We start from the raw sequence: 57671 nt of genomic DNA, 5'->3' as shown, positions 1-57671 counted from the left end.
GGATACTTTGCTTGGCGATTTGTTTCATCAGTATGCTAGTATTGACAAAATGTAAATTGTCGATGCTGTTTATTATTCAGCCAATACTTTTAGTAAGGCTTGTTTTCTTTTTTCAAAAGTGAAATTGTCAACAATTCGGTTTCTCGCACATGATCTTAGCTGGTTTTGATTAGCAATGGACAAGAAATTCTTAAGTTTAAATTTTAACAAGTTTACATCTTTTTTGGGTAGTATGAGACCTGTTTCCCCAATGATTGTTGGTATATCACCCACTGCCGATCCTATGGGTATACAACCACAAAGCATGGCCTCTGCCAAGGCATTTGGAAATCCTTCAGACATGGAAAGTTGAAGGTAAAATCGGTGTTTGTTAAGTTCCAACTTAAGAGAATCGGCATTTAGCTCTCCTATAAGGTGGATATTTTTTGATTTGATTGGGTAGTTTTGATCACCTACGATGGTGAATTTGCAGTCCGGAAAACTAGCAGCTAGGAATTCGATCATGTCAATTCCTTTGATCAGTGCCCTTGTAGGATGAGATATTCCTTTGGCGATGGTAATAAATGAATTTGGAGTTCTTTCTTGGCCTAAGTCCTTCCAGAATTCATGATCAAACCCATTATAAATCACTTCAATTGGCGTTTGAAGAGATGGAATAAGGTTCTTAAGCCCTTGCTTGGTGGGAATGTTTTCATCGTATTTATAATCATATCCAACCAAAGAATCAGCTACTGATAGTATCTTAGTGCAGTTTTGAAAACTATAGACCGTGGCTTTTCTTAGCCATTTTTTTCTAAAGTTTCCATATTGTATTGCAGGCATATTGGTAGCATCTGTACCACCTGATTGGATATATGTTTTGATTCCAAACTTTTGGCCAAACCAGACAGGTAATATGCTGTGGTAGCCCCCAAAAAAGCACAAGTACTTGTTGGTAAATGGTAAGAATAGCAGCAATTGAAAGAATTGTAAAAGGAAAAAAAATGGCAACAAAACAGGTGATTGAGTGAATTTCAAACATTTCACCTTATAAGAATCATGTAGCATTGCTACATCTCTTTGGGTGAAAGCAGTTTCAACTGGATAGATGTATAAAAGCATTAGGGTTTATCTTTCTGTCAAACACTTAACTTGATGGCTAATCTTTCGAGTAAAACATCCATTTTTTTCCTCAATGTTGTTTTTTCTATCGCTTTGTTTTTTCTGAATATGAAATATTGGTAATCTTTTTCTTCGTAAAAAACACTGTATGTTTTCATTTCTTCCAAGTAGAATCCGAATTGTTGGAGTACACCGATCAGCTTGGAAGTATCTAGTGGCTGATCTATAACTTGAAGTTTTTCAGGCTCATTTTTAATCATCCATTCTAGGAACCTAGGTGAGGGGATATGAACGAAAATGACTGAGTTTTCATGTGCATGTTTCGCAATATTGGCAAAGAGATTTTCATGCTGATCTACAGGGATATGTTCCAAAACATCAGGAAAAACAAAGAAGTCGAAAGACTTGCCATTCTTTTCAAAGTCAGACATGTCTGATACTTCAAAATTGAGGTTCTTTTGAGTCGACCACAGTTTTTTTGCTTTTTCTATACTGATTTTGCTGATATCTACCGAAAGCACATGTCCAGACTTAAGCCTGGAGGCAATCAATTGACTAACTGTACCTATTCCGCAACCAACTTCGAGCACTTCGTGATGTGGTTGAAGTCCAGCTTTTATTAGTTTATGAATGATGCTCAGATGTCTTGAATTGACACCGGTTTTTTCTTGCTTCTCGGCAAATTGATCATAGAAGCCTTCTACTTTTTCTTTACTGGTGCTCATGATTTTTTCTTTTTGAATTCCAATGCAATGCCTCCTATGAAAATCAAAAGCCAAATATATTGAGCAGCAACATTGATAGGCTTGGTCTTGTAGTAACTATCCGGTTCAAAACGCATTTCTACCTTACTGTTTCCAGTAGGGACTTCAATTCCTCTCAATAGATAATTGGTGCGAACGATATCAGTTTCCTGATCATTTACATACGCTTTCCAGCCAGCAGTGTAGTAAATTTCAGAAAATACCACCAATCCGCCTTTATCGGCATCTACTTCATAGCGCAGAATGTTTGGACTTTGGTGTGTCAGTTTTACTTCTCCAGAGCCAGCCGCTATACTTCCAAATTCTGCTGAATTGATTGTTGCTTCAGCAAGTGTATTGAGCCCTTTGATCAGGCTTATTTCCTCATTGTTGGAGGAGACATCTCTAATGGAGAGTGGCATCCATGCATAACCATTTGCCATTGGGTTTTCAAAAACAGCATTTTCAGATTGACCAGCCATGATGTATTTTGTATTGAGCATGTTGAGTGCTGGAATACTTTCAAAATCAAAGTTGCCTTCTTGAGCTTTCTGAATAAATTGGCTCATTTCTGGATTGATTACGTTTTCAATCAGTTCCTGATACCTGCGCATTTTTGCACCATGGTATCCACCAATACTATTGAAGAAATAGGATGTTCTGGCATCATTGAACGGATTTGCTAAGTTTAAAACCCTGAAATAACCTTGGTCTTTGAGGATTACCTTATCAGCTGGGTTTGGTGAAAAGAATTGAGCCGAAGGGTTGTATTCGAATGCTTCGGCATTCAAATACCGCTTATTAATCAGCCAAAGGTCCAAAGTCAACAATAAAGATATTCCTAGTCCGACTATAGGTATAGCAAGTTTCTCTTTCAATGCTGCCCAAATCAATGCGCCTGATAAGGTGATGAAAATAAAACTTTTGAAAGCACTTCCCCTAAGCATAGCTTTACGATCATCTTGAATGGCTCCGATAAGCCAATCCGGAAGATTTGTGTCCGCAGGTGCACGAAATCCAAAAATACCAGCAACCAAGGTAAAGAGTAAAGCTACTCCCGCAGTACAACCAAGTGCAATGAGGAGATTTTTGATAGTTTTGTTATTTGATGGATTGGTAAAAAGCTGTTCTAATCCTAACGTGCCGAGCAAAGGGATGGAAAATAAGGCTATACATAATGCCATAGATACAGCCCTGAATTTATTGTAACCAGGAAGGTAATCAAATATTGCATAATTCAACCATTCCAAGTTTTTTCCCCAAGCAAGAATTAAAGAGATCAAAGTTATACTCAAGAATGCATACTTATAATGTTTTGGTGCATAAATCAGCCCAAGAACAAAAAGGAAAATCATAATAGCTCCTCCATAGATAGGCCCACCTGTACCAGGCTGATCTCCCCAATAGGTAGGTGCGCCTTCTACAAAACCTCTTATTTGTGCATTGTCAACACCATTTGCTCTTAGTGCCTTTTCAGTATTTGAATCCTTATCCAGTGCTTCTCTGCTTCCACCACCATAGAAATATGGAATCAGAAGCGTCAAAGTTTCTCCCTTTCCTTGCGACCAATTGAAGGCATACTCTTTGTCCAAACCCTTGGCTCCGTCAGTGGAATTATTCAAATTAGAAGGTCCTCTTGTCGAATACTGACCGTATTCATAAACACTTAAAAATCTACTGATGTTGCCACCCACTGCGATAACAGTTCCTAAGACCAGAATGGCTGCAACTTTTGCAAAATCTGGTAAAGCTTTGGCTTTTATGTATTGATAAAGCACTGCGATCAAATAAACTACTACAATGATCACAGTATAATAGGTAATTTGAATATGATTGAATTTCAACTGAAGCAAAAGTCCAAGCGTGAAAATTCCAAGACCTAGGAGTTTTTTGTTGTGAAATGCCAAGTGTATCCCTGCAAGAATAAGTGGAATTAAGCAAATAGCCCAGATTTTCGCATTGTGTCCCGCATCTATGCTGATGATATGGAAAGAATTGAAAGCAAATGCAATGGCACCAATGATCGAAAACTCAGGACGAACTTTGAAACTCAAAAGCAGGATATACATACTGACCATGCCGAAAAAAATCGCATTGATTGGATGTGGGAGTCCAAGGGTTAAGACTTTTGTGATGAAATTCGTTATGTCTCCACTGATTTCGAAGCTTAGAAGATAAGCTGGCATTCCACCAAACATGCTATTTGACCACAATGCTTCTTCTCCTGTTTGTGCACGATGATCTAGGATTTCTTTGGCACCACCTTCCCATTGGAGGATGTCGTTCTGAAAGATAATTTTCCCTTCAAATACTGCTGGAGAAAAATAAAAAAGGGTGATGAGATAAAATACAGCTATGCTGATCAGGTGAGGCAGAATATTTTTTTTCAGGTTGTTTGACATTTCTTTCTGTTACATTTCTGATAATCTTTGCAAAATAAACAAATAAAAGCATTGTTTGGGCTAAAAATGTAGATATACTGAAAAGCAATCAGTTGGACTGCTCTTTTTATTCTGACATTCAAAAGCTTGGAACTGTCTACCCTTTTCACAAATAAATTCCTATTTTTGCACAAAATAGAATAGACAGCATGTTTGATAATCTTAGTTTAAAATTAGATAAAGCTTTTAAGACCCTCAAGGGTACTGGAAAAATTACGGAGATCAACGTAGCTACTACGGTCAAGGAAATTAGAAGAGCTTTGATCGATGCTGACGTTAACTATAAAGTAGCCAAGGAAGTCACAGATACGATCAAGGAAGAGGCGCTGGGTAAAGATGTATTGATATCAGTATCACCTGGTCAATTGTTGGTCAAAATCACTCAGGATGAGTTGACCAAATTGATGGGAGGTACGAAAGTAGATGTGAACATCAAAGGTGATCCAGCTGTAGTTTTGATTTCTGGTTTGCAAGGTTCTGGTAAGACCACTTTTTCGGGGAAATTTGCCAGCTATCTGAAAAAACAAGGCCGTCAAGTATTGCTTGTAGCTTGTGATATCTACCGTCCTGCTGCGATTGACCAATTGAAAGTATTGGGTGAGCAGATCGGTGTAGAGGTATATGCGGAGCCAGAAAATAAAAATGCACTTCAGATTGCAGACAATGCGATAGCTTATGCCAAGAAGACTGGTAAAAAGACCGTAATCGTCGATACAGCTGGTCGACTAGCAGTGGATGAGCAGATGATGAATGAAATTGAAGCTTTGAAAAAAGCTTTGAATCCTTCAGAGACTTTGTTTGTAGTAGATTCCATGACTGGTCAAGATGCTGTCAATACTGCAAAAACTTTTGATGAGAGATTGAATTTTGATGGAGTTGTATTGACGAAGTTAGATGGTGATACAAGAGGTGGTGCTGCGATCTCCATACGTCACGTTGTCAACAAGCCAATCAAGTTTATCTCCACAGGAGAAAAAATGGAGAATTTGGATGTGTTTCACCCAGACAGGATGGCACAGAGGATTCTCGGAATGGGTGATGTGATCTCATTGGTGGAGCGTGCACAGCAGACATTTGATGAAGATGAAGCCAAAAGAATCAACGCTAAAATCCGCAAAAATCAGTTCAATTTTGATGATTTTCTCTCTCAACTTGAGCAGATTAAAAAGATGGGAAATATCAAAGATCTTATGGGGATGATTCCTGGTATGGGCAAAGCCATGAAGGGATTAGATATTGATGATGATTCATTCAAACCAATAGAAGCGATCATCAGAAGTATGACTCCTTTTGAGCGTGAAAATCCCGATGTAATTGATGGAAGCCGTAGAAAAAGATTGGCAAATGGAAGTGGTAGATCTATCACTGAAGTCAACAACCTTTTGAAACAATTTGGAGATATGCGAAAGCTAATGAAACAAATGAATAAAATGGGAGGAGCACAAAAGGCATTGGGTAACATCATGCCTAAGATGGGTAGAAGGTAAGCTATTTAGCAATTTTATTTTACAAGAGAAAAAGGCTGTTACGAAAAAGTAGCAGCCTTTTCTTTATTGAATTTACTAGTCTGTAGATCTTCTTTTGACCATAAAAGTGCTTCCGTTATATCAGTAACTCCCGTATAGCTACTGGCCTTCATTTTGCTGATTAATTTATTACACCCTTCACTATGTGGAGATTGGAGGTTGCCTGGTATAGCAAATACTTTTTTGTTGTACCCATAAGCTATTTCAGCTGTAATCAAGGCTCCTCCTTTGATGGCAACCTCTACCACCACAATAGCATCAGACAGTATGGCAATTAATCGATTTCTTTGAGGGAAGTTATTTGGTGCATGGTAGATCCCGGTAGGTATTCACTTGCCAGCCCTCCAGTAAAACACATGTCTTTTGCAACACTTGCATGTGCAGATGGATATATTTTGTCTACAGATGAGCCCATAAATGCTATCGTTTGCAGATCATATTGAAGTATGGTTATGAGTGCTTGGATATCAATTCCATAAGCTAGACCACAGATGATGGTGGGTTTATATGGAGCCATGTCTTCAATAATCTTTCTTGTAGCTGATTTTCCGTAATCCATACTACTCCTCGTACCTACAATGCCAATAGTTCGGATAGGGTTAAGGTCGCATTTGCCTTTCTTATAAATGATAAGAGTAAAGTCGTCAACGTTTTTAAGCCTAAGTGGATAATCTCCACTTGAGAAGGAAGTTATTTCTATATCCTTCTTGATACATTGATTGATGATTTGATCAGCTTGGGTAAGTTATTCTCAAACTGCCTTCTGATCTCCATTATGGAAGAACTGATGCGGCTGATTTTTGAAGCTTTACACTTCGTGAGGTCTAGAAACCCTTTGGTACTCCCTGCATGCGCAAGAATGCTCATAAAAACAGCCGATCCGATTTTCGGTACTAGGCTTAATGCCAGGTCATACTTTAAATTTTCAATCGGGTTTGACATGCATGGTGTCCCTAATATTTACTAAAAATTTCTTGATTTGATGAAGTTTGTCAATCATCTGTACTTTATCAAAAACTTTAGTTTGATCCTTTTTGATCACTTCTTGAGCTCCTTGCAAGGTGAATCCTTTTACTTTGACAAGCTGGTAGATGTACCTGATTTTTTCTATATCTTCTTTGGTAAATCTCCTGTTGCCTTTTCTATCTTTTTTGGGATTGATCATCTCAAATTCACCCTCCCAATACCTTATCAAGGATGGTGCAACTTTAAACATTGCGGCAACTTCCCCTATGGAAAAATACTTTTTCTCTATATCTCGTTCTTTGTAAGGCACTTTTTGCGGATCTAAATTTTTTGATACAAATGCTGGAACATTGTGGCTTGAGTTAATTAACGTGTCTTTTATCAAATTATTGACCTAAAATTGAGTACCTAATAATTTAATGATAATCGATACAAATACTCAGACCATATTAAAATGTAATTTAGCCAGTTTCTACAAATAAGGTAAATTCAGACAAATGGCTAAATTCAAATATTCACTTGATCAAATTTAGCATTTTTCTATTCAAAGAAAAATATTAGTGATTTCCGCAAATTCAATTTTTTTGCATTAGAAGATTAGATTAATGTTTAATAATGCCTTATATTTTGAAAATGAAATAATTAAGCGCTCAAAATTAATGACATCCTATAGAAACATAATTCTTATTTCAATATTTTATTTTTTGGCGCTTTCTAATTATTGCCATGCTCAGATTAGTACTGTAGGGAAAGAATTTTGGGTAGGATTCATGGAGAATCATGGCGCAGGAGGTGCACAAGATTTAGGAATAATAGTAATCACCGCTGCAGAGGATACTGAGGGAATTATAGTTTATGGTGGAAATACTGTGAATTTCAATTTGCAGGCAGGTCAACAGTTTACTCATAGAATTACCAATTTAGATATTTTACATCGAACATCAGGGGTTGTTGAAAGTAAAGGAGTATTTATACAATCTTCTGGAAAAATCTCTGTTTACGCATTCAATGAGCGAATCAGAAGTGCTGATGGTACGGTAGTTTTGCCAGCCAATGCATTGGGGAAAGACTATATCATTACCTCATACTTTGAAGTAAGCACCACACCAATTACAAATCCAAACTACCCAAATCTTGTTGGATCAGTAATAGATAATTATGAGTCAACCATGCTGGTGGTGGCAATAGAGGACAATACAAGAATAGAAATAGTTACTACTGCAAACACAAATTCTGGCCAAATACAAGGGGTACCGTTTGAAATCACCTTAAATGCTGGTCAATCTTATCAATTGAAAGCTAATGCTGATTTGACTGGATCCAGGGTAAGGGTCGTAGGGGCCAATGCGAATGATTGTAAAAATATTGCAGTATTTGAAGGAAACAAATATACTTGCATTGGAAATTGCGGACTTGCTGGTGATCACCTTTACCAACAATCGTATCCTGTGAATACTTGGGGATCTGAATTTTTGCATGTACCTTTTACTGGAAGGACATCTGGTGAGTTATTGAAAATTATTGCTTCTGAAGCGAACACAGAAATTGCGATCAACGGAACCGTGGTAGGAACCATTGGGGCTGGTGAGTTTTTTTCTAGGAACTTTACACATACAGAAACAGCCTCTATTTCTGGTAATAAGCCTATTTCTGTTACGAGTTTTGCGAAGAGCATGGATTGTAACCTCCCTGGAAATCAATCAGGTATGGGAGATCCATTTATGCTCACTTACAGTCCAAATCAGCAGCTGCTTAAGCAGGTGACCTTCAATGCAATCAATCTACCTGCGATCACTGCGCATTATGTGAATATCATTGTGGCCAATGGATCAGTTGGGAAGACTTTTCTTGATGGTCAAGCCATAGGTGGACAATTCTCACCATTTCCTAACAATCCAAACTTTTCATATGCGCAAGTCGGTATAAATCAAGGTGTGCACAGGTTGGCAAATGAAGATGGGTTTATCGGCTATGTATATGGTTTCGGTGAAATGGAATCATATGGCTATGCTGTAGGTGCAAGTTTGGATAATTTGAACTTTGAAGTAAGTGCTGACTATGGCTTTGAAGTAGAGGGAGAGCAAGTGGCATGTTTGGATTATGAAGGGTTGTGGAAAATTGTTCCAGAAAATGAGATGTTTGAATACTTTGTTTGGGATTTTGGAGATGGATCAGCCCAAATAGAAGGGCAAGAAGTGAGCCATACCTTCACAGCAGAAGGAGTGTATGAAGTCTTAGTAATTGCATCTTTAAGTCCTGAAAGCTGTGATGGACAAGAGGAAATTAGGTTCGAAGTGAGGGTAGAGGGTTTTGATGGAGAGATTTCTGGTCCTTCAAGTGTGTGTCCAGATATAGAAGAGATTGAATATGAATTTTTTATTGATAAAGAGATTTCAAAAATTGAATGGGAAGTTGAAGGAGGTGAAATCGTAGATGAAACTGACAATAAAGCCACTGTGCTTTGGGGAGCGGCTAACGCAGCTGCAAAACTTTCCGCTCGTGCATACAATCTTGAAGGATGTCCAGGTAACTTAATAGAGTTTGCAGTAAGGATCAATAATCAAATTGATTCAGGAACGGTACTTGGACCAGATGATATTTGCTATGATGGAATTACAGCACATACATATTCCGTATCAAATCCTATAAATGGTAGAGGGTATGAATGGTTTGTTACCAATGGGGAGTTTGTTGATTCAAATCAAGGAACAGAAATCCAAATCAATTGGATAGAAGAAAATTCACAAGGTTTATTGTGGTATCGTGAGTATAGTTTGGTCAATGATGATTGTGAGGGGATTTCAGAAACCCTTGAGGTCAGCATCGGACAATTGTTTTTAGTCACTATAGATGATATTTCACATGTTACATGCTTCGGAGAAAGTACAGGTGAAATTACCTTAGAAGTAGAGGGAGGGCAAGCTCCATATCAATTTGAATGGATTCATAATAGTAGCATGAGCTCAAGCCATGCTACTGGTTTGTCAGCAGGTATTTATGAAGTGAGAGTAACTGATCAGAGTGGATGTGAAAGGTTTATTCAAGGCATTGAAATTACAGAACCTGAAGTTTTGGACATATTAGATATTTCAATCACAGAGACCAGCTGCTATGGAAGAAGTGATGGAGAAGCTGTGATAGAAATATCAGGAGGTACATTACCTTACACTATCAATCATCCACATCAGATGCGAAGTGATCATATGATTCTTTTAGAAGAATTGGAGGGAAGATTGTACGAATTAGAGGTTGTAGATGCACAAGGTTGTGTTATGCCAATAGAATTTATGGTAGGGTCTCCTGATCCATTGATGATAGATGTTAGAATTGAGAAATATGCATGTCCAGGAGCGTCTAATGGGGTATTGTTAGCTATTCCAATGGGAGGAGTTGAACCCTTCCGCTATTCATGGAGCTGGGATGATTCTAATGGTGAGCAGATTCAGGACATTCCTAGGGGTGAATATGATGTCACTGTATATGATGGTCAAGGGTGCATTGGATATGGCAATGGAGAAATGATCGAAGCCGATCCTATAGTAAGGGTTCCTACTGGATTTGACCCTAGGGATGGATTACTTGAAGGTATTTCCAATTGTGAGCTTTCATTTGATCTCTTGATATATAGTAGATGGGGAGAGCTTGTTTACAGTGGAAGCACTGGCTGGGATGGTCAAATTAGCCAAAAGGATGCACCAAATGGTACTTATACATTTGTTTTGACATACAATTATGTATTGAATGGTGATCCAAAAACAGGACAAACAGCTGGTAGCTTCCTTTTGGTTAGATAGTTTTTCAAAATCCTTGTGAACTTATCTGTATATATTTTTAATATTGTATTCAGATACCTTTTAAACCAACACATTCAAATGAAGCAAATCTTAATCACCGGTGGAGCAGGCTATATCGGTTCTCACACAGCCGTGGCATTAGTAGAATCAGGTTATACTCCGATCATCATTGACGATTTTTCAAATTCTGAAAAAAGTGCATTGGATGGTCTGAAGAATATCCTGAATCAAGAAGTAAAAACTTACATAGGTGATTGTAATGATAAGGCTTTAGTAGAAAGAATTTTTAGCGAAAATGAGATCTCTGGTGTTATTCATTTTGCCGCTAGTAAAGCAGTAGGAGAAAGCACTCAGATTCCTTTAAAGTATTATGCAAACAATATAGGTTCCTTGCTTGTGATGCTAGAAACCATGAAAAAATTTGATGTCAAAAACATCGTTTTTTCTTCTTCTTGTACCGTATATGGCCAACCTGATGAATTGCCTGTGCTAGAAAGTACCCCTAGGAAAGATGCTGAGAGTCCATATGGCAATACCAAAAAAATCTGCGAAGACATACTCCACGATCATGTAAAAAGTAAGTCAGGAGCTAAGATTGTATCCTTGAGATATTTCAATCCTATAGGTGCTCATCCGAGTTCTGAGATTGGTGAGTTACCATTGGGTGTACCAGCTAATTTGATTCCTTTTGTTACTCAGACAGCAGCTGGCTTGAGAGAAAAAATCACCGTGTTTGGGGATGATTATAATACCAAAGATGGTACTTGTGTGAGGGACTATATTCATGTTTTGGATTTAGCAGATGCTCACGTTAAGTCTTTGGAGTACCTGGATAGTCAAGAAGCTAATTTTATAGACACTTTCAATGTAGGTACTGGAAATGGTAATACTGTACTCGAGGTAATACAGGCTTTTGAAAAGGTATCAGAAAGAAAACTGAAATATGAATTAGGACCTAGAAGACCAGGTGATATAGAAAAGGTATGGGCAAATACAGATAAAGTCAATAAAGTGCTAGGTTGGAATGCAAAATACAGCTTAGAAGAATCCCTCAGAGATTCATGGAATTGGCAAAAGCGCCTTAGTAATTTATGACAAAGAGGTTAAATCTATCAATTGATTTTCTAATACGAGAATACAAGTTGACTAGATGATTTAATAATATTGTATTGATATTCAAATATTTAATTTATTTAAGGATAAATACCTTACATGAAGAAAGAAATTAATTTACAACTCAGTCCGAAAGAAGCTTACGATGATGTTGTATTTCAAGAAGTAGTAGCGAAAAGACTGGGGCTGAATCTTCAAGAGCATCAGTTTGAAGCAAGACAAGTGAAAAGGTCTATAGATGCACGTGGTAGACAAGTCAAGGTGAATGTCTCGGTAGAGGCATTTATTGATGAGCCACTTACCCCATTTCTTCAAGCTTCCAAGGCTTATCAAAATGTTAACCAAGCAGCGCCCATTATCATTGTTGGTGCAGGTCCAGCGGGTCTTTTTGCGGCCTTGAGAGCAATAGAGCTGGGAGTGAAACCGATCCTAATAGAGCGAGGAAAAGATGTACGTTCCAGAAGAAGAGACCTTGCCGCGATCAATAAAGATCACATTGTCAATCCAGAGTCAAATTATTGTTTTGGTGAAGGAGGAGCTGGAACATATTCAGATGGAAAGCTTTATACCAGGTCTAAGAAGAGGGGGGATATTAGGAGAATCATGGAGATTTTTGTGGCTCATGGAGCTACAGAACAGATTTTGGTAGATGCACACCCACATATTGGTACCAACAAGCTACCCAAAATAGTTACTGAACTCAGAGAATCTATCATTCAAGCAGGAGGTGAAGTATTGTTTGATACTAAAGTGGTAGACTTTATCCTTGAAGATAATGAGATGAAGGGGGTGGTAACGCAAGATGGTGAGAAAATTTATGGCTTGGGCGTAATCCTAGCTACAGGACATTCTGCCAGAGATATATTCCACTTATTGCATCATAAAAAAATCCTTATTGAAGCAAAGCCATTTGCTCTTGGTGTAAGGATAGAGCATAGTCAAAACTTGATTGACCAAATTCAATACAACTGTGAAATAGATAGGGGACCATATTTACCTGCATCCAGCTATGCTTTGGTTCATCAAACATACTTCGAAAAGCAGCAGCGTGGCGTATTTTCATTTTGCATGTGTCCAGGTGGATTTATAGTACCCGCAGCTACTTCTCCAGGTGAATTGGTAGTAAATGGAATGAGTCCAAGTAGGCGAGATAGTCAGTTTGCAAACTCAGGCATTGTAGTAGCAGTTGAGTTAGAAGATTTACCAGCTTATCAGAAATTTGGCCCACTTGCAGCCATGGAATTTCAAGCAGACATAGAGAAGCAAGCTTGGTTAATGGGCGGTCAGTCTCAAGTAGCTCCAGCGCAACGTATGGTAGACTTTGTAAACCGAAAGGTTAGTGCCTCATTGTTAGACACCTCCTACCAGCCAGGATTGAAATCTACGAATATGCATGATGTCTTGCCTCCTTTCATCTCAAATCGACTAGCGGACGCTTTTCAAGCTTTTGGAAAGAAAATGAAGGGATATTATACCAATGAATCTCAGTTGATAGGTGTCGAAAGTAGGACTTCATCTCCTGTCAGAATTCCAAGAAACAAAGAAACCTTTGAGCATCCAGTAGTCAAAAGGCTTTATCCATGTGCAGAAGGAGCAGGGTATGCAGGAGGAATAGTCTCCGCAGCCATGGATGGGGAGCGCTGTGCAGAGCATCTGATTGCTGCCTATGTCAATAAATAAATTTAAAATTAAAGAAAACAACGCATGAAAATAATAGCAATAGGTAGAAATTATACCGAGCATATAGAAGAATTGAAAAATGAAAGACCTGCAGAGCCAGTTGTTTTTTTAAAACCTGATACCGCAGTCTTGAAAAATAACATGCCTTTTTACCACCCTGATTTTTCTGAAAATATTCATCATGAGGTGGAACTGGTTTTGAAAATTAACAAAGAGGGCAAGTTTATCAAGCCAGAATTTGCTCACAGGTATTACGATGAGATTGGAATTGGTATAGACTTTACTGCCAGAGATTTGCAAGATAAGTGTAAGGCAAAAGGTTTACCCTGGGAAATTGCTAAAGGGTTTAATGGCTCGGCTCCTGTTGGTGAATTTCTACCAGTAAGTGAATTTAAAGCATTAGATGATATTAACTTTCACCTCAACATCAATGGGGAGTTGAGACAGAAAGGCAATACCAAAATGATGCTGTTTGACTTTGGTGTAATCATAGCTTACGTGTCTCAATTTTTTACCTTGAAAAAAGGAGACCTTATATTCACAGGAACTCCTGCAGGCGTAAGCAAGGTAGCTATTGGCGATAGATTAGAAGCATATATTGAGGATCAAAAGTTGTTAGATTTTGAAATCAAATAGGATACTTTTTATATTTCTCTGTTTTTTTGGGCTTCAATTGCAAGCACAAGACTATCTATTCCCAGTGAAGCCCGGCCAGCGAAATTACTTATCGGGCAATTTTGCTGAAATTAGACCAAATCATTTTCACAGTGGTATTGATGTGAAAATTGGTGGGGTAGATGGGGAGCCTATCTTGGCTATTGCTGATGGATATGTCTACAGGCTGAAAGTATCATCTTTTGGTTATGGAAATGTGTTGTACATCAAACATTATGATGGCTCGTCTTCTGTTTATGCTCATTTACAAAAATTCAGTCCAAAAATTTCTCAATGGATGCATGAAAAGATGTACAGCGTGAGAGAAAATGATCACGAAGCATTTCCTGATCCTGAAGACCTGATTGTCAAAAGGGGAGAAGTGATTGGCAATGGAGGAAATACCGGAAGTTCGGGGGGTCCTCATTTGCATTTTGAAATCAGAGATAGCTTAGATCGAGCCATTGATCCATTGACATTTGGTTTTACAAAAGAAGTAAAAGATAATACTCCTCCCATACTGTATAAAGTTGCCCTTAAGCCTTTGACATATGAATCTCGAGTAAATGGCTTATTTGAAAGGCAAGAATTCTCTCCAATCTTAGAAGGAGGGAAATATGTTTTAGCTCAGCCTGTTAAAATTTCGGGAAAAGTAGGAGTGGAGGTCTATGCAGTGGACAAGAAAGATGATGTTCACAATATATTTGGGGTGCCTATTTATGAGCTGTGGGAAGATGATAGGCTCATTTACAACATTAATGTGAACCATATTGACTTTAATATTGGTCGTTTTTTGTTGTCACATACTTATCAAAATAAGTTTACCCGCCTATATCCATATCCAAATAATCCAATGCAGCTTTATGAAAAAGACTCAATCAGTGAGGGTTTGGTTTCAGCGATGGATGGACAATCCAAAAAGTTGCAAGTGAAAATGAGCGATATTTTTGGGAACAGCAGGACATTGGAATTGAATGTTATGGGAGAAGGATCGATGCAAGATTTTACTCCTCAAGTTTCAAATAATTCACCAACAAAAATCAGGTACGATAGAGAAGTCCTAGTAGTAGATACAAAGCTTTCTCAAGTAGGGACGCTGGCTAAAGTCTATGTTGGAGGAAAATATTTGGAAATAGTCCCAGCATACATAGATAAAGGTAGAAGAACGTATGTATGGGACATGGATTATGCCATTCCCGATAGCATAGATTTATGTACCGAGGTGATCAAACCAAGTGTAATTCAAAAAATTCCTTACGGAAAAGCGTTAAATTTCAGAAATGAAAATGTTAGCTTAGGGTTTAGTGAAAATTCGCTCCTTGATGATCTGTATCTTCGGCTTCAAACCAAGAAAGAAAATAATGGAGTCTCTGTAATGATCAATTCATCAGGGGATTACCTTCAACAACCCATTGAAGTCGTTCTTCATAAAGCGACGAGTCAAACCAAAAAGGATCAGCTTCACATCTATTCCGTTGCGGGTAGTGGAAGGAAATCTTTTGTCGGAGGTACTTGGGAAGGCGAGGATATCAAGTTTAAAACCAGAAATTTTGGTACTTTTGTGCTTGATTATGATCAGGTGCCTCCACGCATCAATCCAGTCAAGATTACAGGGCAAGAGATTCGTTTTAGAATCAGTGATGATAAATCTGGGATCAAAGATTTTGAAGCTTTTGTAAATGGCGAGTGGGTGCTGATGAAATACGAGCACAAGCAGGCTGTTATTTGGTCTGAAAAATTAGATAAACAACCTTTCAAAGGAGAGGTTTTATTGAAAGTGCGAGACATGGCTGGAAATGAAGCCACTTGGACCGGAAATATTCAATAAACTTAACCTTAAAACAATTTGAAAATGTCACTAGAAGAAGGAAATGTAGCACCAGATTTTGAGTCAATAGACCAAGATGGTAATCCAATCAAACTCTCCGATTTTAAAGGGAAAAAGGTGATTTTGTATTTTTATCCAAAAGATAATACTCCAGGCTGTACAGCACAAGCTTGCGATCTACGAGATAATTATGAAGCTTTGCAAAAGGCTGGTTATGTTGTGTTAGGAATCAGCTCTGATTCAGCAAAATCTCACCAGAAATTTATAGAAAAGCAATCTCTGCCTTTTACTTTGATCGCAGATGAAGATAAGTCAGTGCATGAAGCATATGGCACTTGGGTAGAAAAATCGATGTATGGAAGAAAATACATGGGTACTGCCCGCACTACATTTGTAATCGATGAGGATGGCAAAATCGAAGAGATCATTGACAAAGTCAAAACCAAAGAACACACGAAACAAATTCTCAAATAACAATATTCCAAACCAATGGAAAAACAACCTTTAGAACAACTCACAAAAATCTCAAGCCAAGTAAGACGTGACATCCTTCGCATGGTACATGCGGTACAGTCAGGTCACCCAGGCGCTTCATTAGGATGTACGGAATTTTTCGTAGCCCTGTATTTCAATCAGATGAAGCACGACAACAAGTTTAACATGGATGGTGCCAATGAAGATTTATTCTTTCTTTCAAATGGACACATTTCTCCAGTATGGTATTCCGTGTTAGCAAGAAGCGGTTATTTTTCCGCAGAAGAAATGAAGACTTTCAGAAAGCTTGACAGTAGACTTCAAGGCCACCCAGCAACAGAAGAAGGCTTACCGGGTATCAGAATTGCCTCTGGATCATTGGGACAAGGTCTTTCTGTAGCTACGGGTGCAGCACAAGCAAAGAAGATCAATGGTGATGATCGCACAGTATATGTATTGATGGGAGATGGAGAGCAGCAAGAAGGTCAGGTATGGGAAGCAGCGATGTATGCAGCTCACCACAAAGTAGATAATTTGATTGCTACCATTGATTTCAATAGACAACAAATCGATGGACCTACCAAAGAAGTGATGGATCTACAAGATTTGAAAGCCAAGTGGGTGGCATTTGGTTGGGAAGTGATCGAGACAAAGCAAGGTAACGACATGGCGTCAGTCCTTGAAGGCTTGGAAAAAGCAAAAGCTTTGACAGGCAAAGGAAAGCCTGTGTTGAACCTACTTCATACAGAAATGGGCTTCGGAGTAGATTTCATGGTAGGTACACACAAATGGCATGGAATCGCCCCAAGTGATGAGCAATTAGCCAATGCTTTGGGTCAATTGGAAGAAACTTTAGGAGACTATTAATCAAAGACTAAGATGGACAAGACATTAGATTTAAAATTTACATATACAGAGAAAAAAGATACTAGGTCTGGATTTGGAGATGGTTTGCTTGAAGCTGGCCGCAAAAACCCAAATGTGGTTGGACTTTGTGCTGATTTGATTGGTTCTTTGAAAATGGGTGCATTCCAAAAGGAATTTCCAGAAAGATTTTTTCAAGTTGGTATTGCAGAAGCTAATATGATAGGCTTGGCAGCAGGTATGACCATCAACGGTAAAATCCCTTTTACTGGTACTTTTGCAAACTTCTCTACAGGTAGAGTTTATGATCAAATCAGACAATCTGTTGCTTATTCTGACAAGAATGTGAAGATTTGTGCGTCTCATGCTGGCTTGACGCTAGGAGAGGATGGTGCAACACACCAGATTCTTGAAGATGTAGGGATGATGAAAATGCTCCCTCACATGACTGTGATCAACCCTTGTGATTATAATCAGACCAAAGCAGCTACCATGGCTATCGCTGAATACGAAGGGCCTGTTTATTTGAGGTTTGGACGTCCTAGCTGGCCAATATTCACTCCAGCTGATCAAAAATTCGAGATTGGAAAAGCTTGGAAAATGATTGAAGGAAAAGATGTGACAATCTTTGCAACTGGCCACCTTGTATGGGAAGCAGTAGTAGCAGAGGCAATGCTAAGAGAAGAGGGGATTTCTGCAGAAGTGATCAATATTCATACGATCAAGCCTTTGGATGAAGAAGCAATCATCGAATCAGTGAAGAAAACTGGTTGTGCAGTATCTGCTGAAGAGCATCAACTCAATGGTGGTCTTGGAGACAGCATTGCACAAACTTTAATAAGAAACAATCCAGCTCCATTGGAGTATGTTGGTGTAAATGATAGCTTTGGTGAATCTGGAACTCCTACAGAGCTTATGGAAAAGTATGGTTTGAATGCTGAAAACATTGTAAAAGCAGCTAAAGCAGCAATCGCAAGAAAATAAGTAAAGTATTTTCTATTAGATAAAAAATCCTGCAAATACCTTTTGTGTTTTTGCAGGATTTTTTTTCAAAGCGATAGAAAAGAGAAACTTGTTAATGCTCAATTCTGTCCATTACTACGATCAATTTTTTTTGCTTCTTTGAATAAGCCATTCTAGACACATTTCCGTAACCAGATAAATTAACTTCACCGATTTTTGTCCAGTTTTTATCCTTATAATTTTTGACGAATATACCATTACCCTTTGCAGTAATGAGGTGGTTTTTGTCTAGCCAGATAAAGTCCTCATTTGAATCTAATGTTTGACCAAAGTTCAGATATTCTCTTTTTTCTAAATCAAATCCCTTGATATTATAAGAATTATTCTTTGTATTTTCAGCTTCAATTTGCTTTTCAATATAGCTTATTACGCTTGTTTTAGGCTGTTTACGAATAGTTCTCCCCACGTTTTGACTAATGGTCAGTTTATCATCTTTGCTATAGGGGTATATTAGTGTATTGGGTTGTCCCAATACAAACATTGCAGCTTTGTTATCATACCAATCATAATATCCTACTGGTTCGATATCATCATATAGTAACTCTGGCTCACCAAAATTAGTAGGGTAAAGCCAAAGTCTTTGCTTTCCATTTTCTTCAACTGTCACCGCAGAAACATATAATCCACAATCAGTAAGCCTAGGGGAATACTCATTTTGATTTTTAGTTTTTGTCAAGTTGGTGAATTTTCTGGAATCAAAATTATAAATGATGATATCGAAATTCCCTTCATCATCAGCAGAAGAAAAAGCCAATTGAACATCATTTATAAAACTTGGCTGATTATCATAGCCTTTTCTATCAGTAATTTTAGAAACTTGTCCTAGTTCCATTTTCTTTCCTGATTTTTTAACATCTACAGCAATCAGGTCAGTATTACCTTGCGCATTGGAAAGGCCAATGGATACTAGGAAGAAAACAAACCCAGACAAAACATATTTCAACATCATTCATTCTTTTTTTCAAAAACTAAATTACAAAACTAAGGTTAGAATGAAGTGGAAAAGTTAAAACTTTATAATCAAGAAAATCTGAATCACCTAAGAAGCCAAGGCGATCAACTTGCGGAGGCTACGCTATTGACTTTGGTCTCTCAACCAGAACTTATTTCTAAATTAAATTCCTGGAATAAGCTTCCAGATTCACAGCAGAGAGAGGAACTTCCAAGTGCTGTAAAGAAATATTTTGATGCATTTGATACTTCGCCAGACTGGGTTGAAATTGAGAAGGTCAAGCTGGCACATGACTTTTTTAGAGAGAATTCAAGTTATTATTTGAGTATGTTGGGTTTTTACGCTTTACCTTATTGCTATGCATTTGCTGATGGAGCTCAAGTACTCTACAGATCGAAAAGAATCACAGAAGATATTGGAATGAGGTTGGCAGAGACTACATTGTTTGTGATGGATATTTTCAAGCCAGGTAACTTTTTGGAGCATGCCGATAGTCTTTGGACAGTATCCAAAGTAAGGTTGATTCATGAGTTTAGCAGATATTTTATAAAAAATAAGTCCATAGGCTGGGAAACAAGCTGGGGAATTCCTATCAATCAAGAAGATATGCTCGGTACAAACTTGGCTTTTAGCCTTTTGGTGATAAGAGGCTTTGATAAATTAGGTAGATTCCCAGGCAAGAATGTGCTTGAAGCCGTTTTACATTATTGGAAAATTGTGGGTTTCTATATGGGAGTTGATATACAGTATTGGCCAAATACCGCAAAGGAGGCATATGAGCTAGAGAGTTTGATTAGAAAAAGGCAAATGAAAGAATCAGATGCCGGAAAATTCTTGGTGACTTCTTTGATAAATTTTTACAAAAATGCAATTCAAGATAGTAGTCTAGCAGACCTTTCAGAGACAATCATCGCTTATTTTGTTGGTGAAAAGGCATCTTCTATTTTGGGTATTAGACAATATGCTGAATTTCCGAGACCCCTTTATAATTTTCTACTACAGCTTAGTTTTTTTCGACAGTCTGGATTGAAACCTACATACTTTCGAATGAGACAAGACTTCCATCTTCAAACCAAAAGGAATTTTGGGAAAGAGGTTTCTTTAAGGATACCTGAACTGATTCGTTCATAATCGTACACTTTTTGTCCGTTTTTAGTTAGCGCTCATCTTAAAAACTGTTAAATTAGCGCATATTTAGCCTTTTTATGCATTGGCATCCTTTTCGTACTTTAGACTACAAATGAGAAAGGTTATCACTACATTTCGAAAATTGCCCTTAGAATTGATCTTTTGGATCGGAGCATTGATTGGGATCTTAAGAATAGATCCGTATAGTGCCGATCACTTCAGCCTCTGCCCTTTGGATAACCTAGGATTCACTTGGTGCCCAGGCTGCGGATTGGGAAGATCAATGAGCTTATTGACAAAAGGAGACTTTCATGCTTCTTGGTCCATGCATCCATTGGCAATGTTTGCATTTGCAGTGATTATCTTTAGAATTTATGAACTGATTAGAAACTTTAAAACAACTCAACAAAATGGCTAACGTATTAAAACACCTTCCTGAATTAGAAGGTATGGAATTGGGATATATTCAAGGTATATTGAAAAACATGGATGAGGAACAAGCAAATATGTTCGCTCAAGTATATCGCGCCAGAAGAAAGGATAATCAAATGATATTGATCCTATGTTTGCTAGGGTTTTTCGGCTTTGCTGGATTGCACAGATTTATCATAGGACAGATAGGGTTAGGTATTCTTTACTTACTGACTGCAGGTTTATGTTTCATAGGAACGATTGTCGATTTGATCAACTATAAAAGTCTTGCCTATGAATACAATGTGAAAGTAGCTCATGAGACATTGGCTATGATGTCTAATGCAAACTATCATATCAACCAAAACACAGGACAAAATGGGAATTAAGCTTAATCAAATACTTCCAGCAGTACTCCTACTTTCCTTTTCTTGGGCTTGTGATATAGAACAAGAGGGGGTTCCGAAGTCCTATGAGGAATCGTTTGAAGGAATAAAGGAAATTGAGGTAAATGGAAGGTTTCTTGAAGTCAGCTACGAAGGCAATGAAAATACATCCGTAGTAGTACTGGATGGCTATACAGAGGTTCCAGAGAGTAGTGATATCGAGTTGAAGTATAGACAATCCGGATCCAAGCTCATCATAGAAGTATCTGGTGAATCTTCGAACATCAACTTCTTCAATTTCGGGGGGCAGAAAAGAGGGTTTATTAGCCTGACTGGACCGGAAAATATTAAGCTGAATATTTTCAATAGTTCTGGAGCGATTGATGTGAAATATGTACATCATGATGAGATTGATCTCAAAGTGAACTCAGGCTCTATCAAAGCGCTGGCACTTGAAGTAGATCAAATTCAATTGAAAGCAAGTTCTGGAAGCATCAAACTGGAAAGTGCTGTGGGTGATATCGTGGCTCAAGTAAATTCTGGGTCTATCAGGATGAATGAAATCAAAGGAAACATTGATGCCAATGCTTCTTCAGGTAGTGTTAGGCTAGACGATGTAGAAGGATTGGTAAATGCCAAGGTGAATTCTGGGTCGATCAAACTCAATCAAGTGAAGTATTTAGGAGATTTGTCTGTAAGCTCAGGAGGAATATCAGCTACGGCATCAGGATTAAGCGAACATACACAATTGAAATCAAGCTCTGGAAGTATAAAGATTCAAACACCTACAGATTTGAAACTTTTCGATTATGATCTTGTAGCGAATTCTGGTTCTGTAAAAGTAGGTGAGGAAAAATCTTCAAAAAGACTAGAAATCAATAATGGAAGTAGCCATATCATAAAAGGAAAGGCGAGTAGTGGTAGCATAAAGATTTCGAATGAATAAATCAACTACAAAAACCACAAGAAAAAAGACCAGTTTCCCTGCTGGTCTTTTTTTTACTATTTACGTTACCTTTCTTCTTTTTTAAAATCCATTGAGACAGAATTGATGCAATACCTGATCCCACCTCTGTCAGTAGGGCCGTCAGGAAATCTATGTCCTAAGTGTCCTCCACATTTGGCACACAATATCTCTTCCCTAATCATGAAATGGGAATAATCCATTTTTACTTCAATAGCATCTTCATTTACTGGATGTGTAAATGCAGGCCAACCACAACCTGAATCATATTTTGAGTTAGAGTGAAAAATAGGATTTCCACATCCCTTACACTCATAGATCCCTGTTTCTTTATTCAAATTGTAAGCTCCTGTGCCTGGTCTTTCGGTGCCTTTTTGTCTCAACACATGGTAGCTAATTTCATCGAGTTCTTCTTTCCATTCTTCATCTGACTTTTCGAATTCATATTTTTTATTACTCATGTCGTCTTTGGTTTATTTGTTTGCAACTTACGGATGATGATTGTCTTTTTTGGTTTTCAATTTTAGGTTGTTTCTCGATTCTTTCTTTATGGTAGATTCGTTCATCAGTTGAGGTCTATATTGACCAGTTGAGTACATCTCAGCTTGATCTTTGTAATGGTGACTGAACAAGTTACCACTTTGTCCAGTTGGAAGGATTGATTCGGATGATTCTACATTGGCAAAATCAAGGACAATCCTCATGGCTGGTCCTGATTTCACCTTATAAATTCCACTTCCATTGAGTTGGAATGCCAATTTATTGACAGCTTCTTCATTGGCCTCTACAACAGGAGCTTTTACATTGAAAATTCTATCTAGAGGTTTTTTGGCTCCAAGTGGATGCTCATGCTCTAAGGTGACCACTTTCTCCCATGTCCACTTTTTACTATTCTTACCAAGTTGATTTTTAAGTTCTTCTAAGCTTATGGTTAAAGCATTTTCTATAATTTCCCTTCTAGTTTCTTCTTGTTCTGTGTTCACATTGTTCCACCAAGGAGAATTTTCTGTGCGTAGGAGTGTAGGTACACTTCTGATATACAGAAAGGTATTTAAGAAGCTTTCAAAATCTTCCTGTCCTAATTCATCCGACATCATCAACTTCAGCGTGTGGAATAGCCATTTGTAATACAAAGTTGGTGCGATATTGTTCAGGTGATGGTCACCTTTCCAATTTTCCAAACTAGCTCTAACGGGTTCATAGCCTTTGAAAAGGTCAGGATTCACCACTTCTATCATACTTTTTGCATTGATAGGGTGGTTCTCATTGATTGATTCGAGTTGAAGTTCTTTGATACTTTCTTGGGTCCAGTCTGTCTTAGCGCTAATCACTTTGGCTATACGATCCCAGCGATCTCCTGGGTAATAGTAACCTGGATAGAAAATGCCATTGGAAAGTGTGTCAGGTTGATTGTTTGCTGAAGCAACAAACCCTGCTTCAGGATTTACTGACATTGGATTTTCTTCAAAAGGTATCCAACCTTCTGGCTCATCTCCATCCGTGCGACCGTCCAAGAAAACTTTACTATTGACATGTTTTGGTCTAATAGGAAGCTTGGCAGCTGCCCACCAAGCAATGTTTCCTTGCTTATCACCATACATTACATTCAATCCAGGAGCATGAATGAGACTTACGGCAGCTTCCATTTCCTGTATATGGCTAGCATGTGAAAGCTTGTAGGTGGCTTCCAAGGCTCTTGTCGGTTCTAAAACATAGACCCACCAGCTAGATACTGGGTTAGCTGTAAGTTTTCCGATTTCAGGAATCACATCGTTCATGATTGGTCCGTGGATTGTTTCCCTAATTTCAAAATCTATACTTGCCTTTCCTTTGACTGGAATTTTTTCTATCCTGCTTTTAATGGGGGCGAAGCCTTCATTATAAATGGTTTGATTGGCATTTTTAGGATCAACTTGCTCTTCATAGAAATCTTGATCATCATTTTCAAACATGGTAAGTCCATAGCTATGTGTCCTTGTGTGCCCCACTAGTCCAAATGGAACTCCTGCCAGGTGATTGCCGTAATAGCTGTAGTCTGGGTATATTATATGTGCTTCATACCAAACTGATGGCTGGGCAAAACCGATGTGAGTATCATTTAAAAATAATACTTCTCCAGATGATGTTCTTTGAGGGGAAATTACCCATGAATTACTGCCCTCCAAAAGTGGTACAGGCAGCTTGTCTAATAAGCTCAAAAGTTTATCACTTTGAATTTTTCCTTCTTCAGTTCTTTTAGGATAATTATTTGGTATAACATGGTGGCTTGGTAAGGTATGTATAGATAGTACCTCTAGATATGATGGTGCCAATGTTCTTACCATTTTTGTAACCAAAGGATCTGTTTTCATCGCCATAGCAAATGTAAATGACATATAGCCTATGATGCTATGGACATCTTCAGAAGTAAAAGGTCTAGGTTTACTTCCCAAAAGCGTGTATTCTATTGGCAACTTTCCATTTTCAATAAAACTATTTACACCAGCTATGTAGGCGTCTGTTGCGTCTTTCCATGGAGTATCAATTTGACTTTCCCACAAAGAATTGCTCCATGTGGCATGCTTTGGAATCCCTAAGGTTCTGAAAAATTTATCTACATCAAGTAATTCCTCACCAAGGAGCTCAGCAAGAGTCCCAGAACCAACCCTTCTCATCATTTCCATTTGAAAAAGCCTATCTTGTGCATGCACAAACCCGAGTGAGAAGTAGGCATCATGCTCATTTTCGGCGTAGATATGAGGAATTCCATAGTTATCGTAAAAAATATCAGCATCTGACTTTAATTCATCTAGAACTATCTCCCCATGATATTTTGGAGAATACAAGTGGCTGATAATTTGAAACCCTACGATAAGTAGGAAGAAAACACCCAAAAGTGCGAACAAGATTTTTTTCATGAGGTTATTTTCTATGAATGTGAATTTAAATTTAGGAAGTTTTTCTGTTTTGAATTCTATCCTGATATAAATCAGTCTTAATTGTTCTATAAATTATCGGCAGGTGTCAAAGATTTTGACTAACTTAAAGCCTATAGTTTGAATGAATAATTGATAGATTTTATCAATCGTTTCTATGATTCTATATTGAAATTACTTACCTACATTAGTGAAATCAATTTGAAATTATTTTCTAAACCCTTAACAACATATTTTAATTATGGCAGATATCAATAGTGAATCTAACAAGTATCCAGATCAAAGCGGAGGAAAATGTCCTGTTATGCATGGAGGAAATACGAGATTGGGAGGAAATGGATCCATGAACAAAGATTGGTGGCCAAATCAACTCAATTTGGGGATTCTTCACCAACATGCACCAAAATCTAATCCTTTGGGAGAGGACTTTAATTATGCAGAGGCATTCAAGCAACTTGATTTAGCTGCAGTAAAACAAGATATTGAAAAAGTGCTTACTACTTCGGTAGATTGGTGGCCAGCTGATTACGGCCATTATGGTCCTCTGATGATCAGAATGGCTTGGCATAGCGCAGGAACATACAGAACGGGGGATGGTAGAGGAGGAGCTTCTACGGGAAACCAAAGATTCGCACCACTGAATAGTTGGCCAGATAATGGGAATTTGGATAAAGCCAGAAGACTACTTTGGCCGATCAAGCAAAAATATGGAAATAAGTTGTCATGGGCTGATTTATTCATTTTGACAGGAAACGTTTCTTTGGAGTCTATGGGGCTAAAGACCTTTGGATTTGCAGGAGGTAGAGAGGATATTTTTCAGCCAGAAGAGGATATCTATTGGGGAGCCGAAGATACATGGCTTGGCAACAAACGATATTCAGGAGAAAGGGACCTAGAAAATCCATTGGCAGCAGTTCAAATGGGATTGATCTATGTGAATCCAGAGGGACCAGATGGAAATCCAGATCCTTTGGCTTCAGCTAGAGATATCAGAGAGACTTTTGACAGAATGGCAATGAATGATTATGAGACAGTAGCTTTGACGGCTGGTGGTCATACTTTTGGAAAAACTCATGGTGCTGGTGATGCAAGTTTGGTAGGAGTAGAGCCAGAGGGAGCGGAGATAGAGCAAATGGGTTTTGGCTGGAAGAGTAGCTTCAAGAGTGGTAAAGGAAGAGATACTATCACTTCAGGTCTTGAAGGAGCTTGGACACCTACACCTACCAAGTGGGATATGTCTTATTTTGACGTCCTTTTCGGATATGAGTGGGAGTTGAGCAAAAGTCCAGCAGGCGCCCATATCTGGGAAGCTAAAGATCTCAAGCCTGAAGATCATGCACCTGATGCTGAAGATGGTAACATCAAAGTGAAAATCATGATGTCTACCGCTGACATGGCAATGCGTGAAGATCCTGAGTACAGAAAGATTTCAGAACATTTTCACAAGAATCCTGAAGAATTTGCAGAAGCATTTGCTAGAGCTTGGTTTAAACTTACGCACAGGGATATGGGGCCTAAGTCTAGGTATCTTGGTCCCGAAGTACCAGCAGAAGATTTGATTTGGCAAGATCCAATACCACCAGTAGTGTATGAACTGATTTCTGATGCTGATGTAGCAGCATTGAAAGGAAAGATTTTAGCGTCAGGTTTAAGCATATCAGAACTTGTGTATACTGCATGGTCTTCAGCTTCTACATTTAGAGGCTCTGACTTGAGAGGAGGAGCTAATGGAGCAAGAATCATGCTTGAGCCACAGATTGGATGGGATGTAAATCAGCCAGCACAACTCAAAAAAGTACTAGATACCTTGGAGCAAGTGAAAGTAGCTTATGGTAAATCTGTCTCAATGGCAGACATGATAGTGTTAGGTGGATGTGCAGCAGTAGAGAAAGCGGCAAAAGATGCAGGATACGCTATCACAGCACCTTTTACTCCAGGTAGGGCTGATGCTACAGCAGATCAGACTGACGCTGATTCTTTTGAGGCACTCAAGCCTGAGGCTGATGGATTTAGAAATTATAGAAGAGCGAAATTCACTGTTTCAGATGAAGAAATGCTGGTAGATAAAGCTCAGCTTCTTACATTGAGTGCACCTGAAATGGCTGTATTGGTTGGTGGTATGCGCGTACTTGATGCCAATTATAAGCAAAGTAAGCATGGCGTTTTGACCAAGACACCAGGGAAGTTGACAAATGATTTCTTTGTGAACATTACCGATATGAGTGTAGGATGGGCACCTTCAAGAAAAGAAGAGGATGTATTTGAGGCACATGATAGAAAGACTGGTGAAGTGAGGTGGTCTGGTACGCGAGTGGATTTGATTTTTGGGTCAAATTCTCAGCTCAGGGCTATTTCAGAGGTCTATGCTCAAGATGATGCCAAAGAAAAATTTGTCAAAGACTTTGTGAAAGCTTGGGACAAAGTGATGAACCTTGATAGGTTTGATATCAAATAATGTGTTCATTTTATTTCAAATAAAAAGGTGGCTCTATTTTTAGAGCCACCTTTTTTATAAGTCTAATTGTAATCTGATTACATTATCTCATTTTTTTTCACTTGTTATGATCAAGGGCAAAGTAACAAGCGAGTAAATCTCTTAATACAAAACCCTAAACCTAATAGTGCCAGGGATTTCCTTCATTTTATCGATCACCTCAGGAGAATATGCCTTATCAATGTCTGTGATCACGTATCCGATTTTTTCATTTGTTTTCAAATACTGTCCTACAATGTTGATTTCATAATCAGCAAGTGTTCGGTTGATTTTTGCCAAAACACCAGGCTCATTTTGATGGATGTGAATCAACCTGTGCGCATTTTGTAAAAATGGTAATTGAATATTTGGGAAATTGACCGAGTTGTAAGTGTTTCCAGTATTGATGTATTCCATGATCTTACCAGGTACAAACCTTGCGATATTAACCTGTGCTTCAGAAGTAGACCCACCAATATGAGGGGTAAGTACCACATTTTTGCATCCAATCAGCTCTGAAACAAATGGCTCATCATTATTCTTTGGTTCTTCAGGAAACACATCTACGGCAGCACCTGCAAGGTGACCAGAATTTAATGCGTTTTTGAGTGCAGGGATGTCTACTACATGCCCTCTACTAAGGTTAAGAAGGTAAGCACCCTTTTTCATTTTTGCTAGCTTCTCATTGTCTAGGATATTTTTATTGTCTTTTCTTCCGTCCACATGAAGTGAGATCACATCACAATGAGCCAATAGATCATCTAATGAATCAATTTTAGTAGCATTTCCAAGAGCTAACTTTTCGATTACATCATAATAGTAAACGTCCATTCCCATATTTTCTGCCAAGACAGAGAGTTGTGCACCGATGTTCCCATATCCTATTATGCCTAGCTTTTTACCTCTGATTTCAAAGCTTCCTGTGGCCGATTTGTCCCATATACCCTTGTGCATTCCAAGAGATTTGTCATGGAAGTTACGCATCAGGAATATGATCTCCGCTATTGCCATTTCTACAACTGATCGGGTATTGCTAAATGGCGCATTGAAGACTGCGATACCTTTTTTTGTACAAGTATCAAGGTCAATCTGGTTTGTACCGATACAGAAAGCTCCAATAGAGATCAGTCTGTTAGCGTTTTCCAATACCTTCTTAGTAACATTAGTCTTAGACCTGATGCCTAGAATGCTGACGTCTTTTATTTTCTCTGCAAGTTCATCTTCGGACAATGCTGAAGAAATTACTTCGACATTGTAACCTTCTTGTTGCATAAGTTCAACGCCAATTGGATGAACATTTTCAAGCAACAGCACATTGATACGGCTTTTTGGGTAGGAGAATTTTTTGTTCATTTTGTTAACATATAGGATCTCGTCCAAACTAGGAGCGATATGATCAGCTTTGGAAGTTACTTTAGGTCGAGCTACATTTTCTGTGAAAGCATAAAATTTATTTGCAAGACCAGATTCTTTGATTTCATAGTCAGTATAACCGTCACCGATCACATAGATATCTCCTTCTAAGTTAAGAGATTTGATCGTTTCGGGTTTACCTCCATTTTTAGAAAGTATGTTTTCTCTGTTGAAATCAATGATTTTGCCTGACTCATCATAAATGAATTCATTGGCATAAACATTATCAGACTTGATACCATATTGTCCAACAATAGGAGTGATGAAGTCTTTGAAACCATTAGAAATGATAATAATATCATTAGCATGCTCTTCCAAGAACTCTTTGTTTCTGTGGAAAGACTTTGAAACTTTGGATTTCAAGGATTCGATCAACTCGGAAATTTGAGATTTGTTGGCTTCTAAGATTTCCAGACGCTTCTCTAGGCTTTCTCGGAAATTCAAAGTGCCTTCCATTCCCAAATCAGTAATATCTTTAATAGCTTTTAATTTTTCATCACGTTTTGGATCTTCCTTTAGGCTGATTTCCCCTAATACATCCAATGCTTCTACTTGTGTAAATGTACTGTCAAAATCGATGATGAATTTTGTTTTACTAGGCATTTTATAGTGGTTTATTAATGATTTGTCCTCAAAATTAGGATATTCTTAAAAATTAAACACTTTAATTAGAAAAAATACTTTCTAAGCCAATTCTACAGAAGATTCGAAATCGATTGTATTAAAAAATAGGTGAGAATTTGTTTTGAAATTTTTTTAGCCTCAAATCATAAATAGGACATTGAGCCGCTGCAAGACTGAATCATAAGGTACAATGTCCAATTAAATTATTTAATCAAGGATCAAGGTCGTTTCGTAAAGTTGAGAAGACCTGATAGGTTTTTTCAGCGTATTGGAAAAGGGTAACTATTCGCACATACCCTACTTGATGTAAAACCTATCAGGTCTAAACTTTAAGACATTGGATCGAAGGTTTACTTGATAGATTTGATTAGCCTTTCATTAAGCCCTACATAGTCTGGATTCTTTGCTTCTTTTGCCATTTCCATTGACATTTTAGCGGTTTCTATAGCTTCTTTCTTTTTGCCCAATTCAAGCTCAATCTTTGCTTTTAGGTGAGCTGTCCAATATTTTGGATCAGAATCCACTGATTTATTGATCCACTCCAAAGCCTTGTTCATGTCCTTTTTATTGGTGAAATAATAATTGGCCGCTTGGTAATAAAGTCCTGGATTCGTAGGTTCTTGATCGATCACCAATTTTTTGATTTGATCCATTACAATTGGATCTACTTCTGTTTCTATGCGGAATTCAGCTTTAACCATTTCCCATTTGAAAACTACACTAGCTCCAGTATCTGTCATATCTGTAAAGCCAATTTCCATAGTCTCATATTTTTGACCAGTTTTACCCGCTTTTACTTTGAATCTCAAGAAATCATCTTCAGCATTGTATCCTACAGCACCCCAAAGCTTCGTGTTGGTAGAAAGGATGTAGGTCCACTCATTTTTCTCAGGGATGGCATAGATAGCATAGCTTCCAGCAGGCACATTATTTCCCTCGACTTTGACTGGAGTAGAAAACTCTATTACGGTAGCTGCATTGGCTCCGGCTCTCCAAACCTGACCATAAGGAACAAGTTCACCGAAGATTTTCCTTCCTTTGGTACTGGGTCTACTGTATTCAATTTTCACATCTGTAAGACCGATTTTTTGGGAAATTGTGGCAGCTGGACTTGCTTGTGGCATGTCTATTTGTTGACCGTGTGCGGTTATTACAAATAGTAAACTACAAATGATAGTAGATATTTTACCAGAAAGATTCAATTTAATCATGGTTTTATTGTTGATTTGTTTAGTTAATTATATTTAATACCCTAACTTTACCTCTTCATCCTGTATAGTGAGAGATATTTCTCGTATATTTGACAAAGCAATTTATGTATTTTGATGGAATTTTCGTCTTATAGATTGCTTTGATTAAACTCGAATTACAAAAATATATTTCAAGTATAATCTGATTTTATTACTAAAATTCAAATTTTGTTAATTGTCTATACTTACAAAATCTTGTAAGTTGCTGATTCAAAAAATGATGCCTAGTTTTTGACTTTCGATAAACTTGTGGTTTATCAAATTTGATCAGCGATGTGACAATAATGTGACACAAATTTTGAGCTGATGTATAAAAGATTACACTATTCTATTCAAATAAATTATTGAAAATTAAAATATAAGTTTTAATGGGGATTGCAATAATTTCTCCTAGTAGGAGCACCGAAATCTGGGAAAAAGAGATAATAGGCATTGATAATCAAATAGATATTCAAGTGTATCCTGATATTGAGAGATTTGAAGATGTAACCGTGGTCTTGCTTTGGAATCATCCAAAGGGTTACTTGACCAAATTCCCTAACTTAAAGCTTGTCTGTTCTATGGGTGCTGGAGTAGATCATATTCTAGCGGATGAAACAATCCCCGAAAACTTGCCAATTACCAGAATTGTAGATCCGAAATTAACATTCTCAATGAGTAATTTTGTAATCATGGGGGTGCTCAATTATCATCGCCAGTGGACGAGGTATCAAATGCAACAGCTAGAGCGGAAATGGGATATGTCAAAGCCCGAGATACCTGTACATGTAGGTGTTTTGGGAGTAGGGGAGCTCGGTGGAGATTTGATCAATAAATTACAAGCACTAGGATTAGAAGTGTCGGGATATGGAAACTCACCAAAAAATGGGCTTTCCTATTCTTATTATTATGGGGATCAATTACAGGACTTTTTGAATCAATGTAACCTCATAGTTTGTCTTCTACCATTGACTTCTCATACTACCAAATTTTTGAATAAAGCGTTTTTTCAAAAATGCAAGGCAGGTACCTATCTGATAAATGTGGCTCGAGGAAAACATCTTGAAGAAAAAGACCTTGTAGAGGCATTGGACAAAGGGCTTTTATCAGGAGCACTTTTGGATGTGTTTTCGGAAGAACCATTGCCTGAAGATCATCCATTTTGGTCACATGAAAAGATTCAGGTGACGCCACATATCGCTAGTGTGACAAATCCCAAAGCCGCAGTACCACAAATCGTAAAAAACTACCACAACATACTAAACCAACAACCTCTAATCAATCAAATTGATAGAAAAAGAGGGTACTAATCCCAATAAAAATGGAAACTAATTTTAAGATTATTTGTCCAACTGATTTTTCTGAATGTTCATTGAATGCCATTGAATATGCTGCTAAACTGGGCGAAAAATACCATGCTGATTTGATTCTTTTACATATTCCAAATGTGGAAGATTACTGGAAATTAATGGTCAAAGAAAGCCAACAGACTGATCAATTAGGTTTTATTCAAAAGAAACTTAATAGCCTTCTTGCTGCGGTAAAGTCAGAAAGTATAGAGAAGGGCTTAAATTCTTGTACAACTGCAATCAGAGAAGGTAAAATAGTGGAAGCTATCAATGATTATGCGATTGATCAAAATGCCGACATGATCATCATGGGAACTGAAGGTGTGAATGATTTCAAGAATAACTTCATTGGAACAAGGGCATCTAGGTTAATGGATTTGACTGGGATTGATCTTTTACTTATTCCTAGAAGGGTTTATTTCAAACATCCAAGGAAAATCGTATATGCTACCAACTACATAGAAGAGGATAAGCTGGCCATTCAAAAAGTAACCAGGCTAGCAAGTTTTTTTGATTCAGAAGTAGATATTTTACACGTAAGTACGAATACCAAGTCCATAGAAAAGCACTTACACCTAACCATGGTGGAAGAAATCAAACCATTTATAAAATACGATAAAGTAAATTACATCTTCAAAGCTTATAGAGATGGCGTAGGCTTAGGCTTGGAAAACTATCTTGTAACAGCCAAAGGAGATCTTCTGGTTACTATGAGCAAAAAGAAATCATGGTTTGATCAAATATTTGCTCAAAACCTGTCCAGGAAAATGTCTTATTTTATAAATAAGCCACTCTTTGTGATCAAGAATGGCTAACCCTTTATTTGTTTTTGAATCCAGAAGCAATAAATGAGAAGAAATCATCGCGTGTAGACTTGTCTGTAAAAAGCTTCTTTACAACGTCAAAATATCCCTTTACATTCAATGAGTTGGGGGGATTTTCTTGTTTTGGCATAGTGAATTCCTTAGCTTTCTGTTTGTTGATATGCTCATCTGAAGATGCTGTGTTTTCAGATTTTGGTTTGTATCCTACCAAATCGTCGGCTTGCTGAAAGCTACGCTGTGCAAGTTCCTTATAGCCAAGTTTTTCTTCTACGAGTCCTCGGTTGTTGTATGCTACGGCATCTTCTGGATCCATTTCAATGGCCTTGGTATAATCGTCTATGGCCCCTTGCAAATCTCCGATTCGGTCTTTGAAGTATGCCCGACTACTATATCGGTAAGGGTTATTTGGTTCAAGATTTAACGCGCTGTCAAATTCAGATGCGGCTTCTTCATTTCTTCCTAAAAGATGAAGTACCACGGCTTTATCACTGATATAGGTAGGGTTAAATGGCTCGAAACCTGTCAATCGATCAAAATCATTTAATGATAAATCAAACTTACCTAATCGTGAATATATTCTAGCTCTGAAAAATAAAAACTCTTTATTGTCGCTATCCTCTTTAAGACATTCATTGATGTTGTCCAATGCCTCATCAAATTTTCCTGACTTGAAATATGCTACACTTTGCTCAAAACTTGCCATTATCTATCTTTTTGTGATATTATACATACAAAGGTAAGACTGATAAAGTTTAGAAGAAATCTAGAATAGTTTAATATTCCGCTTAAAATTGACAAATGATTACCAATTTTTAAGACTAATATTTATTACGTTTCATTGGTGGTAGTGAGACAAGCCTATTTTAGAGAATTGAAAAATTGGACATGAACCTATATTCAACAATCATTCAATCCACAATCAAACTTATCTATCCTTGAGGATATTCATATTCTTTATATCTTTGATTCGAAAAACTTAGACATGCCAAGTAAACCAGAAGACATCATCAAAGATCTCCATGCTGGAAAATATGCTCCAGTATATTTTTTACATGGAGAGGAGCCATATTTTATAGATGTTATCAGTGACTACATTGAAAAAAATGCCATTCCTGAGCATGAAAAAGGCTTCAATCAAACAGTGATGTATGGGAAAGATGCTCCAATGCCAGCGATTATGAGTAATGCCAGGAGGTTCCCAATGATGGCAGATCGTCAAGTAGTGATCGTGAAAGAGGCACAGAATATAGTTGGTCTTGGAAAAGAGGAGGTAGATAGTCTATTAATCAATTACCTCAAGAACCCATTACCAAGTACCATTTTGGTTTTTGCTCACAAGTACAAAGTGTTAGATGGGCGAAAGGCTCTAGCCAAGGAGCTTGATAAGAAAGCCATCCTGGTCAAATCAGACAAAGTACCTGATTACAAAATGGCTGCATGGGTCAAAGATTATATTCAATCAAAAGGTCACCAAATTGACGATCGCAATGCTTCTATTATAGCAGAAAGTATTGGAAACAACTTGGAAGTGCTCACCAATGAAATTGGTAAAATGCTGATCAATTTTACCTCTTCCACACAAGTTGACGCCAGTCACATACAGCAATACATCGGTATCAATAAGGATTACAACAATTTTGAGCTTACCAAAGCCATTGGAGTGAAAGATGTAATCAAAGCAAATAAAATTATTCATTATTTTGGGCAGAACCCAAAAGGACACCCATTGATTCCAATGATTGCCTTGATGTTCAACTATTTTCAAAAGATCGCTCTTGCACATGAAATGTCTAAGGCATCAGATCAAGATTTGGCGAGAAGTTTAGGGGTGAACCCCTTCTTTGTGAAAGAATATCGTATCGCTGCCAGAAATTACAATTTGGGCAAGGTTATTGAGTCTTTTACATACCTTAGAGAGGCAGATTTACGTTCTAAAGGTGTAAATGCCAATGGGATGGATGAATCCCAAATTCTCAAAGAATTGATTTTCAAAATCATGCATTAACCCAGCATATCACATGATAAAAAAAACGCTCGCAATTCTGGGTGTATTGACTATAGGTCAATCTGCCTATGCGCAGTCAGGTTTGTACCAAAACAGTGTACAAAAAACGATTGATGATCACTTTGAACTGTATGATAAGCAGCTTTTTAGTGCATCAAAATTTGAGTTTGAATCTTTGAGAGATCAAAAGTTTCCCTTTGGAGAGGAAGTTTATGTGGATTTTTATCATGCTATTTCGGCATTGAAAATTGATAATCCCGCATCTTCTGATTTGGTATATGCCTTTATCAGAAGATATCCTGATCATCCCAAAGTCAACGAGGCAGCACACCTGCTTGGAAATTACTTTTTTGAAAAAAGAAATTATAGAGAAGCCATACCTGCTTATCAAAAAGTAGATACAGATAAGATTTGGCCAGAGCAGCGATCAGAGGTTCTGTTCAAGCTAGGCTATGCCCAATTTCAGCTAGGAGACCAGACTAATGCTTTGAATAGCTTCAACCTTGTAAAGCGTGAGCGGACTGCATATACTCCTGATGCATATTATTATGCTGGCTATATCCAAATGGAGGCAAAACAATATGATAAGGCTATAGCTGATTTTAAAGAGGCCGAAAAGTCTAATTTTTATGCAGGAAAGGTACCCTACATGATGTCAGGGATCTACTACAGGCAAGGTTTTTATGATGAACTCATAGCTTATGCCGAACCGATAATTGCTGCCAATAGAACATTGGACAGGAAAGAAGAGATCAACCTTTATCTCGCAGAAGCATATTTCGAAAAAAGGCAATTCGATAAAGCTTCGGCAAATTATGATGCTTTTATCAATGCACAACGCGGAACTTTAGAAAGACCTCAGATCTATAGAGCTGGAGTAGCTCAATATGAAATCCAAAATTATCAAAGGGCTACAGATTATTTCAAAGTATCAGCAGTTGAAAACGATAAAATTGGTCAGGTATCAAGTTATTACCTTGGACATTCATACTTGAAATTGAACAATCCACAGTTTGCCTCTACGAGTTTTCAAGCTGCATATAAGAGTGACGCAGATCCTAGAATCAAAGAAGAAGCCCTAATCAACTATGCCAAGGTTAATTTGGAAAGAGGTAGCTTTCAAGATGCAGTAACAGGACTTGATACATACTTGGACACTTACCCTAGAGGTGCTTATGCCAAAGAAGCAGAGGATTTACTTGCAGATGCTTTGATCAATACCAATAACTACCTGCGTGCGATAGAGCAAATCGAAAGAATGCCTAACAAATCTAGTAGAATCAATGCAGCTTATCAAAAAGTTGCATTCTATCAAGGAATAGTTTATTACAGAGACAATAAAAATGATCTCGCGACAGCATACTTTGATAAAGCGATCAATACTCCTATTGACAAGGATCTTGTGAATCAAGCCTATTTTTGGAAAGCAGAGAACTATGCAGCAAGAGAAAATACTACTGAAGCGATCAGAACTTACGAAAAAATTCAAAACCAAAGACCTAGAGCAAATGATCCTTATTTGATCAAGTCACACTATGGACTTGGCTATGCGTTTTTCAATACACAGCAATACAACAAAGCAGAGCCACAGTTCAAGCAATATGTTGACAAGCTCCAAAGAGCTGAGGACAAGGAGAATTATGATGATGCGCTTGTGAGGCTTGGTGACATTTATTATGTTCAAAAGAAGTTTCCGGAAGCATTGAATACCTTTCGCAAAGCAGTCAATGAAGGTAATAAGTATGCAGATTATGCACATTTTAGGTCTGGTGTTATTCAAAATTTCCAGAATAACAATAATGAAGCTATCAATCACCTGAACCAAGTAATTGACAACTACTCAACAAGCTTGTACCTGGAAGATGCAATCTTTAAGAAAGCTGAAATCAATATGGAGATGACCCGCTATTCGGATGCGATTAGTGGATTTACAAGATTGATTGATACCAGGCCAAACAGTCAATTTATTCCTTTTGCGCTTGAAGGAAGAGCTATCGCTAGCTACTCATTGCAGCGCTATGATGAGACAATCCAAGATTACAAGAAAATACTAGAAAATCACCCGAATGCTTCCAATTCAGAATCAGCACTGACTGGATTGCAAGAAGCGCTCGCACTTCAAAATAGATCAGGAGAATTTTCTCAATATTTATCTTCGTATCGAAAGTCTAATCCGGACAATAAGAGTTTGCAAAATCTAGAGTTCGAAGCTGCAAAAAGCCTTTATTTCTCAAATTCGAATCAGCAGGCAGTAAAGGCATTTCAAGACTATCTGAGAAATTATCCTCAAGCTGGAAACAAGGCAGAGGCACTAAACTTCATGGCTGAATCCTACCATAAAGCTGGAAACAAGGAAGAAGCTCTCAAAATTTTCTACCAAATCGATGGTATGAAAGATTCACCTCAAAGAATGAGGGCAGTGCAAAGAATAGGTTCTATAGAAATGGAAAATAGAAACTATGCAAAAGCAATTCCCTACTTAAGAGAGGCAGGTAAGCATGCTCGAAATAAACTGGAAGAATATGAAGCATTTCAAGGCTTGATGGATGCACATTACAATACCAATGCTTTTGACTCGGTGATAGTTTATGCGGATCGAGTGATCGGTTTAGGTAATGTAATGGCTGATGCCACTCCCCAAGCCCTATTGCTCAAAGCCAAAGCACATTTCAAGAAAGGGAATCAATCAGCTGCCGAAGATGTGCTAAGAGACCTTGTCAATGATTATAAAACAGTGCATGGCGCAGAAGGACTTTATTTGTTAGCAGAGAGCTATTCAAATAAAGGGAACTATGAACAATCTAATGATGCCATATTTGATTTCTCAGCACCTTTTTCGGCACATGCTTACTGGTATGGAAGAAGCTTTATCTTACTAGCAGACAATTTCCTTAAAATGGGAGAAGATTTTCAAGCCAAAGCTACCCTGCAATCTGTAGTGGAGCAATCGGCTGACGAGGAAATCAAAAAGACTGCTCAAAACAAACTTAGTCAAATCAAATAGCCAATAGTGAATCTTAACATGACAATGAACAAACCATTTGTTTTCAAATATCTAATGTTGATAGGGCTATCAATGATAGGATTAGACGTACTTGCTCAACAAAAAGGTGAAGTACAGGATCAGGAATTTATCATCAGGAAAGACAGGGTTTTGACACTGCCTGTTCAGCCGAGAAGTTTTGAACGTATTCCTGTATTACCCACGCCTAAAAGTAACGCAAACTTCAATTACAAAGTAGAACCGTTTTTCTTGCCACTTCCTCCATTGGAGATAAAGCCTGAAGCTGCCACAAAGAATTTCCCGAGAAATTTGGAAGAACTTTATCCAGGTTTTGCAAAGCTAGGATATGGGAACTACTCATCGCCTTTGGTGGTATTGAGGTATAATTTATGGGAAGACGGCGATTATAATATCGGAGCAAAAGTAAGCCATGAAGGTTTCTATACAGGACCAGTAGGAGGTAGAAATTCTGCGGAAAATCATACTCACGTAGGTTTAGATGGTACTTTATTTAAAGATTATTTTTCACTTTATGGAAATGTAGATTATCATAGAGACGAATTTAACTTCTATGGCTATAATCCTGAAAATGTGCTACTTTCAGATTATGTGACTTCGAACAATGTCTTAAATGCATTTAAGATCAAAGCTGGAATTAGTAACTTGGAGAAAATGTCCGATTTAAACTATGATGCAAATTTGAATATTCGCTTATTCAATGATAGTTTTTCGGCAGTTGAAAATGAAGTTGGCTTAAATGGGAAATTTGATTTTTGGTTTTCGGAATATTTAAAATCAGAAGTTTTAGGTAACCTTTCCTTGACAACACCTGCAGATACCACTTATAGAGATATTAACAGGAATTATTTTAAAATAAGCCCAGCAGTAGTATATAGAAAAAGTGGACTTCAATTGAGAGCTGGAGCAAATATCGTATTTGAAAATGATGTAACTGATAATAAAAAATCAGACTTCCATGTTTTTCCTGCGATTGATGCTTCTTACATGTTAAGTGATGAATTTGGCATTTATGCAGGTTTCGAAGGAGATGTTCAGCGGAAAACATATTATGATTTTGTTACAGAAAACCCATTCTTGGGACCAAGTGACGCCTTGTTGAATACGATTCAAAACTATTTAGCAAAAGCTGGAGTGAAAGGTTCGATCAATGGAGAATTCAATTATGAAATAGGAGTAGCTTATGGACAGTTTGCCAACATGCACTTTTACAATACCAATACCACTGATACTTTGCGATTCAATTTGCTTTATGATTCGGATACAAGGATGTTGAACTATCACGCCAAAGTAAATTGGGAATATCAAGATTGGTATAAATTGAGCGGGGGTGTGAACTATTATCAGTATAACTTGACTGATCTGCAAGCGGCATTCCATAGACCAGAATGGGAGATTACCTTGGGAAATACCTTTAAACCAATGTCAAAGCTATTGATTCAGGCAAATGCTCATTTGATGGGAGGGATCGTTGTGTTAGAGCCAAATGCAATCTTAGACGAGACAAAAACACTCCCTGTAATATTAGACCTTCAACTCAAAGCAGACTACAAGATCACCGATAGGTTTTCCGTTTTTGCAGTAGGTAACAACTTGTTGAATCAATCCAATCAACGCTTCTTGAATTATCCAGTAAGGGGTATTCAAGGTGTAGGTGGCTTGACGGTGAAATTTTAATACAATCTTTTCTGTAGTGTTTCTGAAAGATTGTTGATTTCATACATTTGTCTTAGTTTCGTAGGCTGAAATGGTGTAAAAGAAATGGTGAAAAAAGAGGATAAAAAGTACACAGATATGGAAGATAAGGATTTTGGATTTCCTTTTGTGGAAGTTTTACCCTTGGAAGAAGTTGAAGAGCCAAAGAAATCTGTAATTGCTAATGAAATTATCGATGAACCAGCTCAAAATGATGAGCCAGCGGAAGTAACCTTAGAAGATTCACAAGAAGTCTCTGAAGAAAAGAAACCAGTAATTGCCAAAGAGAATATAGTTTTGGCTGCTCCTGTAGTGGTTCAACCTAGCAAAACAGTAAATAAGGAACTGCCAAAGAAAAATAAAGGTGCTGGTGTATATGTGATACTTTCACTTTTCGTTGTGTTGATATTAGCTTCTATGGGATATTTCTTTTATTATCTCCCAGAGATTGAGAAAAATCAGGAAAGAGAAGATTTGATTTCTACCAGTGAAATAGATGGGTCAACTCTTGAAACTAGTAATGAAACGGAAGATGTAACAGGAGAAGAGCTACCAGCGCAAGATGATTCTATAGAAGATACTGACATAGATAACGTTGAAAATGCAAGTCAAGCGAATGAGCCAGTTTTGACACTTATAGAAAGTAGAGAAGCTAGTCCACGATACTTTATTGTTGTAGGAAGTGTGTTGACCGAATCACATGCCAGAAGAGAAGCTGAAAAATACCTTCAAGATGGTTATGATACATGGATAGTTCGTCCTTATGGAGATATAAGGAACTTTAGAATTGCTATTGGGCAATTCGAAAGCTTAGAAGCTTCTACACCAGATTGGGAAGCTGCAAAGCAGGTTTATGGAAAAGAAATTTGGATTTTGAAATATTAATATGATGCTATTACAAACCCTCTCTACCGATGGAAACATGGTGGTAGATAGCTTGGCAATGATGGAGCCAGGCAAAGGAGACATTGGACTTCTTGATTTGATGATCAAAGGTGGTTATATGATGATACCACTATATGCACTATTTGTGCTAGCGATTTTTATCTTCGTAGAGAAGATCATCACGCTGAGAAAAGCTTCTAAATCTCCTAAGTATCTCATGGATCAGATCAAGATCTTGGTTCAAGGAGGTCAGGTTGAAAAAGCTAAAATACTATGTCAGCAAGAACAAACACCAGTGGCTAATATGATTGCTAAGGGATTGGAAAGAATCGGAAGCCCGTTGAAAAACATAGAAGTTGCTATCGAAAATGTGGGGAAGATAGAGATCTATAAACTGGAGAAGAACCTGAACTTGATGGCAACTGTATCAGGAGCTGCACCTATGATTGGGTTTTTGGGTACTGTAGCAGGTATGATTAGGGCATTTATAGGAGTAGCACAAGAAGAGGGCATGGTATCTCCAAAGCTTTTGTCTACAGGTATCTATGAAGCCATGATCACTACAGCTACTGGCCTAGTAGTTGGAATTATAGCTTATTTGGGTTACAATTACCTGGTGACGCAAGTTTCAAAATTGGTACATAATATGGAGTACACTTCCATAGAGTTTATGGACATTCTTCAAGAGAAATAAAATGGCATTACAATCCAAACATAAAGTAGAATCAGCATTTAGCATGTCTTCAATGACAGATATTATTTTCTTGTTATTGATCTTCTTTATGTTGACCTCCTCATTTATTACACCTTCGGGGCTTCCTGTGAACTTACCTTCCAGTGAAGCTTCAGATATCGTTATGCAAGAAGTGACGGTGACCGTCACCAAGGACTTGAGGTTTTCGGTAAACGATAGGGTAGTAGATAGAGAAGCTATCAAAGGAGAATTGACTGCTTTGTTACAAGATAAGAAAGGGCAGGTCGTTCTACATATAGACAAAGAAGTACCTGTGGAGTTTTTGGTTGAGATAGGCGGGATTGCTGCTGGTCTTGAAGCAAATGTCTCTATAGCGACCAAACCATACAAATAATTAAAATGGAAACTTGGCAAACAGACAAGCTAGAAGCAGAAAATAAGCGTAAAGCTGGAATCATTACATTGGTGATCAATGTATTGGTGTTTCTTTTTGTCTATTTTATGGTGGTTTGGAAGCAACCCATTCCGCCTTTACCCCAGTACGGTTTAGAATTGAATTTAGGATTTTCTGATTTTGGAAGTGGAAATACCCAAACCTTATCAGCACCTAATGATATTCAGTCTGAAGTAACCACTCCGGCAGCACCAGGAGAAGTGTCCAGCAAGCCGACAGAGTCAGCCACGCCGAATACACAACCTGCATCTCAAGCAAAACCTACTTCCACTCCAGCAAAGTCAAGTATAGAGGCTGTTTCAAAAGCACCAAGCACGATAAAAGGAGCAGAAAAAACTACTCCTGTGGTCAAGGAAAATACGCCAGAGAAAAAGGCGAGTACGCCTGTGACTGAACCAGCCAAAGCTGAAGCTGAAAAAACGGCACCAAAAGTAGAAGAAAAGCCCAAAGTAGATCAAAGAGCTTTGATGGGAGCAGGAGGTACATCAGGTACTGGAACACAGGCTGCCACTGGAAGTGCTCAAGGTTCATCAGATCAAAGAGGTGATGAAGGAAGACCGACGGGTACTGTTGACGGGAGAGCATTAATGGGATCTGGCACAGGTCAAGGTGTAGCAGGCCCAGGTGCTGGATACAACTTGGATTTGGCAGGTTGGGATATCGCAACTAGACCAAATATAAATGACAATGTTTCAACAAAAAACGGATTTATTATTTTTAATATAACCGTTGATGATTCAGGACAAATAGTTCAAGCAATACCAGATAAATACAATGTATCAAATGAAGTGGTAGCTTATTATAGAACAGTTTTGAGACAAATCTCTTTTAAAAGGCAATCGGGAAATCAAACTGCAGATTATTCCAAAGGAAAGATAACTTTTACCATAAAGGTAAATTAAAAATACGAATGAATTATACGCAAACATTGGACTACTTGTTCAATGCCTTACCCATGTTTCAGAGAGTAGGGGCTACGGCTTTTAAAAAAGACTTGAGCAACACATTGGCCCTTTGTAAACATTTGGGTGAGCCGCATCAAAAATTTAAGACCATACATGTAGCTGGAACAAATGGGAAAGGAAGTTCTTCTCATGCGCTTTGTTCTGTTTTGATGCAGGCAGGATACAAAGTTGGCCTTTATACTTCTCCTCATTTGAAATCATTTACCGAAAGAGTGAAAATCAATGGTATAGAAATTCCAGAGGATGAAGTTGTTCAATTTGTGAATGAAAATAAAGGGTTTTTAGATGATTTAAAGCCTAGTTTTTTTGAAATGACAGTGGGACTTGCATTTTGGTACTTTGCCAAAATACAAGTGGATGTAGCAGTAGTAGAAGTAGGGATGGGAGGTAGGTTGGATAGCACCAATGTGATACAGCCCGAAGTATGCTTGATCACAAATATTGGTTATGATCATATGCAGTACTTGGGAGATACTCTGGAAGCAATCGCTGGAGAAAAGGCTGGAATTATCAAGCAAAATACACCAATTGTAATCAGTCAAAGGCAAGCAGATACAACTCACGTTTTTAATGAAGTAGCAAAAACCAAACAAGCACCGATTTTCTTTGCTGAAGAATTTTTTCAAATTTATAAAGTAAGTGATAGAAGTTCAGGTGTTTATAGGGTAGTTCAGGGACAAGAATCTTTTGTGATTGAAATGGACCTGAAAGGAAACTATCAGCAAAAAAATCTTGCAGGCGTTTTAAAGACTTTAGCTATACTTGGAAAATTAGGCTTTTCTATTTCGCATAATCACCTTCAGGCTGGATTAGAAAATATTGTTAAAAATACTGGTCTGAAAGGTAGGTGGCAGCTTCTAAATGAATCTCCAACTGTCCTATGTGATACTGGACACAATGAAGATGGTATCAATTATATTTTAAATCAGCTCAAAGAGTATTCATACGAAAAATTGTGGATGGTATTGGGTATGGTCAATGACAAGGACCTTCATAAAGTGCTTTCTATACTTCCCAAAGATGCCAATTATGTTTTTGTAGCTGCCAAAATACCTAGAGCCATGTCGGCTTTAGCTTTACTAGAATTGGGCAGGGAGCATGGGTTGGAAGGTATTTCTATGGATGATGTCAATGATGGGTTGGCTTATGCAAAGAAAAATGCTTCAAAAGATGACTTAATATTTGTCGGAGGCAGTACCTTTGTGGTCGCTGAAATAAACGACTTATAAGCATGGGTAGGAATAAGCTCCAAAGATTTAAAGAAAACGAAGAAAATAGAAACGTAATACAATCTGGTAAGCCAATTTTTGAAAACATAAAAGGTAAATGGAATACAGATCAATTTCAAAATGAAAACCCAATTGTAGTTGAGCTTGCATGTGGTAGGGGGGAATTTACTGTAGGTCTGGCAAGGGAGTATCCAGCTCAAAATTTTATTGGTGTTGACATCAAAGGTTCGAGGATATGGAAAGGTTCGAAGACTGCGCTTGAAGAAGGTTTGGAAAATGTCGCTTTCTTGAGGACCCAAATCCAGCAGTTGAGTGAATTCTTTGATACGGAGGAGATTTCCGAGCTTTGGATAACATTCCCTGACCCATTCCCCAGAGATGGTGATGAAAAGCGGAGATTGACAAGCCCAAGGTTTTTGGATATGTATAAGCCTCTGATCAAAAAAAATGGGGTAATCAACTTCAAAACGGATAATACAGGATTATTTGACTATTCTCTGGAGCTTGTTCGTTCAAGAGAGGATATAGAGATACTTAGCCATACGCATGATTTTTACCAATCTGAATGGAAAGATGATCACCATGGTATCAAAACCCGATACGAAAAAATCTTTTCAGACCAAGGTGAAAAGATTAAATATTTGAAATTTAGATTTATATAAGCTTTTGCTAGTATTTACCTTGATTAGTGCCCCTAAGCCAAACCATATTTCTTTAATCACTTCCTCTGAACACCTCTTATCGCTTTGGCTTCAAGGGGATTTTCAGGCCAAGCATGCTTTGGATACCTTCTTTTTAAGTCTTTTTTGACTTCAAAGTAGGTGTTGTTCCAAAAACTATTTAGGTCACTTGTCACTTGAACTGGCTTGAAGCCTGGTGAAAGAAGGTGAAGGACAATATTGGTCTTCCCTTCATTGATTTGTGGAGTTTCTAGCCAGCCAAATACTTCTTGTAATCTCACGGCTAAAACTGGAGCTTCTCCATGTTGGCTATATTTCAATGGTAATTTACTTCCACTTGGTACTTCGATTTTCTCGGGCACAAGAGACTCAAATGCTTGCGAAGATTCATAGGAAAGACTACTCTTGAGAATTTCAAATAAGTCTAGCTTCTTAAAATCTTCTGGTTTTTTGATGTTAGAAAAATACGGAGCAAGTAATTCTTTGTTTCTTGAAATGATGGATTCAGTAGACCAATCAGGCCATTTTTCTGTAGGACTCCATATTCTAAGCGAAGCCATCCTGCCCTGTAATTGCACTACTTTTTCATTGATATCGAGCAAGCTTTCGCCTTCTTTGATCAGTGCCATGCTCAATGCCTCCTCGAGGTCACCAGCCTTAAGCTCCTTGATAGGTGTAGATTTCAATATGATGCTACCAATACTCAAATCGTTGCTTGCAATGAGACCACCTTTTCTACTATCCCAAAGTACTTTCCTAGTTTCCTTTACGAAAGGGAGTAGATCTTTTGGGTTGAGTTGAGAGGCTAGGAAGATTTTACCCATATGATCTCTCGCATCGATATGAGCTACTGCGAGCCATGATTCATGAGCTAAGTCATCACGATGTGAAATCATAGCAATTCTACCATTGGATAGTTGAAACTGGGCATTGTTGCCAGGACGTGCAAAAGCAATTCTTTCTGGATAGGCTAGGGCAATCATGGCACCTGTTTCAAATGGATCGGGCAAGTTGTTCTCTTCTTTTGCCCCAAAAATCTTTCTGTAGTTTGAAGCAATTTTCTCTATTTTATTAAGTCCTTTGACAGATAGCTTTTCTTTTCTGGCCCTTCTTAGTGCTTCTATACGTTTGTTGATATCCACACCAGCATCTTGTCCAAGGGGATCTCTTTCTTCAAGCACTCCTGCTATATCTGCTGCCAAAGACACATTGTCTTCATCGGCAGCATTCACTAGCATATGCGAAATCCTCGGGTGAGCGGGTACATTGTGGATTTTCTTTCCGTGATTTGTTATTTTACCATTTTCTACTGCGTTTAGCTGCGTCAAGATTTCTATGGCTTGAGCTATTGTGCCTTGTGGGGGTGGAGTCAACCAAGTCAAATCTCTCACATTGCTGACACCCCAAGCATACATGTCCAATACCATAAATGCCAAATCAGCTTCCAAGATTTCTGGTGTTCTATAGCTCTGCAGGTTGGCTTGGGTGGCCTTAGACCACAGTCGATAGCAAGTTCCGGGCTGTAATCTTCCCGCTCTCCCTGCTCGTTGGTCAGCAGAATCCTTTGCTATTCGAATCGTCTCTAATTTACTCAAACCTGAATTTGGATCAAATTTTGAGGTTTTGCCAAATCCAGAATCTATTACAATTGTGATACCTTCTATCGTAAGACTTGTTTCAGCTATTGAAGTAGATAAGACTACCTTTCTTTTGCCATGTCTATTGGGCATGATAGCCTGGAACTGTGCGCTAGGGGATAGCTGTCCGTATAGTGGATGGATAGAAAAGTCGGAAAGTTGTTTTTTTAGTATTGCCTCTGTTTTTTTGATTTCTCCCTGACCTGGTAAAAACACCAACACATCACCTTGATGCTTATTCACAGCATCGATTGTGGCTTTTGCACACATCTCGGGCAAAAGCCATGGATCAATATCCCCTTGATAGATGATATCTACAGGGTACATTTTTCCCTTACTTTCTATTACAGGTGCTTTCAGCAAATGTGCCAATTGTGGCATGTCTAATGTTGCTGACATCACCATGATTTTCAAATCAGGCCTTAATACTTGCTGGGCCTCTCGGCATAGGGCCATTGCTACATCAGCGTGGATGTTTCGCTCATGAAATTCATCAAATATTACCAAACCTATATCCTCCAAAGCATTGTCTGAATGTAACATTCTGGTAAGAATACCTTCTGTCACTACTTCTAGTCGTGTCTGTGGACTGATTCGAGATTCAAACCTAATCCTATAGCCCACAGTATTACCCACAGGTTCACCAAGCAAATCTGCCATTCTGCTTGCAATGGATTTGGTGGCTAGTCGTCTAGGCTCTAGCATGATGATTTTTTTTCCTTTGAGATAATTTTCTTCAAGCAATGCCAAGGGGAGGAGCGTACTTTTTCCTGCACCAGGAGGTGCTTGAATGATGAGTGTATTCTCGTTTTTAAGCGTCTCCTGTACTTGAGAAATGATTTCTCTTACGGGTAAATCAATGTGGAATGGATCAAAGTTCAAAGCGAAATATTTTATCAGCCAAGCTATTTGGTAAATGTTTTCTAGTAAAAAAATCCGCTTACTTTCCTCAATTTGGGATAGTAAGCGGATCTTGAAGTTTAGATAAATTAGAATACTATTCTACTTTTGCAGATGCTTTTCCATATTCCCAACGGATTTCAAAACCGTTGCTTGTTACTTCATATACCAGTCGCTCTTCGAGTTTAGAAGTTTGTTCTGAAGAGACATTCACTCTAAGAGCGTCTTGTGCTTGATCGTATGAATATGCTCCCCATTGTTTTTCTACTTTATTGAAAATGAAAGTAGATTCTACCTCACCTGGTATCACGAAGAATGTGTACTTTCCTGCTGAAAGAGCTTTACCTTGTACTTTCACATCTTTATCAAATTCAATGGTGGTGGCGTCGTTAGCACCAGCTCTCCAAACTTGACCAAAAGGAACTAATTCACCCCAGATATTTCTACCTTTAACTGCAGGGCTGCTGTAGTTAATAGTGATTTTTTTACCATTAACCTCACCCTCTGCTGTCTTGGCAGGGCTTGGCTTTTCATCTTGCGCTGTGGCAAGGAGAGTGATTGCTACCAAAAACATGGTTAGCATGCTGAATTTGTTAAAGAGTGACTTTTTCATGATTTTGTTTTGAGGAAATTGTTATATAAGTATTTAAAATAAAATGCTAATTCCTAAATTTTCACCCATACTTGTTTTTTGTGGCTTTCAATGATTCGCTCACAAATAACCAACTCTCTCAATCCATCTTCAAATGTAGGGAAGGTAGGTTGAGCTGGTTGTTTTCCATTCAAAACTGCCGCATACACTTCTTTGAAAAGCTGCTTGGAAGTATCTGGAAATCCTTCATTATGTCCACCTGGGAAGCTGATCAAGCCAGCTGCCTCTGGTGTGAATAAAGCTGGGTCTTTCATTAAATGTTGATTGGCAAGCTCTCGCTTACCTATCCACATTTCATTTGGTCTTTCTGAACACCATTCAAAGTTGGACTTCGATCCTGCAATTTCTATATTCAGTCTGTTTTTTCTACCTGCATTTACTTGAGATACGGTAACAGACCCCTTATTCCCATTGTCAAATCTAAGCATCACAGTAGCATGATCTTCTGTATTGATCGCTACCTCTTGATAATCAGCAGCATTGAGCATTTTGCCAGAATAAGTTTCAATGGCTTTTAGGGGCTTTAATCTTGTCTTGTGTACAGTAGAGAAATCGGCCATCACTTCCATGATTTTCAATCCTGTAACATATTCTGTCAAGTCTAAAAGGTGTGAACCTATGTCTGCAATAGCCCTAGAGTCACCAGATTTGTCTGGTTCCAATCTCCAGTTGTAATCAGTCTGTAAGAATAACCAATCTTGTAGATAAGAACCCATGATGCTGTATATATCACCTAACTCACCACTTTCTCTCATTGTTTTCATTTGCCTGACCATTGGGTAATAGCGCAAGTTGAAATGCACGGCATTGACAAGGCCTTTTTCTTTGGCAAGAGCTACAAGTTCTTCAGCTTCTTCTATTTTGGTAGCTAGGGGTTTTTCACATACCACATGTTTTCCGGCAAGAAGAGCAGCTTTTGATTGTGAAAAGTGTAGGAAATTTGGTGTACAAATATGAACTACATCTATTTCCTCATCTTTCAACATTTCTTCAAAAGTATAGGCTTGTGGAATTCCCAATAATATAGCTTTTTCTTGAGCAAGTTCAATATTGACTTCACACAATGCTTTGACCTCTACATTAGGTATTCTTCTCAATGCTTCTAGATGCGCTGGTCCTATAAAGCCAGTACCAACAATTGCGGCTTTGATTTTTCTCATAATAGGTTTAATAGTTTTGTTAATTGAATTTGATTCTAAAAATTAAAGATAAGTCAGTTTCTGATTTATCGCTTTATTTTCAAGTGCTTTTTTGTCGTTTCTCCTACATTTTCTGGCATAAGTTGCTACTCATCAGTTATATGGGAATCATTTTTTGATTTACCATTTATATTATTTTCAAGCAGTCTATCAAGTTTTTCTCAACAATGAAGACTGCTCACTAGTTTTCAGGTTTAAATTGTTTAACTTATATTTCTGAAAAATATTAAACTATCATGGCAAACTACAATCTTCATGTCAATGGAAAGCAAATTGAAGTAGATGTGGATGAAGATACCCCATTACTTTGGGTTCTTAGGGATCATCTCGGCTTAGTAGGTACAAAATACGCTTGCGGCATAGCACAATGTGGCGCTTGCACCGTTCACGTGAATGGGGAAGCAAATTTCTCATGTGTAAAACCAATTTCTGATGTTGCAGATGAAAAAATAACGACCATTGAAGGGCTTTCCAAAGATGGAGATCATCCAGTGCAGAAAGCATGGGATGAAGTAGATGTGGCACAATGCGGCTACTGTCAGGCAGGCCAAATCATGAGTGCTGCTGCCCTGCTCAAAAAAAATCCAAAACCTAGCTTGGATGAGATAGACGAAGCGATGAATAAAAATATCTGTCGCTGTGGAACATATCATAAAATCAGAGAAGCTGTAGCTATGGCTGCAAAAACGAAATAATCATGGCTGATATCACAAAAACAAATCGAAGAGATTTTCTCAAAATTGCAGCTACTGCAACTGGAGGCTTGCTGATCGGCTTTTATTGGTCAAGTTGCGACTCTCCAAAAGTGAAGGTTCTTTCTACAGAGGAAGTCTTAAGCAAAGCACATAATTTTAATAGTTTTCTATCTATCTCACCAGATGGAGATATTGTAATCTATTCACCGAATCCTGAACTCGGACAGAACATCAAGACTTCATTTCCGATGGTAGTAGCTGAAGAGTTGGATGCAGATTGGTCAAAGGTAAGGGTGCTTCAAGCTCCTTTGGATACAGAGAAGTTTGATAGGCAACTTACAGGAGGTTCAGGTGCCATGCCTCATTCTTGGGAAAGGTTGAGAAAGGCAGGAGCTACTGCCAAATACTTGCTCATGGCAGCTGCTGCTCAACAACTCGAAGTGGATCAGGCTACGCTCACAGTTGAAAAAAGTGTAGTCACGCACAAAGCCTCAGGCAAGAAACTTTCTTATGGTGAACTGGTAGAGGTAGCCTCAACCATGGAAGCACCAGAAGAAGTTTTGCTTAAGGATCCAAAAGATTTTACCCTCATCGGGACACCTGTTCGCAATGTTGACAATAAGGATATCATTACTGGAAAACCTTTATTTGGGCTGGATTTTTATAGAGAGGGAATGATGCACGCCATGATCCAAAGACCTCCATTCGGTAAAAAGATCAAGTCGGTAGATGATAGTGAAGCAAGAGCTGTAAATGGGGTGACAGATGTGATACAGTATGATAACTTTGTGGCTATAGTTGGGCATTCGACTTGGCCACTTATCAAAGCCAAAAGACGACTGAAAGTAACTTATGAGGCAGAGGGTAATGTAGAGAGTACTGCTGATCATGATAGGATCATGAAAGAATTGCTAGAAAGTAAAGAGGCTAGGACAATGAGAAGTGATGGTGACGTTGAAAAAGCATTTGCATCAGCTGCAAAGGTTGTAACAAGTGAGTATCAATGTCCATTTCTTCCACATGCGCCTATGGAGCCAATGAATTTCTTTGCTCATGTCAAAGGTGAAGAAGTGGAGCTAATAGGTCCTACGCAGACACCTGATGCAGCACGTATGCAGACTGCGGCGTTATTGGATATTCCAAAGGAAAATGTAACAGTAGATATCACCAGACTCGGTGGAGGCTTTGGTAGAAGGCTAAGAGCAGACTATGTCATTGACGCAGTAGAAGTCTCCAGAAGAATCAATGCACCAGTTAAAGTGACATGGACCAGAGAAGATGATATGATTGGCGGTGCTTACAGGCCAGCAGTAAGGTATAGGTTTTCGGCAGCTTTGGATGAAGAAGGAAACATGATAGGCTATAAGCTTCGTGGTGTAGGACTAAATGCTGGTAATGCTGTAAGGCAAGATAATTTTCCTTCTGGTGCAGTACCAAATTTACTGATAGAAAATATCAACTATGATTCCACTGTCACTACTAATGCCTGGAGAGCTCCAATAACAAATTTTCTGGCTTATGCAGAGCAGTCATTTTTGGATGAAGTAGCACTAGCAACGGACAAAGACCCTGTAAAATTCCGACTTGACCTGCTTGAAAAGGCAAAGTCGTCACCAGTAGGTGCGGTCAACTATGATGTAGACAGGATGATAGGGGTGATCAAAGATGCAGCAGAAAGATCCAACTGGGGTAAGGATAGTAACATCAAGCAAGGGTTCTCGGTTTACTTTTCTCACCGTTCTTATGTAGCCCAAGTAGCAAACATCGAAATGGTCAATAACCAGCCTGTACTCAAAAAAATAATTGCCTCAACAGATTGTGGGATTGTAGTAAATCCGACAGGTGCCAATCATCAAGTAAGAGGGGGAATAGTAGATGGTATGGGACACGCTATGTTTGGTAATTTGGTATTTGAAGATGGCTCACCAAAGCAAAAGAACTTTGATACTTATCGATTGATTAGAATGAAAGAAGTTCCTGACATAGATCTAAATTACATAGACAGTGGATTTGAACCCACAGGACTTGGAGAGCCAGCTTTACCTCCTACAGGTGGTGCGATTGCAAATGCCATATTTGCAGCCACAGGAAAAAGGTTGAGAAGCCAGCCATTTATTGAGCAACAAGAATTTTCAGACCTCAACCTGCAAATGTTTCGGAGCTAGTTGAAAGCTTCCTATGCATGTAAGCTAATGATACGTACATTCTAAAAAGGGCTTCTTGCTTAATTATTAACTAACTGATAATCAGTAAAATAATTAACAAAAACATAACACAAAAACCCCGAATTTGGCTGTTCCCAGCTTTTTTCGGGGTTTTCTTTTTTGTATTTTAAGGTTGCAATCTAAAATACAATTCAAGATATGGCGCAGCTTTCTATTTTCAAAGATTTTGACGGATATTCTCCAAAATATCACTTTTTCAAGAATTCGTTATTAGGCAGAATCCATGACAGTATTCCCTGGGACGAACTTGTAGCCTGTCTTCCTGACGAACGTGTGGGAAGAGGTGCACCAAGCTGGTTCGGTGCCAGAGGTATGTTTGCACTCATGTTTTTGAAGGCCTACTTTAATATCAGTGACAGGCAGTTGCTGGAACGTTTCAATACGGATTGGTCACTTCAGTATTTCTGCGGTAAAGTACTTTCCGAAGACCAACAGATAAAAGACATGACTATAATGACCCGTATAAGGGCATATATAGAAAGCCATTGTGAATGGGAAAAGCTTCAGGAGACCCTAATTAACCACTGGAAATATGATGTCAGCAATAGCCATGTTCTGCTGATGGATGCCACCTGCTATGAATCTTATATTCGTTTCCCAACAGATGTAAAACTTCTTTGGGAGTGTTGTGAATGGGTTTTTGAGAGTCAGTTATTCAGTATTTGTTCAGAATATGGTGTCAAAAGACCAAGATCCAAGTTCAGGGAGCAGAAACTGGCCCAGATGTCATATTCCAGAAAAAGGAAGAACAGCTTTAAGGAAACGCTGAGAAGAAGAAAAGCACTTATCTATCTTCTTAACAAAGGAATCGGTCAGCTGCAGGATATTTTGGATAAAAACAAAGGGGCAGGACTTGACCTGAAAGGTTTTGCAAGATTCGGTGTGATAAAGAAAGTATGTCAGCAACAGGAGTTTTTACTGGCTAATCCTCCTTCAAAACTGAAGGATAGAATTGTATCACTCCATAAACCATATCTACGACCAATAGTAAGAGGGAAAGAAAAAAAGCCTGTGGAGTTCGGCGCCAAAGCCCACATTCTTCAGGTTGATGGCCTTACTTTTATTGACAAACTGGATTTCAATGCCTACAACGAGTGTACTAGGCTTAAGCTGTCAGTAGCCAAGCATAAAAGGTTTTTCGGTCCTGTAAAACAGCTTGGAGCTGATAGGATCTATGCTACCAACAAAAACCGCGTATTCTGCACTGGGAAAAAAATCTTTACCTGCTTCCCTAAAAAAGGTCCTAAAAAACTAAGCAAGGCTGAAAAAACCCTGAGCTCGGAAATATCCAAACAGAGAGCCACTGTTATGGAAGGTGTTTTTGGAACAAACAAAAACTTTTACGGTCTTGGTAAAATCAAGGTCAAAGGGGAAAAGAGGGAGAAGCTGATGATATTTTTTGGGATCATGACAGCCAACGCTGTTCTGATCGCTAAAAGAAGGGAGGCCAAAGAAAGTCCACCGAAGCAAAAAGCAGCCTAAAAAAGCATCCAAAAAGCAACTTGTTGGGATAGGTGTGCCCATACGGAAAATCCGAGTAATTTTCATACAAAAACTAATTCTAAATTGTACTTTTTCAATCCGAAATTGACTCGTGGATCAAGGGTCAAATACATAAAAAAAGAAAGTAGAGCTTAGTTTAAACCCTACTTTCTAATTCCTGACGAATTTTCCAAGAAGCCCTAAAAACAAAAAATCCTCAAAGTGAATTTCTCTTTGAGGATTTTTTATTTAATTGAATTTGAGTTATTTAGTGAGTTCCTTTTCACGTTGAACTTCAATCATGTCTACTGGTGGTGGGGTATTGTCACCTAGCAAATGCTGGACAAAGTAATCCCCCATTTTCCAAAAGAAATATTCAGTCATATCTCCATATCCATGTCGCTGGCCTGGTAAAAGTAAGAGGTCAAATCTTTTGTTTGCCTTCATCAAAGCATTCGCCATTCTGATGGTGCCAGCAGGGTGTACGTTGTTGTCTACATCTCCTGTAGTCAGTAATAATCTTCCTTTCAGGTTAGCCGCCAAATCAGGGTTTTTTTCTACTTTATAGACAAAAGTAGTGTCACCTTTTGGAGAGATTTGCTCTTTCACACCATGATGTTTTTCTGACCACCACCTATTGTATATGTTGTTTTCGTGATTTCCTGCAGATGAGACAGCTACTTTGAAGACATCAGGGTAGACTAGCATGGCAGCAGTAGACATAAATCCACCACCAGAGTGGCCATGGATTCCTACTTTGTTTCTGTCTATAAAGGAATGTCGATCTGCCAATTGCTCGATGGCGGCTTTTTTATCAGCTAGTCCATAATCACGAAGATTTCCATAGCCATAGTTATGGTACCATTTTGACCTTCCCGGATGTCCTCCTCTGTTACCTAATGTCACTACTACAAAACCAAATTGTGCCAATCGATCTGTTCGGTCTAAGCTTGCCGAGAAATCTTTGTTCACGGCTTCTGTCTGTGGCCCTGGGTACACATATTCTATAATTGGATATACCTTTGTCGAATCAAAATCAAAGGGCTTGTACATCACGCCGTACAAATCTGTGATGCCATCATCAGCCTTAAAGGTAAATGGCTCTGGAAACTTGTAACCTGAAGCAAATAATGAGCTAAAATCAGCCTCTTCCAAATCCATGATTTTCTTACCACTTCCATCATAAAGTACTGAAGCAGGTATGGTATTGACCCTTGAGTAATTGTCTACAAAATAAGTCCCTTTATCATTGATAGAAATGGTGTGGTTATAATTACCTCCATTTACCAAACTTACATTACCACCATTTAGACTTACCTTATAAAGGTGCTCATAATAGGGATCTTCACCTTGTTCTTTTCCATTTGCTATAAAGTACAAGAAACGACCTTTTTCATCGATTGTAGCTACACGATCTGTATGATAAGCTCCTGATGTTAGCTGACGTTTGAGGTTACCAGCCTTATCATACAAATAAAAGTGCCCCCAACCATCTCTTTCTGACCAATGAAGAATTTCATTGCCATCATTGATCAATTCTGGCTTGATCAGGTCAATGTAAGTATTACTTCTCTCTTCAATGAGTGTTTCCTTTTTCCCTTCTTTGATATTCCATCTTGCGATATCTACTTTTTTCAAATCTCTGGAAGTAAGTGAGAAGTAAAAATTGTCATTGTCTCCAAGCCAGATAGTAGGAGTGAAGTCATCATCTCTGCTTGTGATTGGCCTTGTTTGCGTATAGAGACTGACTGTTTGATCTTTGAAGGTCTCTATGTCTAGCTTGGAAAGCTTTTCATTTTCAAATGAATAGTGCATCAATTCGGTGATAGGTTGCTCTTTTTCACCAGGCATGGCATACTTATATGTTTCCAAAGTCGGTCTTGGATCTTTTGTATGATGTATCACCCATAGATCTTTTACTTTTCTTACATCGGACCTGGTGGTGATGAATTGCTTGCTGTCTGCAGACCAAAATATTCCTGCTCTTTTTCTGTTATCCTTGTTTTTTTCTTCTTCTACATTGTCTTCACCTCTTCCTCCTCCATAGCTGTAGTCTTTTTCCCCGTCAGTAGTGATCTGATGCTCTACGATCGTACTATCTTTATCATCTTTTACAGCTTTCAGGAAATTGGCTTTGTCCATCCAAAAAAGGTTGTCATTTTTGGCATAAACGACCCTAGATGAATCTGGTGAAATACCAGCCCAAGCAAGTCGCTTAGCCTCTTGCTCAGGATCTTCAATTTCGGTGAGTTGTTGATTTTGAAGGTTGTAGCGAAACACATAAGTTTTCTTCTCTAGTGAATCTTTGGCACTTTTGTTTTTTTCCTTGATCTCCTCCCAATCTTTCTTTAGGACTTCTTGAGTACTTTTAATTTTGAATTCAATGGTATTCTCATCTTCCAAAAACTTAAGATCGGTAATGGGTAAATTTTGTCCATCAAAAGGATCTTTGACAATTTTAGTGATTTCTGAAGCTAATTTGTCTTTGTCAAAAAACGATTTCTTTGTTCTCGTGGCTGGATCTACGATGTACCATTCTTTTCCTTTAGTGGTCTGGAAGGTGTACCAAAATTTATCTGACTTCTTGAGCCAATGTGGGTCTACTTTTGTGGTAAACACCATTTTCTTAACTTTTTCTGGAGAGTAGCGTGCTGCTAACTCATAATTTCCTTTTCTAGGGTAATCTTGTGCCTGCAACATTCCAATAGAAAAGAGCAGGATCATCATCAGGTGATATTTTTTCATCATTTATTAATCAATTAATCACGTGAAATTAACTAATGGATGATTGAACTGTGAACCATTGATGTAAAAGTGGAATACTCAAAAATAAAATTCAAAGGTGATTTTAGTTTTATGTTTAGTGTTTTTCATATAAATTGATCTCATAAAAGTGATTTCATACATGATGCAATATGAATTACCTTCAACTACTATATTTATCAAACTCAAGAAGAATTTCTAAAAAAAACCATCAATTATTGTTTTTGGTGACTTTGTATGTTTTGATTTATTCCTTCGCTTCATACTCGATTTTTAATTTCTTTTATTTCCCTCAACACTTGGTTTTATTAATTTTCACTTATGTCATCATAAGGCGCTTAAATAACAATAAATTGATTTTTTTAAAAGCTTTCATGGGGCACCCTAAAGCCATGAGAATGCTGATCTTAGAGAATTTTATAGTATCTATTCCGTTTTTATTAGCCCTATTTTTGAATGGGTATCGTTTCGCATGCTTAGTAGTAATCTTAATATCAGTACTTGTTGCTTTATTAACAGCGGAATTTAGACCAACACAAAGATTTCCTACACCTTTTTTTAATTTCCCTTTTGAGTTTCAAATTGGTTACAGGCAACATTTTATGCTAATTCTATTCTCCTATCTTTTTGTAGTGCTTTCCAATCAGGAAATTAGACAGGAAGTTGAATGGGTGGTTTTACTTGGTATGTTTGCTTTAATTTCTACCTTTTACTCAGAAAAAATTGAAGATATCTCCTATATCATACTTAATAAAAGAAGTCCTAAGTCATTTTTATTGAGAAAGTTAGGTTTGTCAATTCTATTGACAAGCATGTTAGTTTTACCATTATGCTGCATTTTGATCTGGTCTAATTTAATAACACTAAAAGACATTATTTGGGTCTATTTTTCTGGTTTATTGTTTTTATGTTTTGTCATTCTTGCCAAATACATTGCATTTCCAAACAAAATCAATATTTCACAAGGTGCGTTTATTGGAATATCAGTTGTACTTATTCCAATCTCAATCTTTACATTTCCGATTTTCTATTTTCAGGCAAAAAAGAATTTAAGTAGATTAATGAAAAATGATTAACCCTACTTTGTCAAGTTAAGAAAAGAGGTAAAGAATTGGCAAAGGACGGCATCCTTGCTTATCTTTACCTCAGCTAAATATTACTATTGTAAAACTAACAAAAAAGGCCGCTATATTAAATAGACGGCAAAAAAATATGATTTTGAAAATCCTCAAATTCTTGAGGATGTGGCATTTGGGCTTGAAAAAGGGCTCAGTCCATTTCAGGGATTTTTCCAAACCCGTACCCACCCAGTATTTCACAGGGCATTAAGTTATATAAGAGGTCTTTTCAAGAGTGAGAAAAACAGGGCAAACTGTAGCTCCATTGCTGATTCCCTAGGCGAACTCGATCATCAGAGCCTCAATCACCTTCTCAGTAATTCCCCATGGGACTATACCCAGGTACTCCATGAGATATCCCAAAGTACATCATCGCTTCTTTCAGGGTCGGGAGAAACTGCCCTATTAATCGATGAAGTCGGATTTCGGAAGAAAGGACGACATTCCGCATGCGTGGGCAGGCAGTACCTCGGTTGCCTAGGCAAACAGGATAACG

The 57671-nt window shown here is 38.1% G+C and carries 46 protein-coding genes and 1 pseudogene (1 of these 47 running past the window's edge); 30 read left to right on the top strand and 17 right to left on the bottom strand.

Features of this window, described 5'->3' with window-relative positions; genetic code table 11:
- The 4 genes in view from MM239_RS10710 to MM239_RS10695 are tightly spaced (at most 44 nt apart) and all read right to left on the bottom strand, a layout consistent with a single transcriptional unit that may run on beyond the window.
- Window positions 1-28, bottom strand: the 5' portion of a protein-coding gene (locus MM239_RS10710) for an oligosaccharide flippase family protein (RefSeq protein WP_241348232.1). It extends 1451 nt beyond the left edge of the window; the window shows 28 of its 1479 coding nt (coding positions 1-28); it begins with the start codon at window positions 26-28; its stop codon lies off the left edge, out of view.
- A 44-nt stretch (window positions 29-72) separates the two neighbouring features.
- Window positions 73-1101, bottom strand: coding sequence for a glycosyltransferase family 4 protein (locus MM239_RS10705; RefSeq protein ID WP_241348231.1), 1029 nt, complete (start codon window positions 1099-1101; stop codon window positions 73-75).
- A gap of 17 nt (window positions 1102-1118) precedes the next feature.
- Window positions 1119-1826: a class I SAM-dependent methyltransferase gene (locus MM239_RS10700; RefSeq protein WP_241348230.1), complete on the bottom strand. Its 708-nt coding sequence runs from the start codon at window positions 1824-1826 to the stop codon at window positions 1119-1121.
- Entirely contained in the window at window positions 1823-4246 is a 2424-nt protein-coding gene (locus tag MM239_RS10695; RefSeq protein ID WP_241348229.1) for a YfhO family protein, read from the bottom strand. Before MM239_RS10695 ends, MM239_RS10700 begins: the two co-directional genes overlap by 4 nt.
- Window positions 4247-4434: 188 nt before the next feature.
- On the opposite strand from MM239_RS10695, the gene ffh reads away from it, so the two are divergent.
- On the top strand, window positions 4435-5772 hold the full coding sequence (ffh, locus tag MM239_RS10690; RefSeq protein ID WP_241348228.1) for a signal recognition particle protein: 1338 nt from the start codon (window positions 4435-4437) through the stop codon (window positions 5770-5772).
- Window positions 5773-5810: 38 nt separating this feature from the next.
- On the opposite strand, the pseudogene MM239_RS10685 reads toward ffh, so the two are convergent.
- From MM239_RS10685 to MM239_RS10675, 3 genes and pseudogenes are all read right to left on the bottom strand, one after another.
- A pseudogene (locus MM239_RS10685) lies at window positions 5811-6505 on the bottom strand (DNA-processing protein DprA).
- Window positions 6506-6507: 2 nt separating this feature from the next.
- A complete protein-coding gene (locus MM239_RS10680) occupies window positions 6508-6753 on the bottom strand; it encodes a hypothetical protein (protein ID WP_241348227.1) in 246 nt (81 codons plus the stop codon).
- Window positions 6737-7087 (bottom strand): MerR family transcriptional regulator, encoded by a 351-nt coding sequence (locus MM239_RS10675; RefSeq protein WP_241348237.1) that lies wholly within the window; start codon window positions 7085-7087, stop codon window positions 6737-6739. The genes MM239_RS10680 and MM239_RS10675 overlap by 17 nt, the downstream gene beginning before the upstream one ends.
- A 394-nt stretch (window positions 7088-7481) precedes the next feature.
- Between MM239_RS10675 and MM239_RS10670 the strand changes: the two genes are divergently transcribed.
- The 8 genes from MM239_RS10670 to MM239_RS10635 all read left to right on the top strand — a co-directional run bounded on the left by MM239_RS10670 (window position 7482) and on the right by MM239_RS10635 (window position 18168).
- The gene (locus tag MM239_RS10670; protein WP_241348226.1) at window positions 7482-10571 is read left to right on the top strand and encodes a PKD domain-containing protein; all 3090 of its coding nucleotides are present in this window, start codon (window positions 7482-7484) and stop codon (window positions 10569-10571) included.
- 78 nt (window positions 10572-10649) lie between these two features.
- Window positions 10650-11666, top strand: coding sequence for a UDP-glucose 4-epimerase GalE (gene galE, locus MM239_RS10665; protein ID WP_241348225.1), 1017 nt, complete (start codon window positions 10650-10652; stop codon window positions 11664-11666).
- Between the two features lie 117 nt (window positions 11667-11783).
- Window positions 11784-13364 carry an NAD(P)/FAD-dependent oxidoreductase gene (locus tag MM239_RS10660; protein ID WP_241348224.1) on the top strand — a complete coding sequence of 527 codons (1581 nt, stop codon included), beginning with the start codon at window positions 11784-11786 and terminating at the stop codon, window positions 13362-13364.
- Window positions 13365-13388: 24 nt separating this feature from the next.
- The gene (locus MM239_RS10655; RefSeq protein WP_241348223.1) at window positions 13389-14000 is read left to right on the top strand and encodes a fumarylacetoacetate hydrolase family protein; all 612 of its coding nucleotides are present in this window, start codon (window positions 13389-13391) and stop codon (window positions 13998-14000) included.
- The gene (locus tag MM239_RS10650) at window positions 13987-15846 is read left to right on the top strand and encodes a M23 family metallopeptidase (RefSeq protein WP_241348222.1); all 1860 of its coding nucleotides are present in this window, start codon (window positions 13987-13989) and stop codon (window positions 15844-15846) included. The genes MM239_RS10655 and MM239_RS10650 overlap by 14 nt, the downstream gene beginning before the upstream one ends.
- A gap of 24 nt (window positions 15847-15870) precedes the next feature.
- On the top strand, window positions 15871-16320 hold the full coding sequence (bcp, locus tag MM239_RS10645) for a thioredoxin-dependent thiol peroxidase (RefSeq protein WP_241348221.1): 450 nt from the start codon (window positions 15871-15873) through the stop codon (window positions 16318-16320).
- A gap of 15 nt (window positions 16321-16335) precedes the next feature.
- Window positions 16336-17187 carry a transketolase gene (locus tag MM239_RS10640; protein ID WP_241348220.1) on the top strand — a complete coding sequence of 284 codons (852 nt, stop codon included), beginning with the start codon at window positions 16336-16338 and terminating at the stop codon, window positions 17185-17187.
- 12 nt (window positions 17188-17199) lie between these two features.
- Window positions 17200-18168, top strand: a complete 969-nt coding sequence (locus MM239_RS10635; RefSeq protein WP_241348219.1) for a transketolase family protein — start codon at window positions 17200-17202, stop codon at window positions 18166-18168.
- 91 nt (window positions 18169-18259) lie between these two features.
- Here MM239_RS10635 and MM239_RS10630 read toward each other — a convergent pair whose 3' ends face one another.
- Entirely contained in the window at window positions 18260-19156 is an 897-nt protein-coding gene (locus tag MM239_RS10630; RefSeq protein ID WP_241348218.1) for a TolB family protein, read from the bottom strand.
- 48 nt (window positions 19157-19204) lie between these two features.
- Between MM239_RS10630 and MM239_RS10625 the strand changes: the two genes are divergently transcribed.
- The 4 genes from MM239_RS10625 (at window position 19205) to MM239_RS10610 (ending at window position 22030) form a co-directional block, all read left to right on the top strand.
- Window positions 19205-20290 carry an oxygenase MpaB family protein gene (locus MM239_RS10625; RefSeq protein ID WP_241348217.1) on the top strand — a complete coding sequence of 362 codons (1086 nt, stop codon included), beginning with the start codon at window positions 19205-19207 and terminating at the stop codon, window positions 20288-20290.
- Window positions 20291-20399: 109 nt separating this feature from the next.
- Window positions 20400-20705 carry a DUF2752 domain-containing protein gene (locus MM239_RS10620; RefSeq protein ID WP_241348216.1) on the top strand — a complete coding sequence of 102 codons (306 nt, stop codon included), beginning with the start codon at window positions 20400-20402 and terminating at the stop codon, window positions 20703-20705.
- Window positions 20698-21087, top strand: a complete 390-nt coding sequence (locus MM239_RS10615) for a TM2 domain-containing protein (RefSeq protein ID WP_241348215.1) — start codon at window positions 20698-20700, stop codon at window positions 21085-21087. The genes MM239_RS10620 and MM239_RS10615 overlap by 8 nt, the downstream gene beginning before the upstream one ends.
- On the top strand, window positions 21077-22030 hold the full coding sequence (locus tag MM239_RS10610) for a DUF4097 family beta strand repeat-containing protein (protein ID WP_241348214.1): 954 nt from the start codon (window positions 21077-21079) through the stop codon (window positions 22028-22030). Before MM239_RS10615 ends, MM239_RS10610 begins: the two co-directional genes overlap by 11 nt.
- A 65-nt stretch (window positions 22031-22095) precedes the next feature.
- Here MM239_RS10610 and msrB read toward each other — a convergent pair whose 3' ends face one another.
- Entirely contained in the window at window positions 22096-22509 is a 414-nt protein-coding gene (gene msrB, locus MM239_RS10605; protein WP_241348213.1) for a peptide-methionine (R)-S-oxide reductase MsrB, read from the bottom strand.
- Between the two features lie 27 nt (window positions 22510-22536).
- A complete protein-coding gene (locus MM239_RS10600; protein ID WP_241348212.1) occupies window positions 22537-24945 on the bottom strand; it encodes a penicillin acylase family protein in 2409 nt (802 codons plus the stop codon).
- Window positions 24946-25204: 259 nt separating this feature from the next.
- On the opposite strand from MM239_RS10600, the gene katG reads away from it, so the two are divergent.
- Window positions 25205-27418 carry a catalase/peroxidase HPI gene (katG, locus tag MM239_RS10595; RefSeq protein WP_262918615.1) on the top strand — a complete coding sequence of 738 codons (2214 nt, stop codon included), beginning with the start codon at window positions 25205-25207 and terminating at the stop codon, window positions 27416-27418.
- A 141-nt stretch (window positions 27419-27559) separates the two neighbouring features.
- On the opposite strand, the gene serA is transcribed toward katG, so the two are convergent.
- Together serA and MM239_RS10585 are read right to left on the bottom strand one after the other, a co-directional pair.
- The gene (serA, locus tag MM239_RS10590) at window positions 27560-29452 is read right to left on the bottom strand and encodes a phosphoglycerate dehydrogenase (RefSeq protein WP_241348211.1); all 1893 of its coding nucleotides are present in this window, start codon (window positions 29450-29452) and stop codon (window positions 27560-27562) included.
- 371 nt (window positions 29453-29823) lie between these two features.
- Window positions 29824-30684 carry a DUF2911 domain-containing protein gene (locus MM239_RS10585; RefSeq protein ID WP_241348210.1) on the bottom strand — a complete coding sequence of 287 codons (861 nt, stop codon included), beginning with the start codon at window positions 30682-30684 and terminating at the stop codon, window positions 29824-29826.
- 407 nt (window positions 30685-31091) lie between these two features.
- Between MM239_RS10585 and MM239_RS10580 the strand changes: the two genes are divergently transcribed.
- The gene (locus MM239_RS10580) at window positions 31092-32012 is read left to right on the top strand and encodes a 2-hydroxyacid dehydrogenase (RefSeq protein WP_241348209.1); all 921 of its coding nucleotides are present in this window, start codon (window positions 31092-31094) and stop codon (window positions 32010-32012) included.
- An 11-nt stretch (window positions 32013-32023) separates the two neighbouring features.
- Complete coding sequence (locus tag MM239_RS10575) at window positions 32024-32866, top strand: universal stress protein (protein WP_241348208.1); 843 nt, start codon at window positions 32024-32026, stop codon at window positions 32864-32866.
- Window positions 32867-32870: 4 nt separating this feature from the next.
- Here the strand turns inward: MM239_RS10575 and MM239_RS10570 are convergent, their stop codons facing one another.
- Window positions 32871-33578: a tetratricopeptide repeat protein gene (locus MM239_RS10570; RefSeq protein ID WP_241348207.1), complete on the bottom strand. Its 708-nt coding sequence runs from the start codon at window positions 33576-33578 to the stop codon at window positions 32871-32873.
- A 279-nt stretch (window positions 33579-33857) separates the two neighbouring features.
- Here MM239_RS10570 and holA point away from each other — a divergent pair, with 279 nt between their 5' ends.
- From holA to trmB, 9 genes are all read left to right on the top strand, one after another.
- Window positions 33858-34880: a DNA polymerase III subunit delta gene (gene holA, locus MM239_RS10565; protein ID WP_241348206.1), complete on the top strand. Its 1023-nt coding sequence runs from the start codon at window positions 33858-33860 to the stop codon at window positions 34878-34880.
- Between the two features lie 13 nt (window positions 34881-34893).
- Window positions 34894-37884, top strand: a complete 2991-nt coding sequence (locus MM239_RS10560) for a tetratricopeptide repeat protein (protein ID WP_241348205.1) — start codon at window positions 34894-34896, stop codon at window positions 37882-37884.
- 72 nt (window positions 37885-37956) lie between these two features.
- Window positions 37957-39579, top strand: coding sequence for a TonB-dependent receptor (locus MM239_RS10555; protein ID WP_241348204.1), 1623 nt, complete (start codon window positions 37957-37959; stop codon window positions 39577-39579).
- 84 nt (window positions 39580-39663) lie between these two features.
- Window positions 39664-40482, top strand: a complete 819-nt coding sequence (locus MM239_RS10550) for a hypothetical protein (RefSeq protein ID WP_241348203.1) — start codon at window positions 39664-39666, stop codon at window positions 40480-40482.
- 1 nt (window position 40483) lies between these two features.
- Entirely contained in the window at window positions 40484-41176 is a 693-nt protein-coding gene (locus MM239_RS10545) for a MotA/TolQ/ExbB proton channel family protein (protein ID WP_241348202.1), read from the top strand.
- Window position 41177: 1 nt separating this feature from the next.
- A complete protein-coding gene (locus MM239_RS10540) occupies window positions 41178-41570 on the top strand; it encodes an ExbD/TolR family protein (protein ID WP_241348201.1) in 393 nt (130 codons plus the stop codon).
- A gap of 5 nt (window positions 41571-41575) precedes the next feature.
- A complete protein-coding gene (locus MM239_RS10535) occupies window positions 41576-42532 on the top strand; it encodes an energy transducer TonB (protein WP_241348200.1) in 957 nt (318 codons plus the stop codon).
- 8 nt (window positions 42533-42540) lie between these two features.
- Window positions 42541-43824 carry a bifunctional folylpolyglutamate synthase/dihydrofolate synthase gene (locus MM239_RS10530; RefSeq protein WP_241348199.1) on the top strand — a complete coding sequence of 428 codons (1284 nt, stop codon included), beginning with the start codon at window positions 42541-42543 and terminating at the stop codon, window positions 43822-43824.
- A gap of 2 nt (window positions 43825-43826) precedes the next feature.
- Window positions 43827-44486 carry a tRNA (guanosine(46)-N7)-methyltransferase TrmB gene (trmB, locus tag MM239_RS10525; protein WP_241348198.1) on the top strand — a complete coding sequence of 220 codons (660 nt, stop codon included), beginning with the start codon at window positions 43827-43829 and terminating at the stop codon, window positions 44484-44486.
- 56 nt (window positions 44487-44542) lie between these two features.
- On the opposite strand, the gene hrpB is transcribed toward trmB, so the two are convergent.
- The 3 genes from hrpB to MM239_RS10510 form a co-directional block, all read right to left on the bottom strand.
- Window positions 44543-47023, bottom strand: a complete 2481-nt coding sequence (gene hrpB, locus MM239_RS10520) for an ATP-dependent helicase HrpB (RefSeq protein ID WP_241348197.1) — start codon at window positions 47021-47023, stop codon at window positions 44543-44545.
- Between the two features lie 115 nt (window positions 47024-47138).
- The gene (locus tag MM239_RS10515; protein ID WP_241348195.1) at window positions 47139-47654 is read right to left on the bottom strand and encodes a DUF2911 domain-containing protein; all 516 of its coding nucleotides are present in this window, start codon (window positions 47652-47654) and stop codon (window positions 47139-47141) included.
- Between the two features lie 53 nt (window positions 47655-47707).
- Window positions 47708-48853: a Gfo/Idh/MocA family protein gene (locus MM239_RS10510; protein ID WP_241348193.1), complete on the bottom strand. Its 1146-nt coding sequence runs from the start codon at window positions 48851-48853 to the stop codon at window positions 47708-47710.
- 275 nt (window positions 48854-49128) lie between these two features.
- On the opposite strand from MM239_RS10510, the gene MM239_RS10505 reads away from it, so the two are divergent.
- The 3 genes from MM239_RS10505 (at window position 49129) to MM239_RS10495 (ending at window position 53294) form a co-directional block, all read left to right on the top strand.
- Window positions 49129-49587, top strand: a complete 459-nt coding sequence (locus tag MM239_RS10505) for a (2Fe-2S)-binding protein (RefSeq protein WP_241348191.1) — start codon at window positions 49129-49131, stop codon at window positions 49585-49587.
- A 2-nt stretch (window positions 49588-49589) separates the two neighbouring features.
- Window positions 49590-51752 (top strand): xanthine dehydrogenase family protein molybdopterin-binding subunit, encoded by a 2163-nt coding sequence (locus MM239_RS10500; protein ID WP_241348189.1) that lies wholly within the window; start codon window positions 49590-49592, stop codon window positions 51750-51752.
- Window positions 51753-51950: 198 nt separating this feature from the next.
- Window positions 51951-53294, top strand: coding sequence for a transposase (locus MM239_RS10495; protein ID WP_241348187.1), 1344 nt, complete (start codon window positions 51951-51953; stop codon window positions 53292-53294).
- Between the two features lie 264 nt (window positions 53295-53558).
- Here MM239_RS10495 and MM239_RS10490 read toward each other — a convergent pair whose 3' ends face one another.
- On the bottom strand, window positions 53559-56039 hold the full coding sequence (locus MM239_RS10490) for a S9 family peptidase (protein ID WP_241348235.1): 2481 nt from the start codon (window positions 56037-56039) through the stop codon (window positions 53559-53561).
- Between the two features lie 392 nt (window positions 56040-56431).
- Between MM239_RS10490 and MM239_RS10485 the strand changes: the two genes are divergently transcribed.
- Entirely contained in the window at window positions 56432-57133 is a 702-nt protein-coding gene (locus tag MM239_RS10485) for a hypothetical protein (RefSeq protein WP_241348185.1), read from the top strand.
- Window positions 57134-57301: 168 nt separating this feature from the next.
- On the top strand, window positions 57302-57671 hold a 370-nt coding region (locus MM239_RS10480), incomplete at its 3' end, for a transposase (protein ID WP_241348183.1).

The organism is Belliella filtrata (assembly GCF_022549775.1).
Classification (GTDB): domain Bacteria; phylum Bacteroidota; class Bacteroidia; order Cytophagales; family Cyclobacteriaceae; genus Belliella; species Belliella filtrata.
Note: the sequence above shows the minus strand (reverse complement) of the source record. Positions and strands in the feature narration are given on the sequence as shown.

Excerpts from the sequence above, each read along its gene's own strand:
- MM239_RS10705 (WP_241348231.1), bottom strand. The coding sequence starts at position 1,101 with ATGCTTTTATACATCTATCCAGTTGAAACTGCTTTCACCCAAAGAGAT.
- MM239_RS10530 (WP_241348199.1), top strand. The coding sequence starts at position 42,541 with ATGAATTATACGCAAACATTGGACTACTTGTTCAATGCCTTACCCATG.
- holA (WP_241348206.1), top strand. The coding sequence starts at position 33,858 with ATGCCAAGTAAACCAGAAGACATCATCAAAGATCTCCATGCTGGAAAA.
- trmB (WP_241348198.1), top strand. The coding sequence starts at position 43,827 with ATGGGTAGGAATAAGCTCCAAAGATTTAAAGAAAACGAAGAAAATAGA.
- MM239_RS10505 (WP_241348191.1), top strand. The coding sequence starts at position 49,129 with ATGGCAAACTACAATCTTCATGTCAATGGAAAGCAAATTGAAGTAGAT.
- MM239_RS10495 (WP_241348187.1), top strand. The coding sequence starts at position 51,951 with ATGGCGCAGCTTTCTATTTTCAAAGATTTTGACGGATATTCTCCAAAA.
- MM239_RS10620 (WP_241348216.1), top strand. The coding sequence starts at position 20,400 with ATGAGAAAGGTTATCACTACATTTCGAAAATTGCCCTTAGAATTGATC.
- katG (WP_262918615.1), top strand. The coding sequence starts at position 25,205 with ATGGCAGATATCAATAGTGAATCTAACAAGTATCCAGATCAAAGCGGA.
- MM239_RS10555 (WP_241348204.1), top strand. The coding sequence starts at position 37,957 with ATGATAGGATTAGACGTACTTGCTCAACAAAAAGGTGAAGTACAGGAT.
- MM239_RS10635 (WP_241348219.1), top strand. The coding sequence starts at position 17,200 with ATGGACAAGACATTAGATTTAAAATTTACATATACAGAGAAAAAAGAT.
- MM239_RS10485 (WP_241348185.1), top strand. The coding sequence starts at position 56,432 with ATGGGGCACCCTAAAGCCATGAGAATGCTGATCTTAGAGAATTTTATA.
- MM239_RS10600 (WP_241348212.1), bottom strand. The coding sequence starts at position 24,945 with ATGAAAAAAATCTTGTTCGCACTTTTGGGTGTTTTCTTCCTACTTATC.
- MM239_RS10540 (WP_241348201.1), top strand. The coding sequence starts at position 41,178 with ATGGCATTACAATCCAAACATAAAGTAGAATCAGCATTTAGCATGTCT.
- MM239_RS10500 (WP_241348189.1), top strand. The coding sequence starts at position 49,590 with ATGGCTGATATCACAAAAACAAATCGAAGAGATTTTCTCAAAATTGCA.
- MM239_RS10655 (WP_241348223.1), top strand. The coding sequence starts at position 13,389 with ATGAAAATAATAGCAATAGGTAGAAATTATACCGAGCATATAGAAGAA.
- MM239_RS10660 (WP_241348224.1), top strand. The coding sequence starts at position 11,784 with ATGAAGAAAGAAATTAATTTACAACTCAGTCCGAAAGAAGCTTACGAT.
- MM239_RS10490 (WP_241348235.1), bottom strand. The coding sequence starts at position 56,039 with ATGAAAAAATATCACCTGATGATGATCCTGCTCTTTTCTATTGGAATG.
- MM239_RS10515 (WP_241348195.1), bottom strand. The coding sequence starts at position 47,654 with ATGAAAAAGTCACTCTTTAACAAATTCAGCATGCTAACCATGTTTTTG.
- MM239_RS10640 (WP_241348220.1), top strand. The coding sequence starts at position 16,336 with ATGGAAAAACAACCTTTAGAACAACTCACAAAAATCTCAAGCCAAGTA.
- MM239_RS10580 (WP_241348209.1), top strand. The coding sequence starts at position 31,092 with ATGGGGATTGCAATAATTTCTCCTAGTAGGAGCACCGAAATCTGGGAA.
- MM239_RS10535 (WP_241348200.1), top strand. The coding sequence starts at position 41,576 with ATGGAAACTTGGCAAACAGACAAGCTAGAAGCAGAAAATAAGCGTAAA.
- MM239_RS10570 (WP_241348207.1), bottom strand. The coding sequence starts at position 33,578 with ATGGCAAGTTTTGAGCAAAGTGTAGCATATTTCAAGTCAGGAAAATTT.
- galE (WP_241348225.1), top strand. The coding sequence starts at position 10,650 with ATGAAGCAAATCTTAATCACCGGTGGAGCAGGCTATATCGGTTCTCAC.
- MM239_RS10545 (WP_241348202.1), top strand. The coding sequence starts at position 40,484 with ATGATGCTATTACAAACCCTCTCTACCGATGGAAACATGGTGGTAGAT.
- bcp (WP_241348221.1), top strand. The coding sequence starts at position 15,871 with ATGTCACTAGAAGAAGGAAATGTAGCACCAGATTTTGAGTCAATAGAC.
- MM239_RS10700 (WP_241348230.1), bottom strand. The coding sequence starts at position 1,826 with ATGAGCACCAGTAAAGAAAAAGTAGAAGGCTTCTATGATCAATTTGCC.
- serA (WP_241348211.1), bottom strand. The coding sequence starts at position 29,452 with ATGCCTAGTAAAACAAAATTCATCATCGATTTTGACAGTACATTTACA.
- MM239_RS10695 (WP_241348229.1), bottom strand. The coding sequence starts at position 4,246 with ATGTCAAACAACCTGAAAAAAAATATTCTGCCTCACCTGATCAGCATA.
- MM239_RS10610 (WP_241348214.1), top strand. The coding sequence starts at position 21,077 with ATGGGAATTAAGCTTAATCAAATACTTCCAGCAGTACTCCTACTTTCC.
- MM239_RS10680 (WP_241348227.1), bottom strand. The coding sequence starts at position 6,753 with ATGTCAAACCCGATTGAAAATTTAAAGTATGACCTGGCATTAAGCCTA.
- MM239_RS10560 (WP_241348205.1), top strand. The coding sequence starts at position 34,894 with ATGATAAAAAAAACGCTCGCAATTCTGGGTGTATTGACTATAGGTCAA.
- MM239_RS10585 (WP_241348210.1), bottom strand. The coding sequence starts at position 30,684 with ATGATTAAATTGAATCTTTCTGGTAAAATATCTACTATCATTTGTAGT.
- MM239_RS10510 (WP_241348193.1), bottom strand. The coding sequence starts at position 48,853 with ATGAGAAAAATCAAAGCCGCAATTGTTGGTACTGGCTTTATAGGACCA.
- MM239_RS10615 (WP_241348215.1), top strand. The coding sequence starts at position 20,698 with ATGGCTAACGTATTAAAACACCTTCCTGAATTAGAAGGTATGGAATTG.
- ffh (WP_241348228.1), top strand. The coding sequence starts at position 4,435 with ATGTTTGATAATCTTAGTTTAAAATTAGATAAAGCTTTTAAGACCCTC.
- MM239_RS10575 (WP_241348208.1), top strand. The coding sequence starts at position 32,024 with ATGGAAACTAATTTTAAGATTATTTGTCCAACTGATTTTTCTGAATGT.
- MM239_RS10550 (WP_241348203.1), top strand. The coding sequence starts at position 39,664 with ATGGTGAAAAAAGAGGATAAAAAGTACACAGATATGGAAGATAAGGAT.
- MM239_RS10630 (WP_241348218.1), bottom strand. The coding sequence starts at position 19,156 with ATGATGTTGAAATATGTTTTGTCTGGGTTTGTTTTCTTCCTAGTATCC.
- msrB (WP_241348213.1), bottom strand. The coding sequence starts at position 22,509 with ATGAGTAATAAAAAATATGAATTCGAAAAGTCAGATGAAGAATGGAAA.